Here is a 56,972-nt window from a genome sequence, read left to right as displayed (position 1 = left end):
CTCTCTGGCAATATCGCGCAAGCTTTCCGAGTTCTTGAAGGTCAACACGCCGGAGAAGGAGACGTAGCCGCCGAGCGCAAGCCCGCGGCGGGCGAGCTCAGGGCCTCCGGTGAAGCAATGCAGCACAAAGGGAAAAGCGCCGCCCGCCGTCTCCTCTTCCAAGATGCTGGCAATGTCCTCATCGGCGTCGCGGGCGTGGATGACCAGCGGCAGCCCAGTCTGCCGCGCCGCGGCGATATGGGTGCGGAAGCCCCTCTCCTGATCCTCGCGCGGGCTATTGTCGTAGTGATAGTCGAGCCCGGCTTCGCCGATCGCCACCACCTTCGGATGGTGGGCAAACTTCACGATCTCTTGCAGTGTGACGTCCCGCTCCTCCGCCGCATGGTGCGGATGGGTGCCGATCGAGCAATACACATTGCCGTGCGGCTCGACGATCTCGAGCAGATCGGAGAATCGCCGCACCCGCGTGGAGATGGTCAGCATGAGCCCGACGCCGGCACCCTCGGCCCGCGCCAGCACCGCCTCGCGCTTCGTGGCGAGATCGGGAAAATCGAGATGGCAGTGGCTATCGATGAGCATCACGGAAAGATGAAAGACCCTTGTTCCTCGTGCTGCTAGGCTCACAAGCGGCCACACTTGGCAGCACTATGTGCAGCATGCGGGCCCAGGAGACAATAAGCGCTTCGCGAGGTCGAATCCTTGCATCGGACTTGGTCAGGAGTGGGAAAGAGAATGCCCAGACGTGCCTTCCTTGCTAGCCGCTGGCGCCTGATCGCTGCCGCCGCAACGGCCTTGCTCTGCCTTGCGGCGGCGCCGGCCGAGGCCGGGTGCAGCAAAAGCGTCATCATGTACAACGCCTCTTGGTGCCCCTATTGCGGGCAAGTCAGGGCCATTCTCGCGCGCAATCACATCAGATACAGCATCCTCGACGCGACCACCCCGCAAGTTCAAGCTGTCATGGTCAAGCGCTTCGGCGACACGTCCGTCCCCCGGACCCTGATCGGCGGCGTGCTTGTCGAAGGCGTCGACGAGGCGCGAATCAAGCAGCTCTGCCGCTAGGCTTGCGCCCTACGACGCCGCGGCCTCGCTGTCTTCCTCGATATGGCGCGGGAACACCGGCATCGGCGGCGGAAGCTTGGTGCCCGGCTTGAGCCGGCCTGCCGGCCCGAGATGCGCGAAATCGCGCGCGTCTTGCGGCACGCCAAGCTGATCGAGAAGCTTGGCCGCGCTCCCAGGCGTGACCGGCTGCACCAGGATTGCGATCTGGCGCAGCACCTCGGCCGTTACATAGAGGATGGTCTCCATGCGCTTTGGGTTCGTCTTCTTATGGGCCCAAGGCTCCTGCGCCGCAAAATAGCGGTTGGCGTTTGCGACCAACGCCCAGACGACCTCGAGCGCACGATGGATGGCGAAGGCGTCAATTGCCTCCGTGACCCAGTCGTAGGATTTGTCCGCTTCGGCCAGGATGATCTTATCGTCGCCGGCGAACTCTCCCGGCGCCGGCACGATGCCTTCGCAGTTCTTGGCGATCATCGATAGCGAGCGCTGGGCGAGATTGCCGAGATCGTTGGCGAGGTCGGCGTTGATGCGCTGCACGATGCCGTCGCGGCTGTAGTTGCCGTCCTGGCCGAAGGGCACCTCGCGCAGCAGGAAATAGCGCAGCTGATCCACGCCGTAATCGCCGGCAAGAACGAAGGGATCGACCACGTTGCCGACCGACTTCGACATCTTCTCTCCGCGATTGTAGAGGAAGCCGTGACCGAACACGCGCTTAGGCAGCGCGACGCCGGCCGACATCAGGAAGGCGGGCCAGTAGACCGCATGAAAGCGAATGATGTCCTTGCCGATGATGTGCACGTCGGCAGGCCAATAGCGCTTGAACGCCGGCGACTCCTCGTCGGGGAAGCCGACGCCGGTCAGATAATTGGTGAGCGCGTCGACCCACACATACATGATGTGCTTCGGGTCGCCGGGAACCGGAATGCCCCAGTCGAAGGTGGTGCGCGAGATCGAGAGATCCTGCAGCCCTCCGCGCACGAAGCTCTTCACCTCGTTCGCACGCGTATCCGGTCCGATGAACTCCGGATGAGCCTCGTAATGGGCGAGCAGCTTCTCCTGGTAGGCCGACAGCCGGAAGAAATAGCTCTCCTCCTCGACCCATTCGACCGGAGTCCCTTGCGGCGACAGTTTCTGCCCGTCCGCGGCCTCCTTCAGCTCGCTCTCGTCGTAATAGGCCTCGTCGCGCACCGAGTACCAGCCGGCATATTTGTCGAGATAGATGTCGCCGTTGGCTTGCATGCGCCGCCACAGTTCCTCGCAGGCGCGCTTGTGGCGTTCCTCGCGCGTGCGGATGAAATCGTCATTCGAGCAATTGAGCGCCTCGACCATGGCTTGGAAGCGCGGCGTGTTGCGGTCGGCGAGCTCGGCCGGCGTGATGCCCTGCTTCTTCGCGGTTTGCAGCATCTTGACCCCGTGCTCGTCGGTGCCGGTCAAAAAGAACACGTCCATGCCCTGCAAGCGCCGGAAGCGCGCAAGCGCATCGGTGGCGATGGCCTCATAGGCGTGGCCGATATGGGGCGCATCGTTGGGATACGAGATGGCGGTGGTGATGTAATAGGGCCGGGCCATGGCGGTGATGGCATAGCCTTGGCCGCGCGCCCCGGCAAGCGTCGCCTTGCCTAAACCTGGCTTCCGCGCGCCGCCTGCTGCAATCGGTAAAAAGTCTCAAGCACGAGAAGGCTGCGGTCGAGGTTGAGGCTCGCGGCATCGGCCTTTGCCTGGCCGATCGCTTCCCAGGCGTCGACCCATTGCGGCAAGGTCGCGCGATCGAGCAAGCGGCGAGCAAGCGCTCCCTCTTCGCCGATCGCGCCTCCTCCGTTGGCTGCCGTCCGGATCAATCGCTCCATGAGGCCGAGCAGCAGCGAGAGGAACAGGTCGAGGCGCTCGCTGTCTCCGCCAAACCCTCCCAGCCGTTCGGCAAGCTTGTGCGCGGCCTGACCATCAAGCTCCGGCAGCCTGCCGAAGGCCGCGACGATGTCGCGGTAAAGCGCGATCCCCTCGCCGGTGGCAAGCTCGAGCGCGCGGCGCACGCTCCCCTGGCTGAGCGCAAGCGCGGTCGAAAGCGTCTTGGCATCGACTTCGTGATCGTCGCGCTCGAGCGCGGCACGCACGGCCGCCTCCAGATCCTTTGCGCCCAAAGCGGTCACACGAAGCGTTCGGCAGCGGGAGCGGATGGTGACGGGAATTCGGCCCTCGGCGGTCGCCACCAGAAGGAACAGGCTCCGCAATGGAGGCTCCTCAAGCGCCTTCAGCAGCGCATTGGCGGCGTTCTGATTCAAATCGTCGGCGCGATCGACAATGACCACGCGCCACCCGGTTTCGCCTGCGCTATGGCCGAGGAAGCTGCGCAAGCGGCGAACCTCGTCGACGCCGATCCATTGCGAATAGCGCTTGGTCTTGTCGTTCCAGGACCTCCTGATCAGGAGCAGGTTTGGATGGGCGAGGCCAGCAACCTTGCGGAATACTGGGTTGGTGGCGTCGATCGAACCGGCATCCTCCGCGCCAGCGGCAAGCACATCGCGGGCGAGATGATAGGCAAGGGTCGCCTTGCCGACGCCTTCAGGTCCGACCAAGAGCCAGGCGTGATGCAGCCTGCCGCTCGTCGAGGCTTCACCGAACTCGGCGCGCGCCGCGTCGTGACCGAACAGGCGATCGACCTCACGCGGAGCGGAAAACCCTTCGAGGCGATCCGGCTCTTCGACCGGAGCCGTGCGCTTTTCGGCGGCAGCCCGGCTCATGGGCGCAAGCGTTCCGCCACCGCCTCCCAGACGTCTTCAGCAACGAGGGCCTCCGGCTTGCGCGCATCGATCACCACGCAGCGAGCTTGCTCTTCCTCGGCGATATCGAGGAAGGCTTTGCGGATGCGCTCATGCTGGGAGAGATCTTGGCTCTCGAAGCGGTCCAGAGCCGCTCGCCTAAGGCCCGCGCGCGCCAGCCCCTCCTCGACAGGAATGTCGAGCACGATGGTGAGATTGGGCATGAGCCCATGCAGCGTCAGCCGCTCGAGCGCGCTGATCACGGGCGCCGGCACGCCGCCGCTGACGCCCTGATAGGCGCGTGTCGAGTCGAGAAAGCGATCGCAGACCACCCATTGCCCGCGCGCGAGCGCATCGCTGATGACCGTGTCGACATGATCCTGCCGCGCGATGGAGAATAGCAGCGCCTCGGCAAAGGGCCCGAAGGGCTTGATCTTGCCCGAGAGCAGGGTTTCCCGGATCTCCTCGGCTGCCGGCGACCCGCCAGGCTCGCGCGTGGCGATCGCCTGACGCCCGGCGCGCCTTAGCCGCTCCACCAGGATCGAAACTTGCGTGGACTTGCCAGCGCCTTCGCCCCCCTCGAGGGTGATCAGCTTGCCGGCTTCGACGGTTTCGTGTCGCATCTTGACCCTAGAAATAGTGACGCGGGGCCGACGCTCCTAGAGCATCCAGCCGAAGGCCAGCACGAACAGCGAATCGAGGCCGCGCATGGCGAAATTGCTTTGGCCGACGTCCTCGCCGGCATAGAGGGGAATGTCGTTGGTCGCCTTGGTATCGGCCGCGGTGACCCGTAGCTTCGCCACCTGGTCGCCCTTGCGGATCGGGGCCTTGATAGGCCCGTCATACACGATCTGCGCCGTGACCTGGCCGCTCGTGTTGAAAGGCAGAATGATGTCGATATTGCTGTTGCCGACGAGCGGCACATAGTGCCTGGTGCCGCCCCATACCAGCGCGTCGCTCACCTTTTCGCCTTGATCGAACAGCCGGTAGGGTTTGAAGCTCTTGAACCCCCATTCGAGCAGCCTACGCGGTTCTTCCTCGCGATCCTTCTTGCTCTCGAGACCGTTCACCACGAGAATGACGCGTTGATCGCCACGCTTGGCGCTCGCCACCAGGCCATATCCCGCCTCATCGATATATCCGGTCTTCAAGCCGTCGACGCCGAGGTCCTCGAACAGGAGCGGATTGCGATTGGTGAACCGCCATTTGCCGAAGTTGAACTCTTTCTCGCCGAAATAATGATAGTACTCGGGATAGGACTTGATCAGGAAGTTAGCGAGGAAAGCGAGCTCGCGCGCGGTCATCACATGACCGTCGGCAGGCAGGCCCGTCGAGTTCACGAAATGCGACTTGGTCAGGCCGATCTCCTTGGCATATTTGTTCATCTCCTTGGCGAAGGCGTCTTCCGAGCCTGAGATCCCTTCGGCCAGGATGATGCAGGCATCGTTGCCGGACTGTACGGCTACGCCCTGGATGAGGTCGGCAACGCTCACCATTGAGTTGAGCGGCGCGAACATGGCCGAGCTGCCGGACGGCGCCCCGCCCGTGCGCCAGGCGTGCTCGGTGACTTTGAATTGATCCTCGAGCTTGATCCTGCCCGCCTTCAGCTCGCGGAACACAACGGCGAGCGTCATGAGCTTGCTCATGCTCGCGGGCGGCACCAACGCGTCCGGTTCCTTCTCGAAGAACACGAGATCGGCGTCGGCATCCATCAGGATGGCGTGCTTGGCCTTGGTCTCGAACCCGCCTGGAGCCTTGGTCGCCGCATCTACCGGCGCAGCGAGACCTGTGGCGCCCGCGGCAAGCATAGCCAATGCCACGGCGAGCTTGATCACGATATCAAGGCGCAATGCGTGCACGTTTCGACAACATCGGATCGATTGGCCAGGCGCCGGCCACCCCACCGGCCTTGGGGCCCAACTATTGTGCGCGCGACCCGAAAAAGCAACCCGAGAGAGCAAGAACTCTAGTTCATAACGATTTTCGCGCCGGTATAGCCCGCCTCGGTCACCCGGGCGAGCGCCGCCGAGGCCGCGTTTTCGTCGGCGAAGGGGCCAACCCTAACGCGAAACAGGGTTTCACCGCCGACCTCGACCGGCGCCACCTCGACCGTGGCGACGCCACCAAGCAGCGACCGCGCCCGCTCCGCGTTATCCTCGCTCCTGAAGGAGCCGGCTTGAATGAGAAATCGGCCGCCGCCGGCCAATTGCTTTCGGGGCGACGGGGCTCCTGGCGCACGAGCGCTCGCCTGCCAATGGAGCTGCGGCGCCCCGCCCGGCACCGCTTGCTGCGGCAACGGCGCTCCAGCCGAATCCGCCAGAGGCAACTGGTTCGGCGGCTGCCGCGTGCTGGCGGCAATGCTCCCCACCGCACCCGGTTCTCTCACCCTGCCCTGCGGGGCGAATTGCGCCCAGCCTTGGCTCGCGAGATAACGCCGCTCGTAGCTGTCATCGCCATTGAGCGGCGCGCGGGCAAGATATTGAACGCGCACCTGCGCCGTACCCTTGTCCCTGAAGCCGAGCGCTTCAGCCGATCGCCGCGACAGATCGATGATGCGATCGGACCGGTAAGGGCCGCGATCGTTGACGCGGACGATGATCGACCGGCGGTTCTGAAGATTGGTCACCCGCGCAAAGACCGGCATGGGCAAGGTCGGCGAGGCAGCCGACAGCCGGTCCATGTCGTAGATCTCGCCATTGGCGGTGCGGCGGCCATGGAATAGCTCGCCATACCATGACGCCGTGCCGACGCGATCATAGGTCGAATCCTCGCGTGGCTGATACCACACGCCGTCGACCTGATAGGCTGAGCCGGCGGTGTACCTGCCCCCACCCTTCGGAACGGGTTGGCCCAAGGGGATGACCCGCTCGCCGAGTCTCTCGCCATTGCCGGAGCGGCAGGCCACGACGCTCGCGCCGATCGAACCGATCAGAAGGAGCGAGAAGAGGAGACGTATCAGCGGCACGGTGCCGGCGTCCCACGACAGCCTCGCCGCCGCGAGCGCGCGCGCAACTGGACCCACCCGACCCAACGTACCGACCCCGTCAAACGGGCGCGCATAAGCCGCCCGGAAGTGAGCGCCCGATGGCGCTCGGCCGACTGTCCGGCGAGAGGGTTAGGAAAGCGTGAATGGAGTGAGTGGCGTGCCGGCGCCTACGTCTTCGCCGACCTGATGAGATCAAGACTGGATGCGACCACCTCCTGAAGCGGCCTGCCGGCATCGATCACAGCAAAATTCTGCTGCCCGAGATCGTATTGAAGCTGCTCATCGAGGACCGCCGGCGTGGCATCGGACGCATCACCCACGCGGCGAGCAATCCGGCCTCGCATGGTCTCGGCAGGCGCGTCTAGCCAAAGACCGATGAGGGCGACACCGGCATGCGCGGCAATCTCGGCGATGGCGTCACGCTCGTCTCTCTTGGCCTGCACAGCATCGACGATGACCGAATGCCCACCCTCAAGCGCCATCAGGGCACGCTTGCGGCAGATGGTGTAGACGATGTCGGAAACCTCCGCGGCATAGGCAGATCGAGGAAGCCGCTCTTCGCTCGCGACGCCGAACAAACGCTTGCGCTCGACGTCGCTCCGCACCAGCACCGCACCCGGAAACGCGTCGAGTTGCGGCGCAAGCGCCTGCGCCACGCTCGATTTGCCGCTGCCCGACAGACCGCCGATCGCGATGAGCCGCGGCCGCTTCCGCTCGAGATGATTGCGCGCAAGCAGAACGTATGAGGCCGCGCGGGCTTCAGCCTCGGCACGCGACTCCGGCTTTAGGTCCGCCCTCAAAAGTTCGACCTTGGCTCTGATCATCGCCCGCATCGAGAGGAACAGCGGCAATGCCGCAAGACCCACAAGATTGCCGGTATCGCCGCTCGTTTCGAGATACGCGTTTAGAGCGGCATTGGCATGGGCCGGCAGGCCCCGCGCACCGAGATCCATGAGCAGGAAGGCGAGGTCGTAGAGAACGTCGATGGTGGCAATGGCGTCGTCGAACTCGATGGCGTCGAACAACACCGGGGCGCCTTCGATCTCGACGATGTTGCCAAGGTGCAGGTCCCCATGGCAGTGGCGCACATAGCCTGCTTGCGCCCGCGCCTGGAGCAAAGGCGCAAGTGCCGCGAGCGCTTGGCGGCTCGCATGATCGACGGTTGCAAGAGCTTCGGCTTGAAAGATGGCGTCCTTGCCGGAGAGGACGGCTGCATTGTCCTCGATCACCGCAAGCAACGCCGATACGTTTTCCTTTGCGCCGAGAAAGCGATTCGCGTTCCGGTGGAACTCGGCGATGACCCCGGCAAGCTGCGGCATGGTGGTGAGAGAGAGACGCCCTTGCTCCGCCATGCGGTCCAAGAGGTTCGACTGGTCGAAGCGGCGCATCACCAGCACCCACTCGACAATTTCCCCCTGGCCAGAAATGTAGAATTGTCCACCAGCACCGACAGTTATTGGAAGAACCTCAAGATAAAGCTGAGGCGCCGTGCGGCGATTGATGTGCAACTCGTTGAGAAGCGCACGCCGCCTCCGCTCCAGGGTCGAGAAGTCGAGAAACGGGTATTTTACCGCACGCTTGACCTTGTAGGCGCGAGGCCCGGCCAGGAACACAACGGAGGCATGGGTCTCGATACGCTCAACTTTGCCGTGCACCGAGCCATAGACTTCCGGCGAGGCCATGAAATCGAGCACCGCCGCCTGGTCGGATCTGGCCTCCCCCATGGTCCCAACATAGCACAGGCGCGTGGTGCTTCGGCCACAGGGCCCAGAAAACCTTAGAAAAAACGGCCTAAGCGCTTGCTGCCTCAATTCCGACTGTCTACCTTCCCTGTACTGCCGAGGGAACAAGAGGCGGACGGGCCGAGGGATGCGTGGGTGGGCCAGATTGGCAGCCGCGATGGCGGTTGCTGTCGCTTTCTGCGTAAGCGGAACCCCGCCCGCTTTTGCCGCCTCGGATTCGATTGCTGCATCGCGAGATCAGATCGAAGCGCGCCGCCAAGCCTTGCTGCAGCAGATGCTGCAGGACCCGGCTAATCTCGATGTCGCTTTCGAATATGCGTCGCTGTCCTCGCAGGTCGGCGATTACGAGGCGGCCGTCTCCACGATCGAGCGCATGCTCATCTTCGCGCCCAATACCCCGCGCCTGCAGCTCGAGCTCGGCATCCTCTATTACCGTCTTGGCAGCTACGGCGTATCGCGCAGCTATTTCGCGCAAGTGGTCGCCAATCCCAATGTCCCGCCCGAAATTGCCGCGAAGGTCCGGCTCTATCTGCAACAGCTCGCCATCGAGGCCGAGCCTCCGCCCTTCTCCGCCACGATCTTCAGCGGCATTCGCTGGGAGAGCAACGCGAACTCAGCCCCGGCATCGCAGGCCGTCACCCTCAACGGCATCGACTTTACCCTCGATAGCCAGTCTGTCGCAGCTCCCGACTGGAGCGCCGTCAATATCGGCACGATGCACTATGGCTACGACCTCAAGAACCAAGGCGACCGGATTGAGTTCGACGCCATCACCTACAACGCGGACTACTTCAAGTTGACCGATATCGACCTCAACTTCTTCGAGGCCACGCTTGGTCCGTCCTTCAATCTGAAGCGCATCGGCTGGGATAAGAGCCGCTTCTACGTCTACGGAATCGGCGATGAGGTTTTACTCGGCAACGACCAATATTTCGCGGCAGGCGGCGGCGGCATCCGTCTGTTGAGCTTCGCCGCGGAGCGCAGCGTGCTCGATCTCCGCCTTGAGACGCGAGTGCGCCAGTTCACCAACACCAGCGATCGCCCGACCAACACCTTGCGCGACGGCGCGCAAACCCGCTTCGGCGGCTCCTACTCCTATTACCTCGCGCCCGGGCTCGTGCTGATCGTCCAGGGCTATGGCCAGCGAGAAGACGCCGAGGTTGGGTTCTACACCAACTGGGAAGTCGGCGCTTCCGCCGGAATCGCCTGGACCTTCGCCAATCCGCTTGCCGCTGCCGGCCGCTATCCGTGGACGCTGCAAGTCGGAGCCGGCGGCACTAACCGCCGTTACGACGATCCGGACCCCACCATCAGCCCGACCCAGTCTGAAACCGATCGCACCTTCTGGGGCCGCGCGGCGCTGATCGTGCCGGTCAATGACACGCTCGCCATGGTCCCGCAGGTCGAGATCCGCGACCAGGATTCAAACTATGAGATCAGCAGATTCGACGACTTCTCCGCTCTCGTCGGTTTGCAGAAGAGGTTCTGATGCGAGGGACCATGTCACGCAGGCTTAGCTCTCTCCTCCTCACCAGCGCCTCGGTCGCAGCGCTCTCGCTCGCCTGGGCGCCAAGCCCCGCGCTTGCCGAGAAGGTGGGCGTGACCTCTGCCGTCAAGCCCGACGCCTTCAGCGACGGCGCCCCAGTCAAGATCGGCGCGTCGGTCTTCTACAATCAGCGGATCAACACGGACGGAAGCGGCATCGTGCAGGTGCTGCTGGTCGACGGCTCGACTTTCACCGTTGGACCTGGCTCGGATCTCGTCATCGACAAATTCGTTTACGACCCCAAGAAGAACAAGGGCGAGATCGTCGCTACCTTCGGCAAGGGCGTGCTGCGCTTCGTCGGCGGGAAGATTTCCAAGAACGAGGGCGGCGTGAAGGTCAACATGCCGTCGGGCGCGCTCGCCATTCGCGGCGGCATGTTTTTCGCCAACAAAGACCTGGTGGCGTTCATCTACGGCGAGGAGCTGATCTACAAGGACAACGCGACAGGCTTGGTAAGCCGCGCGTTCTACAACGGTACCGGCGTTGATCTGACCGGCCCCGGCGGCCCAACCACGCGGCCGGTGCGGCCCGAGGAATTCGCCAAGTTCACGCAGTCGTTCTCCGGAGCCGGGACTGTCATTGCCCTCACTAACACCAACGTCGCGCCGCCGAAGAACAACTTCGGGGCCGCGAAGGACCGCGTCCAGGCGCAGCAACTCATTGCTCAGGCTGGGCAGACGCAAAACGTTGCGGTGATCAACGAGGAGGAAGCGGCGCTCTCGCCGCCGCCGCCTCCGCCGCCACCTCCGCCGCCACCACCTCCGCCACCGCCACCGCCGCCGCCACCTCCGCCGCCGCCGCCGCCGCCGCCACCTCCTCCGCCTCCGCCACCACCGCCTGAGCGGACAGGGGGAACCGTGCAGGGCTATTCGGCGGGGATCTACGAGCAGAAAGGCGACCCGGAAGGTCGTGCCAATGGGACGCTGAGCAGTAAGTCACCGAATGATGTGACCGCCACCTTTGACGCCGACAACCAGACCGTGACGGCGGATGTTTCGATGCAGGCCGACGGTAGTGCTACCAACGGCGGGGTGCGTATGCGGTTTGGAGACTCGGAATTTGGAGGCACGTCGAGCTTTACTGACGACCAGAACTTTTCTTCGAGTGCAACGAAGGATTCAATTTCGGTCTTCACGGATAACGGCGCCATAGCCGTTCTCCATAGCGCGAGTGCTGAACTCAAGAGCGGCGGTGAAATATTTTGCAACGACTGTAGCTTCCTCCGATGGGGAAGTTGGAATACCCATCTTGTGTTCGATAGCGGAGGTTCGGCATCGGGGAACTCAAACGTCTTTGGCCACGGTTGGTGGATCGCCGGCGACATCATCGACCAAAGCGACATGCCGACGGAAGGTTCAGCCAGTTACACAGGCAAGGCCATAGGCGACGTGGCGAGCAATCTCGACGATATGGGTTGGGTGACCTATACCGCCAAAGGCGACATGGTGATGACCTGGGACTTCGGCACGCGCGGGGGCGACCTTACGATCAGCAAGTTCGATACGCAGCACATAGACGGCGGTTTGACGTTTATCGGACACATGACAGCCCCGGGCGAGGTCGGCCTCAATCAGTTTGGCGGCACCCTCTCGGGCAAAGACCTGCCCGAGAATCTCTCGGACCTGTCCGGGTCGGCCAACGGCTCCTTCGTTCGTGGTCCGGACAATTTCAGAGATGGTAAGCTTATCTCCAAGAGCGTGCCGCAGGGCGTGATTGGCAACTGGACCGTCGACTCGGGTAGATATACTGCGGGCGGCATCTTCGGAGGCTCGCGCGATAGGTGACCTGCGGTGTCGACCCCATTGCGGAGCCGCCGTGCCTGAGGTTCTATCTGACCCAACGCCATCGTGCGCGACCGGTTAACCTCTCTGCTGAGTTCGACTCGGGATCTTGTCGGAGCGTGTTTCACACGCTTTGCCTCATCGCGAAATCGTAGCGACGCCGCAATCCTGTCAATTGCGGCGCTGATGACCGCGATTGCCGCCGGCCTCACCTTTCGCCGCGCCATCACGCCCTGGTCCACGCTTCCTGACTCGGACTATTGGGGCAACATTTCCGGGCTAATCACCGAGAGCGGCGTGAGACTTACCATCGCCAATCTCTTTCGCCACAATAACGAGCACATCGTCGTCATCCCGAAATTGATCTACGCGGCGAACTATCTCGCCACGTCGGGCAGCAACACCGGGCTCATCGTCTATTCGCTGGCGGTCGGCATCGCCTGCACCGCCCTCCTCCTCGTCCTTGCGCGCGAGCTTCTGCTCGACACGCCGTGGAGGTTGCTGCTCTGCGCGCTGCTGTTCCCGTTGGCGATGTTCAGCGCCAAGCTGACCCACAGCTATTTTCTCGGCATGAGCGGAACGATTTGGCTCACCGCCGACCTCTTCGTCATCGTCAGCGCCGCGGCGCTTGCCCGTGCCGTCGCCAGCGAAAGCGCGCCCTGGCTGCTCGTCTCGCTGTTTGCCGGCGTGCTTGGCGTGCTCGCCTACAGTACCGCCATCTATATGCTGATCGTGCTTGTGATCTTCTGCGTGGCCAAGCTCTTGCGGGCGCAACTGCCCGGTCCAGGCTCGCGGCCTCTGCTCCTCGGCACCGCCGCCGCCGCTCTCTTCGTGCTTGGCTTTGGCGCGGCTTTTCGCAATGCGCCGAAGGCCAAGCCCGATCTCGCCTTCAACCTCGTGGGGCTTGTCGAGTTTGTCCTGATCTATCTCGGCAACGCGTTGACCACCGGGCCGTTGCGGCTCGTGGCCGGCCTCGTCATCCTAGCGGCAGGTGCCGCTTCGATCTGGCGCCTCGCTGCCGAACAACGCCTCAAGGAGACGTTCCTCTGGGTCATTCTGTTCTTCTTCGCGCCCTTCAACGCCCTGATGACCGGCATCGCGCGCCTCGGCTATGGCGTCAAGATCGCGGCGACGAGCCGCTACCAGTCGGTCACCGCCATCACGCTTATCGCCACCATCGTGCTCGTGCTCGCCGCATTGCCGAAGAGCGCTTCGTCGCGTCGCGACGTCGTGTGGAGAAACGTGACTTTCGGCGTGCTTCTTGTCTGCGCGGCCCTCATCGCGCTGGACCGGTCCTATGTCGTCAACTACACGGCGCGCAATGAGCGGAAAGCGGTCGCCGAAATCGCGTTGCGGCAGGGGATCGAAGGCAATCAGCATCTCAAATCAGTGACCCCGGCCTCTAACCAGCTGAAGCGGTCGATGCAAATGCTCCGCGCCGCCCGGCATGCCCCATTCCATTGGCGGTCGCGTTGCGAAGAGGCGCTCGGCCAGCACATCGCCGCGCCGGCTCGCTCCGCAGCGGGGCGGATCGAGACGATATCGGCCTATAAGATGTCCCGCGGCGACGGCCGCGCGCTGGAACTGTCCGGCTGGGCAGAACGGGATGGGGTGGCGGCCGAGTGCATCATCCTGGTCGACGGCACCGACACGGCGATCGGGGCCGCGGCCTTGGTCACGCGCCGTCCCGATGTGGAACAGGCTGCCGCGCGATACCTCGGCCTCGTCGGCTGGAGAGGCGTCGCGGCAGTGCCAGCATCCTCGCCGGTTTGCGCCTTTGCCCTTTTCCCGCGTGAGAGCGAGCCTGCCCCGCTTACCGATTGCCAAGCCGTCCCAGAAGGCGCCGGGGCGCCCTAGCCGGAGCCGCGGCAGGCACTTGCAGGAGCGGTGCGGGGCACCAATATATAGCGTCCCTTCAACCCTTTTCTGCGCTCTCTTGATTGCGCCGGCCTATTGGCCCTCGTTATTTTCACACGATGGGCCGGGCGGGTAAGATCGGCTGCGGTAACTCATCGAGGTTTGCGTGACGCGTGATCCCCGAACTCTGATGTGGGCTGAGGCTTGTGCCCTGCTGGACAGGGCCGAGCAACTCCACCGGCAATTCTTCGAGCCGACCCGCGAAGGCGGCCGCCATGCGCGCTGGGAGCCGCCGATCGACGTGTTCGAGACCGAGCGGCAGCTGCGCATCATCGTGGCGCTCCCGGGCGTCGCACCGGAAGCCGTGCAGGTGCAGACCGACAGCGGGATCCTGACCATCGTAGGAAGCCGCCCCCTACCCTCCTGCGGCGAGAACACCAAGATCGTGCGGCTCGAGATTCCCTATGGCAGCTTCGAGCGGCGCGTCGCACTGCAACTCAACCGCTTGCGCCTCGACCAACGCGAGCTTGTGAACGGTTGCCTCGTGCTCACCTTTGTCAAGCTTGGCTGAGCAGGCCTAACCCATGAACGACACCACCCAAACTTCCGCGACCGAGCAGGCGTCAGCCTCCGAGCTCAAGCTGCCCGATCGCGCCCTGATCATCCTGCCGACGCGCAACGCCGTGCTGTTCCCAGGCGTCGTGGCGCCGCTCGGTCTTGGCCGCCCGCAATCGATCGCCGGAGCCCAGGCCGCCGCGCGCGCCGACAAGCCGATCGGCGTGGTGCTGCAGAAGGATGCCTCGATCGACACGCCTGGGCCCGAGCACCTGCATCGCGTCGGCACCGTGGCCGAGATCCTACGCTATGTGACGACGCCGGACGGCAATCATCACATCGTCTCGCGTGGCACCCGTCGTTTCCGCATCACCGACTTTCTCGCCGGTTACCCATTCCTGGTCGCCATCGTCGATGAGGTGGGAGAGGCCGAGGTCTATTCAACCGAAATCGCCGCCCGCATGCATCAGCTGAAGGAGCGGGCACGCGAGGCAATATCGCTGCTGCCTGCATTTCCCAAGGAGCTTGCCGACGCCATCGATCAGATTCAGTCGCCTGCGGCGCTTGCCGATTTCGTCGCCAATGCCTCCGATCTTACGCCGGCCGAGAAGCAGGATCTGCTCGAGACCTTCGACGTCCAGGAGCGCCTGGACAAGCTGTTGCGCATCCTCGCGCAGCAGATCGAAGTCTTGCGCCTCTCCAAACAGATCGGCGAGCAGACACAGGAATCGCTGCAAAGCCGCCAGCGCGAGCACATTTTGCGCGAGCAGCTTCGCCAGATTCAGAAGGAGCTTGGCGAGGGCGAAGGCGCGGGCTCCGAGATCGCCGAGCTCCGCGAAGCGATCGAGAAGGCCAAGATGCCCGAGGAGGCCGAGAAGCAGGCGGTGAAGGAGCTGGCGCGCCTCGAGCGCACGCCCGAAGCGAGCGCCGAGCACTCGATGATCCGCAGCTACCTCGACTGGCTGATCGAGCTGCCCTGGTCGAAGCTGTCCGACGAGCGGATCGACATCGCCGAGGCGCGGCGCATCCTCGACGACGACCATTACGGCCTGCCCAAGATCAAGCAGCGCATCCTCGAATTTCTCGCCGTGCGCAAGCTCAACCCCGAAGGCAAGAGCCCCATCCTGTGCTTCGTCGGCCCTCCCGGCGTGGGTAAGACCTCGCTCGGCCAGTCGATCGCGCGCGCCATCGGCCGCAAATTTGTGCGGCTGAGCCTTGGCGGCTTGCATGACGAGGCGGAGATCCGCGGCCATCGCCGCACCTATATCGGCGCGCTGCCCGGCAACGTGATCCAGGCGATCCGCAAAGCCGAGACGCGCAATCCGGTGATGATGCTGGACGAGATGGACAAGCTCGGCCAGGGCTTCCACGGCGACCCGTCGGCGGCCCTGCTCGAAGTGCTCGATCCCGAGCAGAACTCGACCTTCCGCGACAATTATCTCGCGGTTCCCTTCGACCTGTCGCGGGTGATGTTCATCGGCACCGCCAATGTGATCGACACCATCCCCGGGCCGCTCCGCGACCGCATGGAGATCATCGAGCTCCCCGGTTATACCGAAGAGGAGAAGGTCGAGATCGCCAAGCGCTATCTGCTCAAGCGGCAGCTCACGGCCACGGGCTTGAAGCCTGGCGCTTGCGAGATCACCGACGATGCCATCCGCGCCATCATTCAGGACTACACGCGCGAAGCCGGCGTCCGCAATCTCGAGCGTGAAATTGGCGCCATCTGCCGTCACGTCGCCACGCGCGTGGCCGAGGGCAAGGTGGAGCACATGCGCATCGACGCCTCCGATCTGCATGCGATCCTCGGCGCTCGCCGTTTCGAGAGCGAAGTCGCCATGCGCACGAGCGTGCCCGGCGTGTCGACCGGGCTCGCCTGGACGCCGACCGGCGGCGATATCCTGTTCGTCGAATGCGCGCGCGTGCCAGGCAACGACAAGCTGATCCTCACAGGGCAGCTCGGCGATGTGATGAAGGAAAGCGCGCAGGCCGCGCTTAGCCTGGTGAAGGCGCGAAGCGCATCGCTCGGTATCGACGCAACAATGTTCGAGAAGTCGGACATTCATTTGCACGTGCCGGCCGGCGCTATCCCGAAGGACGGCCCGAGCGCCGGTGTGGCCATGTTCATCGCCATCGTGTCGCTGCTCACCGGCCGCACGGTGAAAAGCGACGTGGCCATGACCGGCGAGATCTCGCTCCGCGGCCTGGTGCTGCCCATCGGCGGTGTCAAGAACAAGGTGCTCGCCGCCATGCGCGCCGGCATCACCACCGTGCTTCTGCCTGAGCGCAACCGGAAAGACTACGAAGACGTGCCGGAGGCTGCGCGCGACGCGATGAACTTCGTCTGGCTCTCGACCGTCGACGACGCCATCGCCGCGGCGTTCTAGGTCTATCCCTCCGCTCTAGGCCGCTATCCCTTAGTAGGACTTGATCCGCGCCCTCGGGGGATTACCTATCGCTAGAGCGGCGACGGATTTGCTCAGGATGTGGCGCGCTACAAAGAACAGAGCGCGAGCGAGGAGAGAGACATGAAAAGTGCACTGATGGCGGTTGCGATCACGGCCTTGATGGGCGGATTGGTGATCGCGCCTGTTACGCAGCAATCCGCCGAGGCGCAAGTCTATGGCGGGCTCAAATCGGCCGGAACCACAGGCGGTGCAATCGGCGATAACAATCTCATCTTGGTTGGCCGCGGCGGTGGTCATGGCGCGGCGGCGGCGGCTACGGTCATGGGGGCCGCGGCTACGCGCAGAATTGGCACCACGGGGGTGGCGGGCGCCACGCCAATAAAGGCCACAAGAACTACTACGCCCATAACTACAACCATCGCCCCTACCGGTACGGCCGCTACTATCGGAATTATCGGTGGTACGGAGGCGCTTACGCCTACGGTTATGGCTACGGCAATTGCGCCTGGCTCCGCCGTCAGGCCCTGATCACCGGCAGTTCCTACTGGTGGAACCGCTATTACGCCTGCACCTACTGATGCGCTGAGATCACTCAGAGATCAAAGCCTTCGGCGGTCCGTCTGCCCCATCGCGTGAGGATCGTCGAAGGCCCCTCATCGCTAAACTTTTAAGGACCGCTGGAGGTCTCGCTTCCGGCGATTGGCATGAGCAGCGAGGGCGCCGTCAAAGCGCCGTCGCTTTTTGTTGCCGCCTCGCCTCGCCATCACGCCCTGCCGCTCGCATGGTGTGTGCGTCGCGACACAATTTTCGATTTCGCGCGACGATTTTCGAAACGTGATTTGTCATCGTCACGAACTCGTACGAGAGTGACTTGATCGGGTGCGCGTGCGGCACGCATGACCGGTGCCGCGGACCCGATAAGGTGCGGGGTCCGGTGTCTGCGGCGGCGTCGGGTATGTGGAGTCTGCGTGCTACGTCGTGCGCGAGGAAGCTCGCGCTGCCGGCGCGGCTCCTAGGAATTCTGTTCCTCATCATCGCTGGCCTCATCAACACCGAAGCCTCAGCCCTGAGTGACCAGCGCGAGGCCTCGTTGAAGGCAACCCACGGCCGTGCGGCGATACTTCGCGGCCAATATCAAGAGGCCGAGAGGTTGCTGACCGAGGCGCTCTCGTCCGGCGCGCTTGCCGTCCCGACTGAGATCTCCGCCCTCGGCAATCGTGGCATCGCGCGCTGGCGCCTGAACGACCCGCAGGCGGCCGTGGACGACTTCAACGCCGCCCTGAGGCTCTCTCCTGAAGAGGCCATGATCTACAACAATCGCGGCAATGTGCTGCTTGATCTCCGCCACTACGAAGAGGCGGCCAAGGACTTCAGCCAAGCCATCGCTCTCATCCCCAATTACGGCCAGGCCTATAACAACCGCGGCAATGCCAGGTTCCTCCTCGGCGACCAGGCAGCCTCCATAGCCGATTACACCAAGGCGGTCGCGCTCATGCCCGGGAACGCGGTGCCGTTCAACGGCCGGGGAAAGGCCCAGCTCGCGCTCAAGCGCCCGGCCGGCGCCATGCGCGACTTCTCCCGCGCGATCGTCCTCAACGCGCGATACGGCCAAGCTTACGCCAACCGGGCCGAGGCCCTCATGGCACTCCGCCGCTACGCCGACGCGGCCAACGACTACAGCTCTGCCATCGAGTACGGCGTCGAGACGACCGAGGTCTATTTGGGCAGGGCTGCGGCGTACACCGCATTGAACAAGCCCTGGAAGGGCTATGCCGACTTGGCCAGGGCGAGAGAACGCGACCCGGCTTTGGCGCCGGCAGCGGCCGAACAGACCGGTTCGCTCCCCGAAAGCGTCAAGGCTTCACCCGCGGCGAATAGTCCTTGCGAGGGAGCAGACCAGCTTGGCGACGGGTCGGAGAGCTTTGCGCAAACCGCCGAGGCTCGCCGTTCGCCCCCGCCGAACTCGCTTCTGCTTCACGCCAGCAACGAGGTTTTGTTCGGAACCGCGGAGCCAGAGGGCCCCTCCGACAGGATCGAAGGTCCCTGCGACGAGGATGACAAGCAGGCGACCGATACGCCGTCACCCGGTGACCGTCCCGTGAGCACGGAACTGGAGGGCTGGACCGTCGCGCTCACTGAAGCCGGCCAATATGTCGCGACGAATTCCGACTATCCAAAACTGCGCCTTGGTTTGGAGATGTATGGCGCCGGCGAGCCGGAAGTCCTGAACTGGCAGGTTCTCAAGGGAACGCTGCGCGGCATCGGTCTGCTTCACTATTATGCCGGCGCCTCGCCCGAGGGAGCGCGGCTGGAATACATCGCCGTTGTCGATCTTTGGGCCAAGAAACTGATGGCGATCGAGCCTGGCCGCTGGGGAGAGCTGCAGGCGCAATGGGCCTGGAGCGATTCCGGCGTCGTGGTGGTGGACCCGCAAGGCGTACCGAGCCGGGTCGAGGTGCGCAACGCGGCCCAAACGCGGGTCGCGAGTTATGAGCGCCCGGCGCATCTCAAGCGCATCAAACGGGTGAGCCGCCCGGTCCTGCCAAGATTCTCATATCGGCCGGCAAGACGCATGATGCCGTTCCGCTACGGCTTCAATCCCTATGCGTTCCGTTAGACTCTTTTGGCACAACGCGGCCTGTGGCAATTCTGCCGCATGCGGCAATTCATTCTCAGCAATGCAAAAATAAGACGGCACAAAAGTCGGCTCACGGCGTTGATCTCGTAGGCACTGCCCGGAGCAGAGACTATGAGCGACGTTAAAAACGGAAACCGCAATCGTGCCCTCATCGTGGAGGATGAGTTTCTGATTGCGCTCGATCTCGAAGCCGCAATGACAGGACTTGGCTTCGAAATTTGCGGACTAGCCCCCAATGCTGAGGAGGCCCGCTCGCTCGCCATGAACCATCTGCCTGACATCGTTCTGGTCGATGTCTATCTCGGCGGAGCCCGCGAAGGCATCGAGACCGCGCGATGGCTCCGCGACGTGTGCGACGCCTCGGTCGTGTTCGTGACGGCTTATACCGATGACGCCACTGTCGAGCGCATCCGGGAGGTGGTGCCGGGATCGCCGATCCTGACAAAGCCGGTCTATCCCGATCGGCTCGCCGCGGCCGTGGCCGAACTCGCGCACTGACCCTCTAGCGTGGCGGCGCCTTGAACGGCTTAAGCCTCAGCCGCGTGCGGTGGGTCTCCGTCGCAGCCGGCGCAGCGTCAGGCGCGAGCCCGCGATAATAGAGCTTCTGCCATTTGTCGGATTGCGCATCTGAGCCTGGCTGCTTCAAGTCGACATTGAAGGCTGCGCGGCTTGCCGTCCATGCATCGTGCTGGCGCTTGAGCTCGGGGTCCGCGGAGAGCACCTCGAGCTCTGGCTCGATGCCTTCGATGTCGCCGCATCGCACCGGAAAAATGTGACAATAGGGCTCGCCCTTCTCGAAGCGGACCGGCGTGCCCGGCCGGGTGAACATCCAATTCATGGTGAAGCTGTACGGCGACCAGTCGGTTTCGATCACGCCGGAGAGCGCGGCGATACCATCCTTGGGCCGGTTGATCGGCCCCTGCACCATCAACTCGGCGCCTGGCTCGGTGCGGAACAGGCACGGCAGATGGAAGGTGAGGATGCCGTGGCCGAAATGGCTGATCGCCGGAGCGATGGTGCCTGGGTCTGGCTCGATCGCGATCGAATCGATGCCGTCGCCTCCCCACCACATGGCAAGGAAGCCGGCATTGCACAGAATCTCCCAGCCATAGGCATTGGCGATGTTGAGCGGCAGGCAACGATAGGCGAAGCGCTGGCCGGTCGCCTCCATCCAGTCGCGCTCGACAGGCGCGGGGCGAATATCGACGTGGTGGCCGTCGATGACATGGGCGATGAGCTTCATGTTGTGCCTAGATCGGAGGGACGCCGAGGAACACCGCCTTGATGAAATCGCGGTAGAGCAGGATCTGCCTGGCAAGCGCCTGCTTGTCCTTTATGGTCTTGGACAGGATGATGCCGCCATCGGCGATGACCGAAAGCATGTCGGCAAGGTCGTCGAGGTCGATCTCGACGCGCGGCGGATAACGCACAGCGATCAGGTCCAGGCGCTGCCGGAACCTCTTTCGCCAATTGAGCACCGCCGACGCGTTGAGCTCGCGCACCTCCTTGTCGAACAGGCGATCCTGATAGCAATAGGAGGCGACGATGCATCCAGGATGCCCATTGGGCAGATCGGCCATCAATTCGGACATCATCTTGAGGCCGACGAGAAAGCCATGCAGCGGATCCTCGTTGAGCTCGTCGGCACGGGCGAACAGTTCGTCAAACAGCGCATCCTCGCGCCCCACGTAGCGGACGAGAAGCGCCTTGGCGAGCTCGTTCTTGTCCTTGAAATGATAGAAGAAGCCGCTCTTGGTGATCCCGACGGCGGCAATCACTTCCTCGATCGAGGTGGCAGCAAAGCCCTTCTCGAGCACGGCGGTTTCGGCCACTTCGAGAATGCGCTCGCGTGTATCGCTGCCCTTGCGCGGCGTCTCCTGCATCTGTCGTTCTCTCCCACGCAGGCGCGGGGGTCAACTGTACCACGAGTGCACTTGAAACCGTCCCGGGACGGGACGGGACCCGACGGCCACCACTGGCGGAACGCGAACCCGTTGATATCACGTCAATTCCGAATTGGCAGGGGTGCACCGCGAGTCGTCTGGAAGGCGGTCTGAAGCGGGCTCACCTTACTGAGGATGCTGCATGATTCCTCCTGCTCAAAATGATCTGGAGCAGAGAGCCAAAAAGGAGATCCTCAATGTCCTTGAAATTCGCTGCACTGAGCAGCCTCACCCTTCTCAGCGCTTTTGGAACGCCCGCACGAGCCGGCGACCAGGCCCAGAAGTCAGGACCGGGCAACCCTCGGGAGCCCAATCCGGCCACGGTCAGCCGCAGGAGCAGGGTAGCGGAGCCGGAGAAACCCGAGGCCGGAGGCGTGGCGTCGCGGCGACAGGAAAACCGCTGAAAGGTGCCCCCTTAGCCTGAAGGAGTGACAAGCTTTGACGATGCGAGCGAAATACCGGGAGCGGCTGCCGCAGCTTGACGGCGGCCTGTTCCTCACCGATGGGGGATTGGAGACGACACTGGTCTTCCACGAAGGCTGGGATTTGCCCTGCTTCGCGGCCTTCGTACTGCTCGACAGCGCGCGCGGGCGGAAAGCGCTCCGCGACTATTTCGACCGCTATGTGCCGATGGCGATTGCCGCAGGCGCCGGCTTCATCCTGGAAAGCCCGACTTGGCGCGCCAATCCGGACTGGGGAGCGAAGGTTGGCTACGGCAGGGAGGCGCTCGCCCGCAGCAATCGCGCTGCGATCGCGCTCCTCCTCGAGCTTCGCGACCAGTATGAGACGGCAGCCTCACCCCTCGTGGTCAGCGGCGCCATCGGGCCGCGCGGCGACGGATACGATCCCGGCGCGCTGATGAGCCCGGATGAGGCCGCGGACTATCACGGCTTTCAGATCGGTCTGTTCCGCGACGCCGGCGTCGATCTCGTCTCCGCCTTCACCATGACCAATATCGGCGAGGCGCAAGGCATCGCGCATGCCGCGAAGGCGGCAAACATGCCTTGCGTGATTTCCTTCACGGTCGAGACCGACGGGCGCCTGCCCACGGGCGACACTCTGGCCAAGGCGATAACGAGCGTCGATGAAGCGACCGGCAACGGCCCGGCCTATTACATGATCAACTGCGCCCATCCCACGCATTTCGATCATGTGCTCGATGCTGGGGAAAAGTGGACGAGGCGCTTGCGCGGGATACGCGCCAACTCATCGCGCATGAGTCACGCCGAACTCGACAATGCGCCTGAGCTCGACATGGGCGATCCGTTTGAGCTTGGCGGCCAATACGCCGAACTCATTCGCCGGTTCCCCCATATCAATGTACTTGGCGGCTGCTGCGGCACCGACCACCGCCATGTCGACTGCATCAGCACAGCCTGCCGTAACGCGGCGTGATGCGATGAACGGGCCCCGGCCTGGGCTGAACGGCAAGGCGAACGATCAGTGTTTTGACACCGAAGTATAGAATTTTGCGCCATCCGCTCGACCGGGCGTCGGGGGCACGCAGTCATCTGCGTTGCCGCTATTGGAGTAGAAGGAGCTGCAACATTCTCCTTTGATGTTTGTGACGCCAGGCTCCTTCACTCCATCCGGACGAGTGATGCTGCAATCCTCGTCTCCCAGACTGACAGCAAGCAACAAAGTCGCCGGGAGCACTAGCAAAGTTGGGAAGCGGGTCGTTGGCATCGTGGATCCTCCAAGAGGGTCGACCACAATGGCTTTATACTAGCCCAATTGTTTGGAGGTTTTGGGGCCGGACCCAACGCCGATGTTCGTGGCAATGCCGACACCGTCTCTTGGAGGGAGGCATAAAGCCTGGCCTTCCAAGCCCGAAAGAGGTCGGACAGGTGCTGGCGGAGACGGAGGGATTCGAACCCTCGATACGGCTTTTGACCGTATAACGGTTTAGCAAACCGCCGCCTTCAGCCTCTCGGCCACGTCTCCGCTTAAATATTTCAAGTAGTTACTGCGGCGCCCTCTGGCAACAAATCAGAAACTGCAACCGGATTGCAACCGGGCGATGCCATATCACCGCTTCGGCAGCAGGGATGCAATGGCTTCCGCCGCTGCTGCGTCGGCACCCTTGATGAGGTGTCCGTAGGTGTCAAGCGCGACACTGGGCTTGGAGTGCCCTAGGCGACGGCGAATAGTGAGAATGTCAACACCGGCGGCAATCAGCATAGAGGCGCAGGTATGCCGCAAGGCATGACTACGCCGCTCGTTTCGCGGCGGACATTCCGAGATTTCTTAGTCCTGAAAATGCCAAGCGCAGAACGGCGACCAGAGGAATTTCGACGAGATAATGCACCAGGCCCGCCATAACGGTACATGCCACCAAGAACGGGAGCATCCAAGCGTAGGACTGCACGCTGGTAGAGGGAATTTGCCGAACGTAATCTAAAAAAGCCGAACCGCTCGAAGTTCGAAGTAGTCCGGCCGCAGCGATGATGCAAAAAATGTGTATGAGGTAGATCGGGTAAGTGAGATCGCCGAAGAAATTGCTGATTCGGTTGTCCTTAGTCGCCTCGAAAATGGACGGCAAAGCTAGAGCAAAGAGTAGCGTCCCAAAATAGAAATAGACGCTGTCGAACGGTATGGCCGGCATATTGTAGATGCATAGGATGGCGGGAATCGCCAGCCAAAATCCGTACGATAAAAGCTCAGGTCTCAGCTTGCAGATTTCGCGGGCGAAATGGCCGGCAAGAAAGAACGACAGCGCTGTCGGGAAGAAGTAAAAATTCCATCGCATTTCCGCGTCGAATCCGTCCGCAGTCGTCCATGCGATCATCCGAAGCGTTAGTGACCCAACGAACGCGACCGCTGCGATCTTTGGCGCTCGCAGCAGGAATGGCGCCAAGGCATAAAACATGACTTCGGCACCGAGGGTCCAACCCATTAGCGTGTATGGCGGCAGGAAGCTCCAGTCGATTTTCGGATAGGACAAGAACGGCAACAACCAGTCTAGGCCGAACAGAATCCAAACAGAGAGCATCGGCAAAATGCCATGCCTTGTAAGTCCGCCTCCACCCCACATGAAAATGGAGAAAAGGCAAACCGCCCACCATAGCGGGTAAATGCGATAGAAACGGGCTTGATAGAAGGCTGAGGTTTTGCCTCGGGGATACTTTATCTCCAGCACGAAGCTTATGAGGAAACCGCTGATCACATAGAATAGGAATACCGCATGCCAGCCATCCATCCCGAGGAAGAGATCCTTGTTCCAAGGAAGCTTGAACTCTTTCCGCAAAAGGATCGAGGCGTGAAAAGTTACCACGCTGAGTGCCAAATAGAATCGTATCAGCCCCATTGGGACTCTGCACCCCCGCATGCAATTGCTGCATCGCGCTTCCTAGAGATTGTTTGCACGGAAAGGTAGCATGCGGCGATGATCGCTACTATGGCCTGTGAGGTCACCAAGACTACACAATCCACCCCGAGCTCGCGCGCCTTAACGCAAGCAGCTCCCCAAGCTTGTTTCCTGAAATCCTCTGGGCTGACCGGCGGCTCTTTCGCCACAAGGTACTTTCCGCGATGCAAATATCAGCGCTTCCGGAGCAGGGATGCAATGGCCGCCCTCTGCCGCTTCAACACCCTTGATAGGGTGCCCGTAAGTGTCAAGCATGAGGCTTGGCTTCTAGACAAGCAGCCCGAGTCTGGCGCGCCTCACGAAAAAACTAGGTATAGTGTGCGAAGCGCGACGCGGGCCGGGTTTCTCGTGGATACGGTCAGAGGAAGTCTGAGCTATTCGGCGGATACGAATCTTTGCCGTAGGTCCACTCGATTCTGAATTGATCCCGAAGCAGGACTTGGCCGTTAAGGCCCTTTCGGCCCGCTTCGTGCGTGGCGTCCACAGCAGCGCGGATAGCGTCTCTCTGTGTCGCATAGGGCCCGTAGTGCATGCCATCTAACGCGATTTTCCACTGACCCTGATCACGAACAACAATGTATTGAGTGTGCGCCATTCCATCCTCCATATAGTGGAGAAACCGAGCATCACCTTTCCACCGGAGATGCTACCCCGCGCGGGGGCCGGACGACGATGTAGAGAGCGTCACGTGCCCCGCAGACGGCGAAGATTCCTCCTCAGTCTTCGTGCTCAAGACAATCTTGAGCTGAAAGGAGATATTGGTTCGTCGCTTAGATTGGCGCTGTGAGAATTGCCACTCGGGGTTCAAGACAAGATCGGGACGTCGGGCAACCGGCGCTTTCTGGCCGGCCACAAGGCCACAAGCGGTGCCTAGACAACGGAAAGCCCCGGCGAAGAGATAGACACCGAGGCTCTCCATTGTGAAGGGGACGACCCCCACGCCGAGCATCGTATTACAATCATGCGGCGGCCGGTGTGTCTGGGGCGCCACTGTGCGATGCAAAAAATGTCCGTTCGCCAAACGGCTTGCCCGGTTATCCGCCGGAAAATACGCCGCAGCCCGTCCTCGAGCCGATTTGGAGGATACTCATCGTGAAGAAGGAATGCTTCAGCGAACTCATCGACCACGGCCACGGAAAATACACCCTGTTCGGACGGGTGCTGGCGGACACGCCGGACGACCCGGCACGCCAGAATGTGCGGTCGGCCGATATCGCGATCCCGCCTGGCCTCGAGGTCGGCCATTACGTTGTGAGCGCGACCTTCGTGACCGAGGACCCTGATGACGCCAATCGACGCAAGCCGTTCTTTCCGTGCTCGAGCGAGTGCAATCCCGATAGACAGGCCATCACCGTGGTGGCCACGAGACGGCGGGAAGATGCAAATCCAAGCCGATATGTCTGCGAATATATCGTGATGGCGACCAAGAAGGTTTGAGCGAGGCCGCCAACCGCAAGCCTGTGCTGGAGGAAGCCATGTTAGCGAGCCGCCTTCGGTCTTCGCAAACACCGCGCCCTATGGTTCTCGCCCTCCTCGCCGCGACCCTGGCAGCGGCAAGCAGCGTAGGGGCGCAAGAGTTTCAAGATCTCACGACGTCTGCGACGCCCCTCTTGTTGCAATCCCAAGGCAGCTTCACCGTTGGCGGCGACATCATCGTCTCCGATGCGCTGGGGACGGGCGGCAGCGGCCACATCGCGGTCAACCAGATGTACGTGCAGTACAAGGTCCCGCCATCAAGCCGGGTGCCAGTGGTGATGGTTCATGGCGCCGACCTCAGCGGCAAGTCCTACGAGACGACGCCCGACGGACGGATGGGGTGGGACGAATATTTCGTGCGCAAGGGACACGCCGTCTATCTCGCTGACCAGGTCTCGCGGGCAAGATCGGGGTTCGATCCGACGGTCTTCAACGATGTGCGGTCCGGCGCCGTGCCACCGGGCACGCAGCCCCCCATCTCCCATTTCAGCAACGAGCACGCTTGGACGGTGTTCCGCTTCGGCCCGACGTTTGGCGTTCCTTACCCGGACGAGCAGTTTCCTGTCGAGGCCATGGATAGATTCGCAAAACAGGTCGTTCCTGATCTCAACGCCATGCTGCGTTCGCCCAACCCAACCCACAAGGCTCTGTCCGATCTGGCTCTGAGCTTGAAGGGCGCCGTTCTCATGGGGCACTCTGAATCGGGCCGCGCTCCGTTGGAAGCAGCCCTAATCAATGCAGGCGGAATTCGCGGGATGATTGTCATGGAGCCTCCGGGCGGCTGCGGCGCGGCTCACTATACGGATGAGCAAATCGCTACGCTTGCGCGCTTGCCGATCCTCATCGTGTTTGGCGATCATCTGAGCGTGGCGCCGCGGGACTGGCTAGGCGCCTTCGAGAATTGCAAGGACTTCATGGCGCGCGTCAACGCCGCCAAGGGCAACGTCAAAATGCTGTACCCGCCGGACCTCGGCATCCACGGCAACAGTCACCTGATCATGCAGGATAAGAACAATCTTCAGATCGCCGATTTGATCCTCGACTGGATCGACCGGAACGTGGGCACCAAGGTCACGAGATTCTAGCTCGGCGAATCAAGGAGCGGGAAGAGCCGCGGCGATCACCGGGCCCAAGGCGAGCTGACCCGCCGTCGTCAGGTGAATGTCATCGCTGTAATAGTCATAGTCGACGGTCTCGATCTTGGTGAGGTACGGCATCTGCAACGACAGCTGCTGCTGGCGCACCACGTCACGGTAGGGATATTTCTTCAAGGTTTGCTCGGTCCCAGGCTTGAGCACGAGCAGGATCACCGGCAGGTTCGGATCTCCGGCATCGGCGCGCCAGGCCGCAACCATCTCCTTGAAATTTTTCCCCCATTGCTTTGCGGTCTTCTTGTCCTTGCCGTCTTGGCCACCCTGCCAAAATACCAAGGCGCGCAGTCTGCCTTGCTGCTCGGCCTGCTTTTGCCGATAGAGACACGAACCGTAAAGCGATGAGCGCGACGCGTCGGGTTGCCATTTCTCGATGCTGCTGCCGCTCTTCCCGCAAGGGATCAGGCCCACGCTTACGTGGGGGTATTTCGCGGTGAACGCATCGGCCATCGCCAGCGCCGGGCCGACGCCGGGATGCTTGTCGCGCGAGACCGTGTCAACCTGGCCATAGTTGCTATCGATAGGCTCCCTGGCAGGTTCCCAGGCGTCGGCATTGGTGAAATTCCAGATGCGCGGCCCGTTCATGGGAAAGCTCGCCGGCAACAGCCTCACATCGCCAGCGCCGGTCATGTTCGACTGCCCGGCCAATGCGATGAGATAAAGGTTGTCGTCCATTGCTTGCGCCGGGGTTGCCAGTGAAAGACCAATCCCGATCGGCAACGATTTGAGGAGCGTAGCAAAGATTGATCGTGCCAAGACGCCGTTACCCTTTACAGAAGCTTGAGAAAGTGTGGCTTCCCGGAGCTTGCGCCCGGCTCCTCAAAAAACCGTTGCTCCGACACTCTGAGATCATTCCGCCAAAATGCGGGCCAGGCACACGATTTTGCCCGATTTGGCCCGAATTTTGGTCTCCGCATTTTGCCTAGAAAATAATCGGCTCGCAGACGCTGCGTGCTAGACTGCAACGTGACGGGAGTCACAGGGGGAGTCTTCTACGTATGCGTGCTCACGCCTCCCGCTTGAGTTCGGCCGCCCCGTTTGCGGCGGCCATGCTCTTCTGCGCCCCACCAGGCGCCGAGGCCGGCGACGCCTATTGCGTCACCTGCAAGGGCCCCGACCAGATCTATCTCTGCCGGGTCAACGGTGACGTCCGGAGCGACGCGGCAAAGCTCTATTGCGTGGTGCGAACCGCCAAGGAAGGCGGACATGCCTCCTGCAGCGCGCGCGAGGCGACTGCCGGCTGCAACGGCGTGGAGAAGATCTACAGCTACGACGGGCCGGCCATCCCTGACGGGCTTGCCGAGGATCCGCGCTTCAAGAAGGTCCTGGGACGGATCGAAAAGGAGCAGAAGGCCTTCGACAAGGAGGACGAGCACAAGTCCCTGGTCGAGGTCACCGGTCAGGCGGTGAGCGCGTCGCGGCGCGGCTGGCGCAACATGCGCGCCTCGATCACGGGCCGCAACGAGGCGAACCAAGCTTCGGTGCCAAACCCCGCCACGCCGGCTAGATCAGCAGCGCAAGACCCGCTGCCGGAACTGCCGGGCGAGACGCCGGCCCTCCCCTTGAGCGCGGCACATGCGGAGACTGTCGCCCCGCCGCCGGAGCGCAAGCGCGGTGTCGGGTCAATCGCGCGCAACACCTATCGCTGCGTCCGCTCGCTCTTCCGCCACTGCCGCAGCGAGACGGCGCAAACCCCGAATTAGCCCTAATTGGTAGCAAGCCACTCGCGGGCAAGCTTCTGAGCGAGCGCAATCTGGTTTGCCGACATTTCGCGAGCAAGCTCGATGCGGCGGACAAGAGCAGCGCGATTGCCGCGCAGCGCCGCCAAGTTGAACCATTTATGCGCAACCACGAGGTCCGGCTCTACATCGAGGCCGGTCGCATACAGCAACCCGAGCTCGAACAGTGCATCCGCGGCCCCCGTCTGCGCCGCGACCTCAAACCGATCCACGCCCAAGTCCATCCGTGCCATCACCCTACCCCTGTTGTCTTCCTGATCCGCTTCTGCCGAGACGCTGCATGATTGCTTTGGCGCCGGCAGGCCGTGTCGAACTTCGATGCGGGCGATCTTTGGCGAAGCGCTCTGAACAACACCTGAACGGGCGTGCTTAACGCAAACTGACCAGTCCTAAACGGGACAGTAAGCTTGGTTTACGCGGGAACGCTTTTGCCGGGCTGAATGGTTAATCGAGGGGGGCTGGCAAGGACTCCTTCACCAGTCAAGGTGACATGCCGCTAACCAAGAACGATTTTCCTAAAAAGCGGGAGATCGGCGGGCGCCGCTAAAACTCAGGCGTCGTCGCCGGCAACAGCACCGTCGAGCCGGTGGTGAGCCGCGCCTCGAGATCGCGATGGGCGCGCGCGGCCTCTGCCAAAGGATAGGTCTGGTTGACCGTAATCTTCACCTTGCTCGATCCCACCACATCGAACAGATCGTTGGCGGTGGCGACGAGGTCTTTTCGTGTGGCCGTATAGTTGGCGATCGACGGCCTGGTGGCGTAGAGCGAGCCCTTCTGCGACAGAAGCGTGATCTTGAAATCCGGCACCGGGCCGGAAGCCTGGCCGAAGCTCACCCACAGCCCGAGAGGCTTGAGGCAGTCGAGCGAGCCCGGAAAGGTATCCTTGCCGATCGAGTCGTAGACCACGTCCACACCCTTTCCCTTGGTGTAGGCCTTCACCATGGTGACGAAGTCTTCTTCGCGGTAGTTGATGACATGGGCGCAGCCGTGCGCCCGCGCGATCAGCGCCTTGCCAGCGGAGCCAACCGTGCCGATCACCGTGGCGCCGAGCGAGGCCGCCCATTGGCAGGCGATCAGCCCGACGCCTCCCGCCGCGGCATGGAACAGAAGCGTCGTCTTCGGCCCCACGTTGTAGGTCCTGCGCAAGAGATATTGCGCGGTCATGCCTTTGAGCATGATCGAGGCTGCGACCTCGTCGCTCAGCGCAGCCGGCAAGCGTACCACCCGATCCGCGGCGATCAGGCGCTCCTCGGCATAGGCGCCGATCGGCCCGGCATAGGCGACGCGCCTCCCCACTTTCAGCTCCTTCACGCCTTGGCCGACGGCGGTCACCACGCCGGCGCCCTCCATTCCGGGGATGAACGGGAGTGACGGCTGCGGATAGAACCCGGTCCTCTGATAGACATCGATGTAGTTGAGGCCGACAGCCGTCTGCTTGATGCGGACTTCGCCGGGACCAGGCTCGCCGACCTCGACCTTCTCCCATTTGAGGGCCTCAGGCCCGCCATAGGCGTGAACGCGGATCGCCTGCGTCATTGCTGAAGCCGGGCATGACGAACTATAGCGCGATTGTACGCCTACGGATCATGAATGCCGCAACAGCCGGGGAGCCTATTCGATCCCGAGCTTCGCCTTCACCAGCTCGTTCACGGCTTGCGGGCTTGCTTTGCCGCCGGTCGCCTTCATCACCTGTCCGACGAACCAGCCGGCAAGAGCGGGCTTCGCCTTGGCCTGCTCGGCCTTGTCGGGGTTGGCGGCGATGACCTGATCCACCGCCTGCTCGATTGCCGCGAGGTTGGTGACCTGCTTAAGTCCTCGCTCATCCGCAATTTTTAGGGGAAGCTCTTCATCATCTGTTGGGCCAGACAACCGGATGGTCTCGTATAGATCCTTTGCCATCGTGGTCGATAGTCTACCTTCCTCAACCATCCTAAGGATCGCGCTGCTGCTCGACGGCCCCGTCGGTCCTACGTCAATCCACCACGGTAGGGCAGTTGGGCCGGTGGGACCTTGAGGTCCGCCAATCCCTTCAGAAGGCTCGGTCAACAATGAGCCCGAGCCACCGCTTACGCTAGCCGGGACGTTTCTCGCAGCCGGTTGCGCGGAAGCGAACACCACTTCGGGAGTCGTCTCCTTGCCACCGGAACCCAGAACAACGTTAGTGACCCAATTGGCTGCTCTCTTTGCGGGAATGCCGTTCTTTACTATGGTTTCGAAGTAGTCCGCACGGGCCCGCTCGGCCACCAGAACGTCGGCGTCATAGGCTGACAGACCGAAGGTCTCGATGAACCTCGCCCGCTTCCGGTCGGGAAGCTCGGGCAGATTGTCGGCAAGGCGGTCCACATAGTCTTGGCTGAGCTCGAGCGGCAGGAGGTCCGGGTCGGGAAAATAGCGATAGTCATGCGCCTCTTCCTTCGAGCGCATCGACCGCGTCTCGCCTGTCCTGGCATCGAACAGCCGCGTCTCCTGTTTGATCGTGCCGCCGTCCTCGATGATCTCAATCTGGCGCCGCGCCTCATGCTCGATGGCCTGACCGATAAAGCGGATCGAATTGACGTTCTTGATCTCGCAGCGCGTGCCAAGCGGCGCTCCTGGCTTCCGCACCGAGACGTTGACGTCCGCGCGCAAGCTCCCTTCTTCCATGTTGCCGTCGCAGGTGCCGAGATAGCGCATGATGGTGCGGAGCTTGGTGAGATAGGCCTTGGCCTGCTCGGACGACCGCAGGTCAGGCTTCGACACGATCTCCATCAGCGCCACGCCCGAGCGGTTGAAATCCACGTAGGAAAATTTAGGATGCTGGTCGTGCAGGCTCTTGCCGGCGTCCTGCTCAAGATGCAGCCGCTCGATGCCGACCACGACCCGCTCGCCGTCGAGCAGATCGACGACGACCTCGCCCTCGCCGACCACCGGGCTCTTGTACTGGGAGATCTGATAGCCCTGGGGCAGGTCGGGGTAGAAATAGTTCTTCCGGTCGAACACCGAATTGAGGTTGATCTTGGCTTTAAGCCCGAGCCCGGTGCGGATCGCCTGCGCAATGCACTCCTCGTTGATCACCGGCAGCATGCCGGGCATGGCCGCATCGACCAGGCTGACATGGGAGTTGGGCTCGCCGCCGAATGCGGCTGAAGCGCCGGAGAACAGCTTCGATTTGGAGGTGACCTGGGCATGCACCTCCATGCCGATCACCACCTCCCACGGGCCGGTCGCGCCTTCGATCAGATTGCTCTGCTTTGCACGTTCCTGCATTTCAGCCGCATATTAGAGTGCATTCAGTCCAACCGGAAATCGTCATGCCCGGCACTCGGGTCCGGCTCTGCCGGCCCGAGCACAAGCCCTTGTGCCCGGGCATCCACGAATTTCAGCCGATGTAGATGGCCGGGACAAGCCCGGCTATGACGAAACCATCCAGGAGCTAGGCGTTGTCCTCGCCCTGCCGGCTGAGCTTTTCTTCCTCGTATTGGACGAACCAGCCGATCATCTGCCGCCACAAGGCCTCGGCCAGCTCTGGCGGAAGCCCCTTCTCCACCGCCCGCGCCCGCACCCGGTTGATCACCTGTTGGATGCGCCACGGCACCCGAGCTTCCGCCGGCGACTGCTTGAGCTGCCAGGCGCGATCGACATAGGTGAAGCGCTCGCCGATGAGGTCGACGAGCTCCACATCGATGCGGTCGATCTCCGCCCTCACCTCTTCCATATCGTCGCAATCCTCTGGCTTGCGCGGCGCCATCAAACGACCCTCCAGCGCGTGACTTTGATCGGTCGCATAGTCATGCTGCCCTGCTCCACCAGTCTTGCGGCTTGGCCAGCGGGCCGGCCGCCTCTTCGATGGCCCGCGCGGTGCGGAACAGCGTCTCCTCGTCGAAGGGACGGCCGATCAGCTGCAAGCCGAGCGGAGTGCCTTCCGACGACAGACCGGCCGGAACCGACATGCCCGGCAAACCAGCCATATTCACCGTCACCGTGAAGATATCGTTGAGATACATCTCGACCGGATCGCCCGACTTCTCGCCAAGCGCGAAAGCCGGCGACGGCGTGGTCGGCGTCAGGATCACATCCACCTCCTCGAAGGCCGCATCGAAGTCGCGCTTGATCAGGCTCCGCACCTTCTGCGCCTTGAGATAATAGGCGTCGTAATAGCCGGCCGACAGCACATAGGTGCCGATCAGGATGCGCCGCTTCACCTCGGCGCCGAAGCCAGCCGAACGCGTGTTCTCATAAAGCGAGATCACATCCTTGCCGGGCTCGCGCAAGCCATAGCGCACGCCGTCATAGCGGGCGAGGTTCGAAGAGGCCTCCGCCGGAGCGACAATATAATAAGACGGCAGCGCGTATTTGGTGTGAGGCAGGCTCACCTTCTTGATCTTGGCACCTGCGGCCTCGAGCCACTTCACCCCCTGCTCCCACAAAGCATCGATCTCCGCCGCCATGCCGGGCACGCGGTATTCCTTGGGAATGCCGACGGTCAGCCCCTTCACGCCAAGGTTCACCGCGGCCTCGTAGTCGGGAACCGGCTCATCAACGCTTGTCGTGTCCTTCGGGTCGTGGCTCGCCATGGCTTTCAGCAGGATCGCGGCGTCTTGCACGGTGCGTGCGATCGGCCCCGCCTGATCGAGCGACGAGGCAAAGGCGACGATGCCCCAGCGCGAGCAGCGGCCATAGGTCGGCTTGATGCCGACCGTGCCGGTGACCGCGGCAGGCTGCCTGATCGAGCCGCCGGTATCGGTGGCGGTGGCACCCATGCAGAGACGCGCGGCAACCGCGGCCGACGAGCCGCCCGACGAACCGCCAGGCACGAGCTTGGCATTTGAGCCAAGGCGGCGCCAGGGATTGACCACGGGGCCGTAATGGCTCGTCTCGTTGGACGACCCCATGGCAAACTCGTCATTGTTGAGCTTGCCGAGCATCACCGCACCGGCATTCCACAGATTGGCGGTGACCGTCGACTCGTAAGGAGGCGTAAAGCTGTCGAGAATGTGCGAGCAGGCTGTGGTGCGCACGCCCTTGGTGGCGAACAGATCCTTGATGCCGAGTGGGATGCCTTCGAGCGAACGCGCCTCGCCTTTGCGGAGTCGCGTATCGCTCTCCTTCGCCGCTTCGAGCGCACGCTCAGGCGTGGTAAGCACGAAGGCGTTGAGGGCCTCATTGGCGCGGGCAATGGCGTCGATATGCGCGCGCGCAAGCTCTTCGGCGGACAGCTCCTTGCGGGCAAGCGCCTCACGCGCCTCAGCTATGGAAAGATCGGTGGGGTCGGCCATGCTCTACGGCTTGACGGTGTCGCACTTGACGAAGGCACTGTAGGATTCACTCGCGGCCTGTTGATCGAGTGTCCGGCCCTGCGCGCCGGAATGGTCACCGGTCGCCCCCGCCCCGCCCGACTCCTCAGGCGCGTCCGTCTCGCCGCTGTCGGATTGCGCCGACGCATCGTAGCCGCCCTGCTGGGTCAGATCGGTAATTCTGGTGACATTGAGCTTGCCGTCGTCCTTCTGCTTGATCGAGAACAGGTCGGGATAGGTGTAGCCGGCCTCGTCGCAGAAGGCCGTCGCCACCCAGCTCTTGGCGTCGTGGGCGAACACATTGACGAAATCGCAGGCCTGCTGATAGCCGATGAGCCCCTTCTTGGTCAGCACCTCGAAATCGAATTCCTCGCCGAGCTCGGCCGGCGTCTTGGTCGCGAGCAGCGCGCAGTCCTCTTTGGTCGAGGCGAAAGTGCCCTCCGGCAGGGTGCTCTCCGGCGCTTGCGGCAGCGCCGAACCGGCGCCGGCGAGCCAAAGTCCGGTCGCAAGCAGAAGGGCGTTTCGCATCGCCGCTCCCCTACTCCACGATCTTGGGCACGACGAAATAATGATCGTCGACCGAAGGCGCATTCTTGAGGATATCGTCGGCGCAATTGCCGTCGGTGACTTCGTCCTTCCGCTTCTTCATGGTCATGGCGACCACGCGGGTCATCGGCTCGACATTCGACGTGTCGATCTCATCAAGCTGCGCCACCCAATCGAGGATGCCCGACAGCTCCTTTTCAAGCCGCGCGGCCTCGTCTTCGGTGACGGCAATGCGGGCGAGATGGGCGATGCGGTGGACGGTCGCGCGATCGACGGACATGGACTCTGGCGCCAACGGGAACTTCGTGTTTCAGGGGCTCTGTAGCACCGGGCCGGGGCCGCTTCAATTGGGGGCTTGGCTGCTGCGAGGCCGGACTCAAGCCTCGAAGGGGACCCCGACCTTGGGCACCACCACGCTATTCCCGCCCATTTCCGCGACGAATTTGTCCGCCGTCTGGTCGATGATGGGAAACGTCCCGTAATGGCAGGGGATCACCTTCTCGAACTGGAAGAAGCGCTTGCAGGCGAGCGCCGCGGTTTTCGCCCCCATGGTGAAGCGGTCCCCGATCGGCACGATGCCGATATCGGGGCGATAGATCTCGTTGATCAGCCCCATGTCGGAAAAGATCGCGGTGTCGCCCATATGGTAAACCGTCTTGCCCTCGCGCGTGGCAATCACGAGCCCGCAACAGGCGCCGAGATAGATCGACCGCCCCTCGTGGAACACGCCTGACGAATGCCAGGCAGGCACGAAGGTGATGTCGAAATCCTGGTGATGGATGGTGCCGCCGGTATTGCCCGGATCGATCTTCTCAACCCCGAGGCTCGCCATATGCATGGCGAGCTCGAAGACGGCGATGAGCGGTGCTGCGGTCTCTTTGCAGATTTCAACGGTGTTGCCGGTGTGATCCTCATGTCCATGGGTCAGCGCTACGTGGGTCACGCCCTTCGCTACCTGCCGCACCGTGTGGCCCGACTCCTCGAAGGTTGGGTTCCCGCTGAGGAACGGATCGATCAGGATGCTCGATTTACCCGTGTCGATGCGGAAGCAGGAATGGCCGAACCAGGTGATGTGCATGGCGTGTCCCAAGTTGACTATTGCAGGACTATAAGAAGGCGATGCCCTTTGACAATCATACAAGACCCCTCACCCGGCGAGCCCCGGATCAATCCGGGGGCTTGCCACCCTCTCCCACAGGGGAGAGGGGAAAGGCCGGACCACGTCTCAAATCCCCTCGCCCCTTGTGGGAGAGGGCTTTCCGCCGCGACCTTGGGCGCGAAGCATACGCAAGTCGCATGGCGGAAAGGGTGAGGGGTGTCTGACGTGACGAAAAACGCGATCACCGCCATTGAGGATTTGCCGCCGCTTTTGGCGCGCGAGGCAAGGCTGCTCGGCCTCGACCTCGGCACCAAGACCATTGGCCTTGCGCTCTCCGACGTGACCCGCAGCGTCGCCACCCCCTACGACACCATCCGCCGCAGCAAGTTCACCGCCGATGCCAAGACGATTCGCGAAGTGGTTGAAAAGAATCAGGTCGGAGCCCTGGTGATCGGGCTCCCTCTCAATCTCGACGGCAGTGAAGGTCCGCGTGCCCAATCGACCCGCGCCTTCGCCAGGAACCTTGGCCCTCATGTCGAGGTGCCCATGGTGTTCTGGGACGAGAGGCTGTCGACCGCCGCCGTCGAGCGCCACCTGATCGAGGCCGACGCCTCGCGCAAGCGCCGCGCGGAGGTCGTCGACCGCATGGCCGCGGCCTACATCCTGCAAGGCGCGCTCGAGCGGCTAAGGCGACTTGAGCTGCGCTAGCCCCAGGTTCTCGTGAAAGATGAGATAGCCGCCAGGCGTCTCGGGGCAAAGGCCCACGCCGCAGATCGCGAGCGTCGACAGCACATTGCCGACCGCAAGCAGGGCGAGCAGTGCAACGGCCAAAAGCGGCAGCGTGACCTCGCGCAGAGGGATGGGTCCCGAAGGCTCATATTGCCGATCGAACAGCAGCATCACGCCGCAGCCTACGAGGATGGCCACGAACATGATCAGCGCCCAGGTGTAGAGGTGCAGCCCAAAGATCGCATTGCCGTAGGCGCCCGACCCCGGAACGACATAGTGCAGCACCTGATCGGCCGAGACGATGCCGCCGACCGCGGCGCCGAGGATGGCGAGACCGTAGTGGCTCGGCCGCGGCCCGAAGATCAGATTGAGGGCAATGCCAAAGCCAGCGGCGATGAAGCCAGCCCGTTGCAGAATGCAGATCGGGCACGGCAGGTCGCGGAACCAGAGCTGGTCGGCAAAGGCGAGGACCAAGACCGTGTCGACGGCCATGAGCCCCAAGGCGTTGAGCAGCCTCGACAGATCGGCCGTCACACTACGCTCCTGCGACTACAGTCCGAGATTCAGCACATCCGTCGCGTGAAACCGGAACAGCACAAGCAGAACCAACACGCCGGCAACCCAGAAACCCATCGCTGCCTCGCGCCGACTCGTCCATCCCGCGGCAAGACCGCAGGCAAACAGAAGGAAGGGCAAGCTCATCATGGTTTAGCCTCCGCCAGACCGAACCTTTGACGCCTTACTGCAACCCGCGTGCAACAATGCCTCCAGATAGCGCCATCACCCACTTGACGGCGTCCCTCGAAGACCGCTCGCGCGATCCTCAATGATTCGCGCGCAACCGTAAACTGCAAGTTATTGAAATTTCGACCCGGATCGGTAGACGAGGGTTAACCTTAAGACTGCGGTCCTGGGCGCAATCGGCCTTGATGAAAATCAAAAGGGGCTGCAGGGCCTTCGCTCACGCCATCGCTGGAGCCGCGCGGGCGGCTATGCTGTGGATATCTCCCCCGCCAAGCCCGACGCCGTAACTGTGCCTGAAGGCGCCATAGAGCCGCGTCGCGAGGAACGCATCGCTCACGGCCGGCGGCGCATGAGCCTGCAACAGGGCACCGGCCGCCGTGAGCGCGAGCAGCTCGACCACAGATCGCGCCCTCGCCTGGTCCCGCGCGGCCTCGGCGAGCAGGATCCTCACGCCATCGACGGCCGACTTCAATCGCTGCTCGCCGCCGCTTGCGGCCTCGATTCCGGCGAGCACGCGCTCCAAGGTTTCCGGCGAACGCTCGACCGCCCTGAGCACATCCAGGCACATGACGTTGCCCGATCCCTCCCAGATGGCGTTGACCGGAACTTCGCGATAGAGCAGCGGGAAGCCGCCCTCCTCCACATAGGCGTTGCCGCCAAGGCACTCCATCGCCTCATAGACGAGCGGCGGGGCAATTTTGCACACCCAGTATTTGGTGACCGGGGTCATCAGCCGCCGATAGGCAGCCGCGTCAGGGTCGTCGTGGCCGTCGAAGGACGCTGCGAGCTTGAAGGCGAGCGCGGTCGCAGCTTCCACGTCGAGCGCCATGTCGGCGAGCACCTGCAACATTAGCGGCTGGTCGATCAGCTTCTTCTGGGACACGCTGCGATGCTGCGCGTGGTGGATGGCGCGGGCGAGCGCCTGTCGCATCAGCCCCGCCGAGGACACGGCGCAGTCGAGCCTTGTCAGCGTCACCATGTCGATGATGGTTTGGACGCCTCTCCCCTCCTCGCTGATCAGATAGCCGAAGGCGCGGTCGAAGCCCACTTCGGCAGAGCCGTTTGAGCGATTGCCGAGCTTGTCCTTGAGCCGCTCAAGCTTGATCCTGTTCACCGACCCGTCGGGCGCAAAGCGCGGCACGAAAAAGCAGGACAGGCCGCCTTTGGCCTGCGCCAGCACCAAAAACGCGTCGGACATCGGTGCCGACAGAAACCATTTGTGACCGGTGATGGCATAGGCCTTGCCAGGGCCGGTGCCGTTGATCGCCGTGGCGACCGTGGTGTTGGCGCGAACGTCGGTACCTCCCTGCCGTTCCGTCATGCCCATGCCGATGGTGATGGCCTGCTTCTTCTGCCACGGCGCAAACCGCGGGTCGTAGCCGCGCACGAGCAGTTTCGGCAGCACGGTGCGGGCGAGAACCGGCTCATGCAGGAGCGACGCCGCGGCGGCGTGGGTCATGGTGATCGGGCAGCAATGTCCTGCTTCCATCTGCGCCGCCATATAACCGCCGGCGCACCTGGCGACATGGGCTCCCGGGCGTGGGCCGTTCCCTGTCAGATAGTCCCAGGTCGAGCAATGCAGCCCTTGCGCCGTGCTGAACCCCATCAGCCGGTGATAGGCCGGGTGATAGTCGACCCGGTCGAGACGGCGGCCCTGGGCGTCGAAGGCGCGGAGCCGTGGCGGGTTCTCATTGGCCTGGCGCCCGAGTTCGGCCGCAGCCGCGCTGCCGGCGATCCGGCCGAAGGCCGTGAGGTTCTCGGCGGCGTCGGCCGCCCCCTCCCGCGCGACCGCCTCGCGCAAGACCATATCCGACGTGAACAAGTTCACGTCGGTAAAGGCCGGGCTTTGGTTCAAATCCCCTTCCGCCTCGCGAGCCGTTGACACGGCACCTCCTTCGATCTTCTTCAAGCTTATCGCGCGGCGGCGTCCCCAGAAATAAAAACGAGGGCGCCGACTAAAGGCGCCCCCGAAACCGTAACGGCCGCGGCGAGGCCGCTGCCACTCCTGTCAAACTAGCAAGGGACGCACAAGCATCCAGTCTTTTTCTTGCAGACCTGGTGCGTCCCCCGGCGGCAGCCATTGGCCCCGACCAAAGGGCCATTTAGCCGGCAACCGGCTTCCACAATCATCGGCGAGTAGGCCTTGGTGCCGATAGCAGCCGTCCCGCTGGTCGTTGCTTCGGCGCTCCAAGCAAGAAGCCCCGCGGACAGTACTGCCACTGTCGCAGCCAGAATAATCGCGAGCTTGGACATATCTCCTCCCGGGCTGAGCACGTCCTCTCATTCGGGACGGCGCCCGAGGCATAGGGTAAAAATGGAAATTAGGCGACTCAACTTCTCGACTCAGCCCCTGCTCAAGCCGATTGCCTCGGCGCGCTTGCCGCGCGGGCAAAGTCGGCTTATAGAGTCCACTTTAATGAGCATTGCGGCCGAAGCGACCGAATTCTCCTTCCCTCATCGCCATCTGCTTGGGATCGAAGGCCTTTCGCACGACGAGATCGTGGGTCTGCTCGACCTAGCGGAACAAGCCTCGAGCGTCAGCCGCCAGGTCGCCAAGAAGCGCGACGACCTCCGCGGCCGCACCCTGATCAACCTGTTCTTCGAGTCCTCGACCAGGACGCAAAGCTCCTTCGAGCTCGCCGGAAAGCGGCTCGGCGCCGACGTGATGAATATGTCGACGCGGACCTCGTCGATGTCCAAGGGCGAGACCCTGATCGACACCGCCGTGACGCTCAACGCCATGCGGCCCGACCTTCTCGTCGTTCGCCACCATGCCGCGGGCGCCGTCGAGCTGCTCGCCCAAAAAGTCGATTGCTCGGTGATCAATGCCGGCGACGGCAGCCATGAGCACCCGACCCAGGCGCTGCTCGATGCCCTCACCATTCGCCGGCACAAAGGACACATTGCCGGCCTGATCGTGGCGATCTGCGGCGACATCCTGCATTCGCGGGTCGCCCGCTCCAACATCCTTCTACTCAACACGCTCGGCGCGCGCGTCCGCGTCATCGCGCCGTCGACGCTGATCGCATCGGGCATCTCGCGGCTCGGGGTCGAGGTCTATTCCTCGATGCGGGAGGGGCTGAAGGACGCCGACATCGTGATGATGCTTCGGCTTCAGCGCGAACGCATGACCTCGAATTTGGTGCCGAGCCAGCGCGAATATTTCCACTTCTTCGGGCTCGACCACGAGAAGCTTTCCTGCGCCAAGCCCGATGCCCTGATCATGCATCCGGGGCCGATGAACAGAGGCGTGGAGATCGACTCGAGCGTGGCCGACGATCAGCGCAGCGTGATCCGCGAGCAGGTGGAGATGGGCGTGGCCGTGCGTATGGCGGTGCTTCAGGCGCTCGCCCGCCATCTGCCCAACCACTGATGACGATGCAAGCGCCCACCCCCGATCGTACCGGCCGGCCGCTGGCCCTCCTCCATGCGCGGCTGATCGACCCTGGCACTCGCCTCGACGAGACGGGCGGCGTGCTGATCGCCGACGGCATGATCGCCGATCTCGGCCCGAACGTAACCGCCGGCTCCATTGGTGATGCGCAAGCGATCGACTGCGACGGTCATGTGCTCGCTCCCGGCCTGATCGACATGCTGGTGTTCTCCGGCGAGCCGGGGCATGAGCACCGCGAGACGCTGTCCACCACGAGCCGGGCCGCCGCCGCCGGCGGCGTCACCACCGTCATCTGCATGCCCAACACCGAGCCCGTGATCGACGACGTGGCGCTGGTCGACTTCATCATGCGCCGCGCGCGCGACACGGCGCGGATCAACGTGCATCCCATGGCGGCGATGACCAAGGGCCTGAAGAGCGAGGAGATGGCCGAGATCGGTCTCTTGCGCGACGCCGGCGCCATCGCCTTCACCAACGGCAAGACGAGCCTCGCCGACGCCAAGATGATGCGGAACGTGCTCGCCTACGCCAAGGATTTCGGCGCGCTCATCATCCATCATTTGGAAGAGCCGACACTCGCCCAGAACGGGGTGATGAACGAGGGCGAGGTGGCAACGCGGCTTGGCCTCCCCGGCATTCCGCGCGAGGCAGAGACCATCATGCTCGAGCGTGATTTGCGCCTCGCCGAACTCACCGGCGGCCGCTATCACGCCGGCCAGATCTCCTGCCGCGCATCGCTCGACATCATCCGCGCCGCCAAGGCTCGCGGCCTGCCCGTGACCTGCGGGGTCTCCATCAATCATCTCACGCTGAACGAGAACGACATCGGTCCCTACCGGACCTTCTTCAAGATGCGCCCGCCGCTCCGCTCCGAAAACGACCGCGCCGCCATGGTCGAAGGCATCGCCAGCGGCGATATCGACGTGATCGTGTCGGCCCACGATCCCCAGGACGCCGACGGCAAGCGCCGCCCCTTCGCCGAAGCAGCCGACGGCGCCATCGGCGTCGAGACCCTGCTCTCGGCGGCACTCCGTCTCTATCATGACGGCAGCGTCGATCTTGTTACCTTGCTTCGCGCCTTGACCGCGAACCCCGCACGCCTGCTCGGACTTCCGAGCGGCCGCCTCGCCAAGGGAGCACCGGCCGACCTCGTCCTCATCGATCTCGACACGCCCTTCGTGGTGAATCCCGAGCTTTTGCGCACGCGGTCGAAGAACACGCCCTTCGACGAGGCGCGGCTGCAAGGCCGGGCGCTGATGACCCTCGTTGCCGGACGCGCGGTGTACAATTACGGTGAGTGCGGCAGCTAGCCTTTTCTCTATCCGGGGTCTGACCGACAATGCTCGCGGCCGATTGGAGCCTCTACGATCCCCTCGCGCTTGCGCTCGGTTATCTGCTCGGCTCGATCCCGTTTGGCCTCATCCTCACCAAGCTCGCCGGGCATGGCGACCTGCGCGACATCGGCTCAGGCAATATCGGCGCCACCAATGTGCTGCGCACCGGCAACAAGCCGCTCGCGGCCCTCACCCTTCTGCTCGATCTGTTGAAGGGCACCACCGCCGTGCTCGTCGGCGCGCGCTTCGGGCCTGACGCCGCAATCCTTGGCGGCCTTGGCGCCTTCCTGGGGCACCTCTTCCCGGTCTGGATCGGCTTCCGTGGCGGCAAGGGTGTCGCGACCTATATCGGGGTTCTGCTCGGATTGTATTGGCCGGCAGCGATGGCCTTCTGCGCGATCTGGATTCTGGTGGCCGTCCTCACCCGCTATTCATCCCTTGCGGCACTCGCGGCGAGCGCCGCAATCCCCTGCCTGCTCCTCTTCATGGGGCAACCGCGGATAGCGATGTTGTTCCTGGTCTTCACCGTGCTTCTCTATTGGCGCCACGCCGACAATATCGGACGCCTGCTGCGAGGCGAGGAGGGGCGCATTGGCGCGAAGAAGACCTGATCCGGGTAGGGACATGCTCTCTGCCCACTCCGCGATCCAGCTGAGCGACCGCCAGCGACTGAGCTGGCTCAGGCTGATCCGCAGCGAGAATGTCGGTCCGGCAACCTTCCGCGCGCTGGTCAATCAATTCGGCGGCGCCGAGGCGGCGCTCGACGCCCTGCCTGCCCTGTCGCGCCGCGGCGGCCGCGCCTCGATCCGGGTCTTCACCGAGGCTGAGGCCAAGGCCGAGCTTACCGCCGCTGAGCAGGCCGGGGCCCATCTCGTGGTCATGGGAGAGAAGGGCTATCCGCCTGCGCTCTCCCATGTCGATGCCCCGCCGCCAGTGCTTTATGCCAAAGGCAGGCTGGAACTCGCCGAAGGCCCGATCATCGCCATGGTCGGCGCCCGTAACGGTTCTGCCGTTGGACAGAAGCTCACCAGGCAGCTTGCCACCGAGCTTGGGCTCGAAGGGTTCGTCATTGCCTCAGGCCTTGCGCGCGGCATCGACACCGCCGCACATCTTGCGTCGCTCGAGCGCGGTACCATCGCCGTACTCGCCGGTGGCATCGACGTCGTCTACCCGCCGGAGAATGCAGACCTTCAGCGCGCCATCGGCGAACAGGGGCTCTTGCTCAGCGAACGCAGCCCTGGCTTTGCCCCGAGAGGCAAGGACTTTCCCCGCCGCAACCGTCTGATCTCTGGCATCTCGCTCGGGGTTGTCGTGGTGGAGGCCGCCGAGCGGTCAGGCTCGCTGATCACCGCCCGCTTTGCCGGCGAGCAGGGCCGCGAGGTCTTTGCCGTTCCGGGCAGCCCTCTCGACCCGCGCTCTGCCGGCACCAACAATCTGCTCAAGCAGGGCGCCTGCCTCGTTACCGGCACCCGTGACATCGTCGATGCTCTGGCGCCGATCCTTGGCCGCCCGGTCGAGCCGTTCGGCCCGGAGCTGTCCGCCCCGGAGGAAGGGGCATCGCCTGAACCGTTGCCCGAAATCGCGCAAAGTGAGCGGGAACGGATCATCGGCGCGCTTGGCCCAAGCCCGGTCGACATCGACGAGGTCGCCCGTGTCACTGGCATCGCGGTGCGCAAGGTGCATATTGTTCTGTTGGAACTCGATCTCGCGGGAAAGTTGCAAAGACACGGGCAGCAACTTGTGTCATTGATCGGGGAGGACTAGCCCTCAGTCGTCCCGCGCTCGCTCGACTTGCTCCTCTTCTTTTGCCATGGCGAGCAGATAGGCGATCAGGGGCAGTCCCGCGGCCTGGGCGATGGATTTCAACTCATCGACCAGGGTGGCGATATAGTCCGCGGCCTCCCGCCGCGTCATATCGGATCCGTTGATGGGGCCTTCTCTGTCGGGCGCTTTCCTGGACCGGGGCGCCCCATTTTGCTTTTTCTGACGCCGGTTCGCCAAACGCGCTCTCCCATAGTGTCAACATCTTCAGGTTGCATTAAATAGTCTATACCCCCTAGAGTTGTCAATTTCGAGTTCTTACAATGCCGCACTCCCCGTTCAGCGGAAATTGACACTCGTGGTGCAAGACACCATTTTCGCCTCAATGCGAGGGCAAGACGCGGCAAACCTCCCCCTCGAGCCGGGCGCCTCCAGTGCCGGCCATGGAACCACTTAATGAACATTGTCATCGTTGAGTCGCCGGCTAAGGCCAAGACCGTGAACAAATATCTCGGGTCGGGCTATCGCGTGCTCGCCTCCTACGGGCACGTTCGCGACCTGCCCTCCAAGAACGGCTCGGTCCTGCCTGACAAGGACTTCGAGATGCATTGGGACGTTGAGCCCAAGGCCGCGAAAAGGCTGGAGGAGATCGCCAAGGCGGTGAAGGGGGCGAACAAGCTGATCCTCGCCACCGACCCCGACCGCGAGGGCGAGGCCATCTCCTGGCACGTCTATCAGGTGCTGAACCGCAAGAAGGCCCTGGATAAGGTCGCGGTCGAGCGCGTGGTGTTCAACGCCGTGACCAAGGAAGCCGTGCTCGACGCCATGCGCCATCCGCGCGAGATCGACGGGCCTCTGGTCAATGCCTATCTCGCCCGCCGGGCGCTCGACTACCTCGTCGGCTTCACGCTTTCCCCGGTGCTGTGGCGGAAGCTGCCCGGCGCCCGCTCGGCAGGCCGCGTGCAGTCGGTGGCGCTCCGTCTCGTCTGCGACCGCGAGCTCGAAATCGAGCGGTTCAGGGCGCAGGAATATTGGTCGCTTGCCGCCGAGCTTGCCACCGCCAAGAGCGAGACCTTTCTCGCCCGCCTCACGGCAGTCGACGGCAAGAAACTCGAGAAATTCGATATCGCCGATGAGGCGACCGCCATGCGCCTCAAGGCCGCGCTCGAAGGCGGCCGCTTCGTCGTGCAAAGCGTGGAAAGCAAGTCGCAGCGCCGCCACCCGGCACCGCCCTTCACCACCTCGACACTCCAACAGGAGGCCTCGCGCAAGCTCGGCTTCTCTCCGCGCCATACCATGCAGCTCGCCCAGCGCCTCTATGAGGGCGTCGACCTCGATGGCGAGAGCGAGGGCCTGATCACCTATATGCGGACCGACGGCGTGCAGATCGTGCCTGAGGCGATCGCCGCTGCGAGGCGCACGGTCGAGCAGCTCTATGGGCGGAACTACGTGCCCCCGAGCCCACGCCAATACGAAACCAAGGCCAAGAACGCGCAGGAGGCCCACGAAGCCATCAGGCCGACCGACTTCGGCAAACCGCCCGAGAAGGTTGCCCGCTTTCTCGATAGCGACTCTCTCAAGCTGTACAAGCTTGTCTGGCAGCGCACGCTGGCGAGCCAAGCTTCGAGTGCCGAGATCGAGCGCACCACCGCCGAGATCGGCGTCACCGGCAATGACGGCGTGACGTATCGTCTGCGCGCCACGGGCTCGGTGATCCGCTTCGACGGCTTCCTCAAGCTCTATGAGGAAGGCACCGACGATGTGATCGGCGAGGACGGCGCGCTCCCCATTTTGGCCCAAGCCGATCAACTCGAAGGCCGCAAGATCGAAGCCAAGCAGCATTTCACCGAGCCGCCGCCCCGTTACTCTGAAGCGAGCCTGATCAAGAAGATGGAGGAGTTGGGCATCGGCCGGCCGTCGACTTATGCCTCGACCCTCAACATCCTGCGCGACCGCGAATATGTCCGGCTCGACAAGAAGCGGCTCCACCCCGAGGACAAGGGCCGGCTGGTCACGGCGTTCCTCGAGAACTTCTTCCGCCGTTACGTCGAATACGATTTCACCGCGGACCTCGAGGAGAAGCTCGACCTGATCTCCGCCGGCCAGCTTGCCTGGAAGGACGTGCTCCGCGATTTCTGGCGCGACTTCATCGCCGCCGTGCAGGACATCGGCGAATTACGCATCACCGAGGTGCTCGATGCGCTGAACGACATGCTCGGGCCCCACATCTTCCCCGGCACGGAAGGTGGCGGCGATCCGCGCGCCTGCCCCTCCTGCGGAGCCGGGCGCCTCAGCCTCAAGATCGGAAAGTTCGGCGCCTTCATCGGCTGCTCGAACTATCCCGATTGCCGCTTCACCCGCCAGCTTGCCGATGGCGGCGACAAAACGGGCGCGCTGGGGAGCGAAGGCAAGCTGCTCGGAACCGATCCAGAGACCGAGCTCGACGTGACCCTGCGCACCGGGCGCTTCGGGCCTTACGTCCAGCTCGGCGAGAACGGCGCGGAGAAGCCAAAGCGCGCCTCGATTCCGAAGGGCTTCGATCCGGAAGGCATCGATCTTTCCCGAGCACTCTCGCTGCTGTCACTGCCGCGCGAGGTTGGAGCTCATCCTGAGACGGGCAAGCCGATCACTGCCGGCTTCGGCCGCTTCGGGCCTTACGTCCAGCATGACGGCAAATATGCGAGTTTGAGCGGCGCCGATGAGGTGTTCACCGTCGGCATCAATCGCGCCGTAAGCCTGCTCGCCGAGAAGGCCGCCAACCGCATTCGGCGCGGCGCCACCGTGATCAAGGACCTCGGCGAGCATCCCGAGATCAAGGGCGCCGTGCAGGTGTTGAGCGGACGCTACGGACCTTACGTGAAGCACGGCAAGATCAACGCCACCTTGCCCAAGGACCGGAACCCTGAAGAGGTCACGCTCGCCGACGCCGTGGAGCTGATCGCCGCAAGAGCCGCCAAGGGACCGGCCAAAAAGCCCGTGCGCAAGACGAGCAAAGCGAAAAAGACGAAGAAAGAGAAAGAGGTCATCGAGGAGACCGCACACTAGTTTTGACCCGCGCGTGCTAAAACGAGTGGTGGCCAAGACCAAGAACGCTCCCAAATCCCAAAAAGTGGGCAAACTTCCTTCCAAGCAAGAGATACTGGATTTTCTGCAAGGTGCCAGCCAACAGGCTGGTAAGCGCGAGATCGCACGCGCCTTCGGCATCAAAGGCGGCGACCGCGTCACGCTGAAAGCGTTGTTGCGCGACATGGCCGATGATGGGCTGATCGCGGGCTCGCGCCGCAAGCTCGAGCGGCCCGGCGTGCTGCCCTCGGTCACCGTTATCGAGATCGTCGAGCGCGATTCCTTTGGCGAGTTCATCGCCCGCCCCGCAAATTGGTCGGAGGAGCATGGGCCGCCTCCGCGCATACTCATTGTCGAGAGCAAGCAGGACAAGGGCCCGGCCTCCGGCATCGGCGATCGCGTGCTGGCGCGCATCACGCCGCTTGGCGCCGCCGCCGACACCCCTTACCAGGCGCGGCCGATCAAGCGGCTTCCCCGCGCCACGCGAAGCCAGCTCGGCATCTTCCGCGCCCTTCCGGGTGGTGGTGGCATCATCGATCCGGTCGACCGCAAGCAGCTGAAGGAATGGCGGGTGGCGCGCGGCGCAACCAACGATGCGGAGAACGGCGAGCTCGTGCGCTTCGAGCTCGGCGGCCCGGCACGCTTCGGCGCCGCCAATGCCCGCATCACCGACAGGCTCGGCAATCCGCAAGATCAGCGGGCGACGAGCCTCATCGCCATCCATGCCCACGGCATTCCCGATACCTTCCCGGAAGCGGTGCTGAACGAGGCTGACGCGGCCAAAGAGCCTGACCTGAAACGCCGCGAGGATCTGCGGCATCTGCCCTTCGTCACTCTTGACCCCGTGGACGCCCGCGACCGCGACGACGCGGTGTGGGCGGAAGCGGACCCCGATCCGAGGAACAAAGGCGGTTGGGTGGTCATGGTCGCCATCGCCGACGTCGCCTCCTACGTCAAACCTGGAAGCGCGCTCGACAAGGAAGCGAGGGCACGCGGCAATTCCGTCTATTTCCCGGACCGCGTTGTGCCGATGCTCCCCGAGCGCATCTCCAACCATCTGTGCTCTCTGCAGGCAAAGGAAGCGCGGCCCTGTCTCGCTGTGCGCATGGTCTTCGACAAGGATGGGCGGAAGCGCGGTCACCGCTTCCTGCGGGGCCTGATGCGCTCGGCGGCGGCGCTCGCCTACGAGCAAGCGCAAGCCGCGATCGACGGCAATCCCGACGATGTGACCGGACCGTTGCTCGAGCCCGTGCTTCTGCCGCTATGGGGCGCTTACGGCAGCCTCACCCGGGCGCGTACCGAACGCGCCCCCCTCGACCTCGACCTGCCCGAGCGCAGGATCCAGCTCGACGAGCAGGGTCGCGTGCGCGGCGTCACCAGCCCTCCCCGCCTCGACGCCCATCGTCTGATCGAGGAGTTCATGATCGCTGCCAATGTCGCCGCGGCGGAAGAATTGGAGGCGAAGCACACGCCCTTGATCTATCGCGTGCACGATCAGCCCTCGAAGGAGAAGCTCGCCGCCCTCTCGGAGTTCCTCTCGACGTTGGGTGTGAAGCTGCCGAAGACCGGGCAATTGAAGCCCGCGCATTTCAACCGCATCCTCGCCGAGACGCGGGCGAGCCCTGTGGCCGAGCTGGCGGGCGAGATGGTGCTGCGCAGTCAGGCTCAGGCCGAGTACAGCGCCGGCAATTTCGGTCATTTTGGTCTGAACCTGCGGCGCTACGCTCACTTCACCTCGCCGATCCGCCGCTATGCCGATCTCATGGTGCATCGGGCGCTGATCCGCGCGCATAAGCTCGGCAATGACGGCCTGACCGACGCCGAGATGCCGCTCCTCGAAAAGGTCGCCGAGGCGATCTCCGGCACCGAGCGCCGAGCCATGGCGGCGGAACGCGAGACGGCAGACCGGCTGATCGCCGCCTATCTCGCCGACCGCATCGGCGCCCGCTTCGCCGCCCGCGTCTCAGGGCTCACTCGCACCGGGCTCTTCGTGCGGCTGAGCGAGACCGGAGCCGACGGCTTTGTCCCGGCCTCCTCCATCGGCCACGAATATTTCTATCATGACGAAAAACGCCAGGCCTTGATCGGCGAAGAGACCGGCGCCGCCTTCCAGCTCGGCGACCCCGTCGAGGTGCGCCTGGTCGAGGCCATTCCATCTGCCGGAGCGCTCCGTTTTGAGCTGTTGAGCGAGGGCCGCATGATCGGCATCAAGCCGGCCCGCGGCCGCATCCAGGGACAATGGCGGAAACCGCAATCTCCCCGCAAGGGGCGGACACGCGGGCGCCGCTAGAAACAAAGCGCGGCATGAGGCCGCGCACCGCGATCCGATTTGGCAGGATTGCTGAACTTCGCTAAGGAATGAGCATGCAAGAAAGATCAGCCCCTGACAGTGCGGTCGTCGTCCGCGGCGGCGCGCGATCGACGGGCGAGCGCTCGATCCCGCTTTCGCTGCTGCGAGGCGCAAGGCTCACCTGTCCGGCTTGCGGCAAAGGCGCCATGTTCCGCCGCTATCTCAAGGTGGCTGATGCGTGCCCCACTTGCGGCGAGGCGCTGCACCATCACCGGGCTGACGACGCACCACCCTATTTCACCATCGTCATTGTCGGCCATGTCGTGGTTGGCTTGATGCTCGCGGTGGAGATGGCCTACCGCCCGCCGCTTTGGCTGCATGCGGCGATCTGGCTGCCGCTCACGGTCTTGCTCGCGCTCCTCCTCCTGCCGCCGATCAAGGGCGCGCTGATCGGCCTGCAATGGGCGCTTCTCATGCACGGATTCGATCCCAGTGCCGAAGAGGAGAAGATCGAGCCCTTCGACACAGGAATATCCAACGGCCGGGGCCGCTGACGGCCTGGTCTTGACTTCCGGGTCCCGGCGAGTAGGGTTCGCCGGACTTTTTTGAGAGCGAGGATGAAATGGCAAAGCCCGTCACGCAAAAGATCAAGCTCGTGAGCAGCGCGGGCACCGGCTATTATTACGTCACCAAGAAGAACCCGCGGAACCAGACCGAGAAGCTCGTATTCAAGAAATACGATCCGGTCGCCCGCAAGCACGTCGAGTTCAAGGAAAGCAAGATCAAATAGAGGGCGAGAGCCCTGTCGCCGGCGGATGCCCATTGTCTGATGGGCCGCGGAAAGCTGCGTCGTGAACAGGAAGCTCCGGCCACCTGCCAAGGTTCGTACTGTTGGCAATAGGTGGTCGGCCGAAACGCGGCGCTAACGAGGAGGCCACTCAAACCGCGCTCCGGCCGACCGAACCCCACGGACCCAGGAGATGCGGCGGACCTGAGCATTCCGTAGGGTTATCTCATCGATGATGTCGAGATGCGCGCGCACGAGCCCCACACGCGCATGTCCCCTCACCCCATACTTTACCTCCGGCCTCAATTCCTACCGGTGTTAAGTCAAATACAAACTACCTGACAAATCGACAAAATCAAACTCTATTGCACACCCAATCTGGCGAAAACGCAGCCAGTTTAACGCCTTACCCAGAAGGCTTCAAGCGCAACGTCAAGTCGAAAAGCCAAGGCTAGCAAGGAAAATCCGGGGTGATTCGGCAAATGCCTACGCTCAAGGCCCTCTAGGCTGCGTCGGCCACAACCCGGTTGCGGCCATCGCGCTTCGCGCAATAGAGCGCCTGATCCGCCCGCTTCAGCATGAACTCAGGGGCGTCGTCGTCAAATTCGACCGCCGCCACGCCGACGCTCGCCGTGACCTGCAACAGGCCGACCTTGCCCCCGACCTCGAAAGGAGCCGCCGCGATGCATTGGCGCAGGCGCTCGCCGACCTGACAGGCCATGGCCAAGTCGCAGTCCGGTATCACCACCACGAACTCCTCGCCGCCCAGCCGGCAGGCGACATCGATACCGCGGGTGTTACGGCGAATCCTCGCGGCGAACTCCCGCAACACCGCGTCCCCGGTGTCGTGGCCGTGGCTGTCGTTGACCACCTTGAAATGGTCGATGTCGATAAGCAGCACCGAAAGGGGCTTGCCGCGCTGCGACGCGTCTTCGAACAGCGTGTCGAGATGGCTTGTCATATAGCGGCGATTGTGCAGTCCGGTGAGTGGGTCGAGGATGGCCATCTCCACGCTCTCTTCGAGCCGTACCCGCAAATGGTCGATATAGCGCTTGCGCTTGACCTGGGTGCGCACCCTCGCCAGCAGCTCGTTCGGATCGATCGGGCGCACCACGTAGTCGTTGACCCCCATGTCCAGGCCCTTGAGCAGGGGCGCATCGTTGCCAGGCTCGGCGATGATCAGGATCGGCAGGTGGCGCGCCCGGTCGAGCGAGCGAACTTGCGAGCATAGCCGCAAGCCGTCTGCCTCCTGCAGGCTGAGGCTTATGATTATGAGATCGAAGTCGCCGTCGGGAAGTCGCAGCAATGCGCTCGCCGGATCGGCCTCCCGGGCGAGCTCGAACTCGCCCCTGAGCGCGTCCTGAATGCGTCGATAGGAGCCGTCATTGTCCTCGACGAGCATTATCCGGCCGCCGCGTGCAACCTGGTCGAAAGGTTTGGCGCCGGCGAAACCCAACTGCTCCTCGGTAGAGGCGCGCATCAGCATCTCGTCGGTCAGCATCTTCAGACGCGCGAGATTCCTCACCCGCTTGACCAGAGCGACGTCGTCGACAGGCTTGGTGAGGAAGTCGTCGGCGCCCGCCTCGAACCCCCTCACCCGGTCGGTGGGCTGATCGAGCGCAGTGACCATGATCACCGGAATATGTTCGGTGCGCGTATCGGCCTTGAGCCTCCGGCAGACCTCGAACCCGTCCATGCCGGGCATCATCACGTCGAGCAGCACCACGTCGGCGCGTTCGTTGGCGCAGATCTCAAGCGCCTCCCGGCCGCTCCGCGCGGTGCGCACCTCGAAATAATCGGCGGTCAGGCGCGCCTCGAGCAACTTGACATTGGCGTCGACGTCGTCGACCACGAGGACGCGTGCGGTCATTGAGGGGCTACCGGGCTTCGCCGATGAACTGCCGCACCGTGGCGAGGAACATCGACACCGAGATCGGCTTCGATATGTAGGCTTCGCAGCCTCCCTCGCGAATGCGCTCTTCGTCCCCCTTCATGGCAAAGGCGGTCACCGCCACCACCGGAATCGTCCTCAGCTGATCGTCTTCTTTCAGCCATTTGGTCACTTCGAGCCCCGAGACCTCAGGTAGCTGAATATCCATGAGGATGAGGTCAGGCCTGTGCTCGCGGGCGAGAGAAAGTGCCTCCATGCCGTTTCTTGTCTGCAGGGTCTTGTAGCCGTGGGCGTCGAGCAGATCATGAAAGAGCTTCATGTTCAGCTCGTTGTCCTCGACGATCAGAACGGTTTTGGCCATCGGCTGCGGCTCAGGCGATTCGGTCGATCCATGATGGGCGATCTTGCCTCGCTGCGCTATGGCGCTGAGAGCTGACCCACCCTTCCACACCATACGTCGCACTCCCCATCTTCTGGGGTCGGATTTGACCGCAAAACCTGTAACCAAATGCTTTCGGAAAACTCCAAAGATCGCGGGAATTGGCGATTTTCTGGCGTCGACTCACCTTATCGAGTGGCCGTCGGGTCCCGACACTCCGCGGCCTTCAAATATTCGAGAGACGTGAGCGTGCCATGTACCGAAAAGTCGCCGTAATCGATCAGGAGTTCGCGGCTCACGCCATTGGCGTAAAGTCGAAAATCGATCTGATAGCTCGGCGTCAGGTCTCCGGTTTTCGACTCGAAATAGCCGATCGATACCGGCCATGAAACGAGGCCGGCGAGTCCCTTCTCCTTGGCCGGGTCTTCGAGCTTGTCCTCTGTTCCGGGCGCCACCGGCTTGCCGATAAAGGCCGTGGTCTCATAGACCTTCTGGCCCTTCTCGGAGCCGTCATAGATCTGCGCCTGCAGCAGGTCCTGTCCATCCAGAGCCGCGTTCATCAAGGCGAGGCTGTGCTGGGTGGGGAACAGCACCTTGCCGGACAGGTTGAGCTCGGCATGGCTCGGCTGGCTGAGCTTGACCTGGACCGCGGCGTCAGGGTTGCGCGTCGCTCGCCCCATGGTGACGTCGCCGAGCTTGTCGTTCAGATATTGCGCCGACTGGAAGCGAAACTTCTGCCCATCGCCCTGCTCCCAGGTCGATGATCGGAGATCGGTCAGGTTGGTTTGCCCTTGCGAATCGGTCATCTGCGTGACCATGCGCATATTGAGTGTATAGCCGTCGCATTCGGAGCCCGTGAACTCGAACACCATGCGCCCGTCGATGCCGGTGATGCCTGAGGCTGAGCGGGCATCGTCGAGCGTCACTTCGTAGACGGCACGGTGAGGCGTGAGCTTGATCGGCTCCTTGGCCGCAAAGGCTTCCGCCGGCCGTGCCAAGCCTCCCGCCAGCATCGCCGCCGACGCAATTGTGAGTATCACTCTCCAAGCCACAGACACCATGCCGCTCCTCGCCTGATCAGACCCCGAATTTTCGCGTGGGGCAGCGATTCTTGGCACCAACGGACGCCCGGGACAAGGGTCCAGCGCTTAGCTTGCGGAGGGTCGGGTTTTGCCCGATGTTCGCGACACGATGCGCCCAATGCGCGTACAACCTCAGATTGGAGGCGGCATGGCCGGAGAGATCGAAGCAAGACTGAAGGCGCTGGACCTCGCTCTTCCCGAGGTTCCCCTCCCCGTCGCGGACTACGTCTCGTTTCTGCACCTTAACGGCCAGCTCTTCGTGGCGGGTCAATTGCCGCTCAAGGACGGAAAACTTGCGGTGACCGGCACGCTCGGGGCCGGCCTCGATATCGCCCAGGGCCAGGACGCGGCGCGCCTCTGTGCGCTCAATATTCTCGCCCAGGCCAAGGCGGCGCTCGGCGATCTCGACCGGATCGTGCAGTGCCTGCGGCTGAACGGCTTTGTCAGCTCGGCGCCGGGCTTCGTGGATCACCCCAAAGTGATCAACGGCGCCTCCGAGCTGATCGTGAAGGTGCTCGGGCAAAAGGGTCGCCATACCCGGATCGCCGTCGGCTGCGCGAGCTTGCCGCTTGGCGCCGCCGTCGAAATCGACGCCATCTTCGCGGTGGATTAACGGCAACCGGCACTCACCCATGACCCGGGATGCGCTCGATTGGTTGAAGCGGCCGATCGCCCATCGCGGCCTGCATGATAAAAAGAAAGGCGTCGTCGAGAACAGCGCTTCTGCGATCGAGGCGGCGATTGCCAAGGGCTATGCCGTCGAGGTCGATCTGCAATGCGCGGCCCACGGAGCGCCCGTCGTATTCCACGACCGGACTCTTGACCGGCTGACGGCGGAGAGCGGACCTGTGTCCGAGTGCGACGCCGCTGAGCTGTGCCAGATCCCCCTGCGCGACAGCAACGACCGCATCCTATCTCTCGATGGGCTGCTCGGCATCGTCGACGGCCGCGTCCCGCTCCTCATCGAAGTGAAGAGCACCTGGAGCGATGACCATCGTTACGAGCGAAACATCGCCGCGGCGCTTGGGCCCTATAAGGGCCAGGTGGCGGTGATGTCGTTCGACCCCGAGTGCGTCGCGGCATTCCGCCGCGCGGCGCCGTCTCTGCCGCGCGGATTGATCGCCGAGCGCTTCGAGGACAAGCATTATTGGTCCGATCTCTCCTTCGGCCGGCGCTTGGCCATGCGGCACCTTTTGACCGTCGTCATCGCGCGGCCCCACTTCATTGCCTACGATATCAGGGCGCTGCCTGCGCTCGCGCCCGGCATCGCGCGCGACATCTTCCGCCTGCCGCTGCTCACCTGGACGGTGCGTAGCGAGGCCGACAAGGCCAGCGCACAGCTTTTCGCCGACGCCATGATCTTCGAAGGAGTCGTGCCCTAGAGCACAACAGCCATGGGCGATATCGAACAGCGCCAGCAAGGAGCCGAAGACGGCGCCATCGTACGCGTGGTATCGCGCATCGCCACGGTTCCAGCTTTGGAGTGGGATGCTTGCGCGCGTGGCGCCGATTCGCGCGGCAACGCAGCGCGCCCTGACAACCCGTTCATCAGCCATGCCTTTCTGCACGCGCTGGAAGAGAGCGGATCGGCGACGCGGGCGACCGGATGGCTGCCGCAGCATCTTGTTCTAGAGGACGCAGCTGGCGGCATCTCCGCCTGCATGCCCTGCTATCTGAAATCGCATTCATACGGCGAATATGTTTTCGATCACGCCTGGGCCGACGCCTATGAGCGCGCCGGCGGCAGCTACTATCCGAAGCTGCAAGCCGCCGTGCCCTTCACGCCGGTTACGGGGCAGCGGCTGCTGGTACGCGATGGCCCTGACCGCGCCGAGCGCGAAGCGCTCCTGCTGCAGGCCGCGGCGACGCTCGCCGAGCGGCTCGAGGCCTCCTCGCTGCACGTCACTTTCCCCACGCTCGAGGAATGGGAGCTTGCCGGCTCGCTCGGCTTCCTCCAGCGCAACGACCAGCAGTTCCACTGGCGGAACGAGGGCTACCAGAGCTTCGAGGATTTTCTCGCCGCCCTTGCCTCACGCAAGCGGAAATCGATCCGCGGCGAGCGCAAGCGCGCCATCGAGGGCGGGGTCGAGATCGAGTGGGTGACGGGCGCCGGCCTCACCGAGGCGCACTGGGACGCCTTCTTCGCCTTCTACATGGATACCGGCTCGCGCAAATGGGGTTCGCCCTATCTCACGCGGACGTTCTTCAGCCTGATCGGCGAAACCATGCGCGATGAGATCCTGCTGGTGCTTGCCAAGCATGCGGACCGCATCATCGCCGGGGCGCTCAATTTCATCGGCGGCGATGCGCTTTACGGGCGCTATTGGGGCGCGCTCGAGGAGCACCCCTGCCTGCATTTCGAGGTCTGCTATTACCAGGCCATCGACTTTGCCATTGCCCATGAGCTCGCACGCGTCGAAGCAGGTGCCCAAGGCGCGCACAAGCTCGCCCGCGGCTATCTTCCGGTAAAAACCTATAGCGCCCATTGGATCAGAGACCCGGCGCTGCGCCGGGCCATCGCCGATTATCTGAAGCGCGAGCGCGCCGCAGTCGCCCACGAAATCGCCCTGCTTGGCGAAGAGTCGCCTTACCGGCGAACTGAATGAGTCTTCACCTCTCCCCTGCGGGGAGAGGTGACAACGGAGTCCTGTCGCTTCGCTGCTTCCATTTCATCGAAACGCGCACTGGCGCGATGAACGACGGCGCCGGGCGCGTCGCCGATTCCACCGGCAACTGGGTCGACGGCCTCGCCCCCGCTTGGCTGCGTCCTTATCTGCGGCTCGCGCGGCTCGATCGGCCGATCGGTTCCTGGCTTTTGCTCCTTCCATGCTGGTGGTCTTCGGGGCTTGCCGCGGTTCATGCCGGCAGGCACGTGGACGCGTGGCATCTGCTTCTGTTTTTCATCGGTGCGTTTGCGATGCGCGGTGCCGGCTGCACCTGGAATGACATCGTCGATCGCGATCTCGACCGCCGCGTCGAACGCACCCGCTCCCGACCGATCCCGGCGGGCCAGGTGACGGTTGGGGCGGCCATTGCCTTCCTGATTCTTCAAGCTTTGATCGGTCTCGCAGTCCTGCTGCAGTTCAATCTCTTCACGCGGTATGTTGGCTGTGCGTCGCTTGGCATTGTCGCCATCTATCCCTTGATGAAGCGAATCACGTACTGGCCGCAAATCGTGCTCGGCCTTGCGTTCTCGTGGGGCGCGCTCATGGGCTGGCCGGCGGTGTTTGCCCGGCTCGATCTGCCGGCATTTCTGCTCTATGCCGGCGCGATCGCCTGGGTGATCGGCTACGACACCATCTATGCGCATCAGGACCGCGAAGATGATGCGCTGATCGGCATCAAATCGACTGCGCTCCTGTTTCGCGAACGCACCAAGCCGATACTGGCGGTTTTTTATGGGCTCGCAGTGATATTGATTGCACTGGCGGGATGGAGTGCCGGCGCCGGTTTCATTTTCGCTATCGGACTCATGGTTTTTGCGGCGCATCTAGGCTGGCAGATACGCCGGCTGGACATTGAGAATCCCGTCGTGTGCCTTGCCGTTTTCAAATCGAACCGGGACGCCGGGCTTGTGCTTTTTGCCGCGCTCGCGT

The 56,972-nt window shown here is 63.2% G+C and carries 52 protein-coding genes and 1 tRNA gene; 25 read left to right on the top strand and 28 right to left on the bottom strand.

Going from position 1 to position 56,972, the window contains the following annotated elements; all coding sequences use genetic code 11:
• Window positions 1-579: TatD family hydrolase (locus tag ACREC7_RS02370; RefSeq protein ID WP_431554086.1), on the bottom strand; the 579-nt coding region annotated here is incomplete at its 3' end.
• 153 nt (window positions 580-732) lie between these two features.
• Here ACREC7_RS02370 and ACREC7_RS02365 point away from each other — a divergent pair.
• Complete coding sequence (locus ACREC7_RS02365) at window positions 733-1,059, top strand: glutaredoxin family protein (protein ID WP_431554082.1); 327 nt, start codon at window positions 733-735, stop codon at window positions 1,057-1,059.
• 9 nt (window positions 1,060-1,068) lie between these two features.
• On the opposite strand, the gene metG is transcribed toward ACREC7_RS02365, so the two are convergent.
• From metG to ACREC7_RS02335, 6 genes are all read right to left on the bottom strand, one after another.
• Window positions 1,069-2,628, bottom strand: coding sequence for a methionine--tRNA ligase (gene metG / locus ACREC7_RS02360; RefSeq protein WP_431554081.1), 1,560 nt, complete (start codon window positions 2,626-2,628; stop codon window positions 1,069-1,071).
• Between the two features lie 50 nt (window positions 2,629-2,678).
• On the bottom strand, window positions 2,679-3,797 hold the full coding sequence (locus ACREC7_RS02355) for a DNA polymerase III subunit delta' (protein ID WP_431554080.1): 1,119 nt from the start codon (window positions 3,795-3,797) through the stop codon (window positions 2,679-2,681).
• Window positions 3,794-4,438: a dTMP kinase gene (tmk, locus tag ACREC7_RS02350; RefSeq protein ID WP_431554079.1), complete on the bottom strand. Its 645-nt coding sequence runs from the start codon at window positions 4,436-4,438 to the stop codon at window positions 3,794-3,796. The genes ACREC7_RS02355 and tmk overlap by 4 nt, the downstream gene beginning before the upstream one ends.
• A 36-nt stretch (window positions 4,439-4,474) precedes the next feature.
• Window positions 4,475-5,665: a D-alanyl-D-alanine carboxypeptidase family protein gene (locus ACREC7_RS02345; protein ID WP_431554078.1), complete on the bottom strand. Its 1,191-nt coding sequence runs from the start codon at window positions 5,663-5,665 to the stop codon at window positions 4,475-4,477.
• A gap of 116 nt (window positions 5,666-5,781) precedes the next feature.
• On the bottom strand, window positions 5,782-6,837 hold the full coding sequence (locus tag ACREC7_RS02340) for a septal ring lytic transglycosylase RlpA family protein (RefSeq protein WP_431554085.1): 1,056 nt from the start codon (window positions 6,835-6,837) through the stop codon (window positions 5,782-5,784).
• Window positions 6,838-6,968: 131 nt separating this feature from the next.
• The gene (locus tag ACREC7_RS02335) at window positions 6,969-8,525 is read right to left on the bottom strand and encodes an AAA family ATPase (protein WP_431554077.1); all 1,557 of its coding nucleotides are present in this window, start codon (window positions 8,523-8,525) and stop codon (window positions 6,969-6,971) included.
• A 175-nt stretch (window positions 8,526-8,700) separates the two neighbouring features.
• Here ACREC7_RS02335 and ACREC7_RS02330 point away from each other — a divergent pair, with 175 nt between their 5' ends.
• The 7 genes from ACREC7_RS02330 to ACREC7_RS02300 all read left to right on the top strand — a co-directional run bounded on the left by ACREC7_RS02330 (window position 8,701) and on the right by ACREC7_RS02300 (window position 19,826).
• Window positions 8,701-10,032 (top strand): hypothetical protein, encoded by a 1,332-nt coding sequence (locus ACREC7_RS02330; protein WP_431554076.1) that lies wholly within the window; start codon window positions 8,701-8,703, stop codon window positions 10,030-10,032.
• Window positions 10,033-10,043: 11 nt separating this feature from the next.
• Complete coding sequence (locus ACREC7_RS02325) at window positions 10,044-11,873, top strand: hypothetical protein (protein ID WP_431554075.1); 1,830 nt, start codon at window positions 10,044-10,046, stop codon at window positions 11,871-11,873.
• A 183-nt stretch (window positions 11,874-12,056) separates the two neighbouring features.
• Complete coding sequence (locus tag ACREC7_RS02320; protein WP_431554074.1) at window positions 12,057-13,727, top strand: hypothetical protein; 1,671 nt, start codon at window positions 12,057-12,059, stop codon at window positions 13,725-13,727.
• A gap of 166 nt (window positions 13,728-13,893) precedes the next feature.
• Window positions 13,894-14,298, top strand: coding sequence for an Hsp20/alpha crystallin family protein (locus ACREC7_RS02315; RefSeq protein ID WP_431554073.1), 405 nt, complete (start codon window positions 13,894-13,896; stop codon window positions 14,296-14,298).
• A gap of 13 nt (window positions 14,299-14,311) precedes the next feature.
• Window positions 14,312-16,669 (top strand): endopeptidase La, encoded by a 2,358-nt coding sequence (lon, locus tag ACREC7_RS02310; RefSeq protein ID WP_431554072.1) that lies wholly within the window; start codon window positions 14,312-14,314, stop codon window positions 16,667-16,669.
• Window positions 16,670-17,645: 976 nt separating this feature from the next.
• Window positions 17,646-19,307: a tetratricopeptide repeat protein gene (locus ACREC7_RS02305; RefSeq protein WP_431554071.1), complete on the top strand. Its 1,662-nt coding sequence runs from the start codon at window positions 17,646-17,648 to the stop codon at window positions 19,305-19,307.
• Window positions 19,308-19,439: 132 nt separating this feature from the next.
• Window positions 19,440-19,826 (top strand): response regulator, encoded by a 387-nt coding sequence (locus ACREC7_RS02300; RefSeq protein ID WP_431554070.1) that lies wholly within the window; start codon window positions 19,440-19,442, stop codon window positions 19,824-19,826.
• Between the two features lie 4 nt (window positions 19,827-19,830).
• Here the strand turns inward: ACREC7_RS02300 and ACREC7_RS02295 are convergent, their stop codons facing one another.
• Window positions 19,831-20,571, bottom strand: a complete 741-nt coding sequence (locus ACREC7_RS02295; RefSeq protein ID WP_431554069.1) for a DUF6065 family protein — start codon at window positions 20,569-20,571, stop codon at window positions 19,831-19,833.
• Window positions 20,572-20,578: 7 nt separating this feature from the next.
• Window positions 20,579-21,211 (bottom strand): TetR/AcrR family transcriptional regulator, encoded by a 633-nt coding sequence (locus ACREC7_RS02290; RefSeq protein WP_431554068.1) that lies wholly within the window; start codon window positions 21,209-21,211, stop codon window positions 20,579-20,581.
• A gap of 504 nt (window positions 21,212-21,715) precedes the next feature.
• Here ACREC7_RS02290 and ACREC7_RS02285 point away from each other — a divergent pair.
• Window positions 21,716-22,666: a homocysteine S-methyltransferase family protein gene (locus ACREC7_RS02285; RefSeq protein WP_431554084.1), complete on the top strand. Its 951-nt coding sequence runs from the start codon at window positions 21,716-21,718 to the stop codon at window positions 22,664-22,666.
• Between the two features lie 456 nt (window positions 22,667-23,122).
• On the opposite strand, the gene ACREC7_RS02280 is transcribed toward ACREC7_RS02285, so the two are convergent.
• The 3 genes from ACREC7_RS02280 to ACREC7_RS02270 form a co-directional block, all read right to left on the bottom strand.
• Window positions 23,123-23,215, bottom strand: a tRNA-Ser gene (locus tag ACREC7_RS02280).
• 84 nt (window positions 23,216-23,299) lie between these two features.
• Complete coding sequence (locus ACREC7_RS02275) at window positions 23,300-23,452, bottom strand: hypothetical protein (protein WP_431554067.1); 153 nt, start codon at window positions 23,450-23,452, stop codon at window positions 23,300-23,302.
• Window positions 23,453-23,480: 28 nt separating this feature from the next.
• On the bottom strand, window positions 23,481-24,578 hold the full coding sequence (locus ACREC7_RS02270; protein WP_431554066.1) for an acyltransferase family protein: 1,098 nt from the start codon (window positions 24,576-24,578) through the stop codon (window positions 23,481-23,483).
• Between the two features lie 1,152 nt (window positions 24,579-25,730).
• On the opposite strand from ACREC7_RS02270, the gene ACREC7_RS02265 reads away from it, so the two are divergent.
• Window positions 25,731-26,075 carry a hypothetical protein gene (locus tag ACREC7_RS02265; RefSeq protein WP_431554065.1) on the top strand — a complete coding sequence of 115 codons (345 nt, stop codon included), beginning with the start codon at window positions 25,731-25,733 and terminating at the stop codon, window positions 26,073-26,075.
• 80 nt (window positions 26,076-26,155) lie between these two features.
• Window positions 26,156-27,199 (top strand): hypothetical protein, encoded by a 1,044-nt coding sequence (locus ACREC7_RS02260; protein WP_431554064.1) that lies wholly within the window; start codon window positions 26,156-26,158, stop codon window positions 27,197-27,199.
• Window positions 27,200-27,208: 9 nt separating this feature from the next.
• Here the strand turns inward: ACREC7_RS02260 and ACREC7_RS02255 are convergent, their stop codons facing one another.
• Complete coding sequence (locus ACREC7_RS02255) at window positions 27,209-27,940, bottom strand: sialate O-acetylesterase (RefSeq protein ID WP_431554063.1); 732 nt, start codon at window positions 27,938-27,940, stop codon at window positions 27,209-27,211.
• Between the two features lie 323 nt (window positions 27,941-28,263).
• On the opposite strand from ACREC7_RS02255, the gene ACREC7_RS02250 reads away from it, so the two are divergent.
• Window positions 28,264-28,968 (top strand): hypothetical protein, encoded by a 705-nt coding sequence (locus tag ACREC7_RS02250; protein WP_431554062.1) that lies wholly within the window; start codon window positions 28,264-28,266, stop codon window positions 28,966-28,968.
• 2 nt (window positions 28,969-28,970) lie between these two features.
• On the opposite strand, the gene ACREC7_RS02245 is transcribed toward ACREC7_RS02250, so the two are convergent.
• The 8 genes from ACREC7_RS02245 to ACREC7_RS02210 form a co-directional block, all read right to left on the bottom strand.
• Complete coding sequence (locus ACREC7_RS02245; RefSeq protein ID WP_431554061.1) at window positions 28,971-29,237, bottom strand: hypothetical protein; 267 nt, start codon at window positions 29,235-29,237, stop codon at window positions 28,971-28,973.
• Window positions 29,238-29,547: 310 nt separating this feature from the next.
• On the bottom strand, window positions 29,548-30,540 hold the full coding sequence (locus ACREC7_RS02240; RefSeq protein WP_431554060.1) for a quinone oxidoreductase family protein: 993 nt from the start codon (window positions 30,538-30,540) through the stop codon (window positions 29,548-29,550).
• Window positions 30,541-30,615: 75 nt separating this feature from the next.
• Complete coding sequence (gatB, locus tag ACREC7_RS02235) at window positions 30,616-32,250, bottom strand: Asp-tRNA(Asn)/Glu-tRNA(Gln) amidotransferase subunit GatB (protein WP_431554059.1); 1,635 nt, start codon at window positions 32,248-32,250, stop codon at window positions 30,616-30,618.
• Between the two features lie 166 nt (window positions 32,251-32,416).
• Complete coding sequence (locus ACREC7_RS02230) at window positions 32,417-32,731, bottom strand: chorismate mutase (protein WP_431554058.1); 315 nt, start codon at window positions 32,729-32,731, stop codon at window positions 32,417-32,419.
• Window positions 32,732-32,771: 40 nt separating this feature from the next.
• Window positions 32,772-34,259 (bottom strand): Asp-tRNA(Asn)/Glu-tRNA(Gln) amidotransferase subunit GatA, encoded by a 1,488-nt coding sequence (gene gatA / locus ACREC7_RS02225; protein ID WP_431554057.1) that lies wholly within the window; start codon window positions 34,257-34,259, stop codon window positions 32,772-32,774.
• 3 nt (window positions 34,260-34,262) lie between these two features.
• Window positions 34,263-34,805, bottom strand: a complete 543-nt coding sequence (locus tag ACREC7_RS02220; protein WP_431554056.1) for a hypothetical protein — start codon at window positions 34,803-34,805, stop codon at window positions 34,263-34,265.
• 10 nt (window positions 34,806-34,815) lie between these two features.
• A complete protein-coding gene (gene gatC / locus ACREC7_RS02215) occupies window positions 34,816-35,103 on the bottom strand; it encodes an Asp-tRNA(Asn)/Glu-tRNA(Gln) amidotransferase subunit GatC (RefSeq protein ID WP_431554055.1) in 288 nt (95 codons plus the stop codon).
• Window positions 35,104-35,199: 96 nt separating this feature from the next.
• The gene (locus ACREC7_RS02210) at window positions 35,200-35,901 is read right to left on the bottom strand and encodes a metal-dependent hydrolase (protein ID WP_431554054.1); all 702 of its coding nucleotides are present in this window, start codon (window positions 35,899-35,901) and stop codon (window positions 35,200-35,202) included.
• A 246-nt stretch (window positions 35,902-36,147) separates the two neighbouring features.
• Between ACREC7_RS02210 and ruvX the strand changes: the two genes are divergently transcribed.
• Window positions 36,148-36,630, top strand: coding sequence for a Holliday junction resolvase RuvX (gene ruvX / locus ACREC7_RS02205; protein ID WP_431554053.1), 483 nt, complete (start codon window positions 36,148-36,150; stop codon window positions 36,628-36,630).
• Here the strand turns inward: ruvX and ACREC7_RS02200 are convergent.
• From ACREC7_RS02200 to ACREC7_RS02190, 3 genes are all read right to left on the bottom strand, one after another.
• Entirely contained in the window at window positions 36,607-37,185 is a 579-nt protein-coding gene (locus ACREC7_RS02200; protein WP_431554052.1) for a disulfide bond formation protein B, read from the bottom strand. The two genes, ruvX and ACREC7_RS02200, sit on opposite strands and share 24 nt — an antisense overlap.
• Before the next feature lie 15 nt (window positions 37,186-37,200).
• Window positions 37,201-37,356 (bottom strand): DUF5993 family protein, encoded by a 156-nt coding sequence (locus ACREC7_RS02195; RefSeq protein ID WP_424390908.1) that lies wholly within the window; start codon window positions 37,354-37,356, stop codon window positions 37,201-37,203.
• Window positions 37,357-37,612: 256 nt separating this feature from the next.
• Complete coding sequence (locus ACREC7_RS02190) at window positions 37,613-39,280, bottom strand: acyl-CoA dehydrogenase family protein (RefSeq protein WP_431554051.1); 1,668 nt, start codon at window positions 39,278-39,280, stop codon at window positions 37,613-37,615.
• Between the two features lie 531 nt (window positions 39,281-39,811).
• Between ACREC7_RS02190 and ACREC7_RS02185 the strand changes: the two genes are divergently transcribed.
• The 4 genes from ACREC7_RS02185 to dprA are packed head-to-tail and all read left to right on the top strand — an operon-like array spanning window position 39,812 to window position 43,887.
• Window positions 39,812-40,768 (top strand): aspartate carbamoyltransferase catalytic subunit, encoded by a 957-nt coding sequence (locus ACREC7_RS02185; RefSeq protein ID WP_431554050.1) that lies wholly within the window; start codon window positions 39,812-39,814, stop codon window positions 40,766-40,768.
• Window positions 40,769-40,773: 5 nt separating this feature from the next.
• Entirely contained in the window at window positions 40,774-42,099 is a 1,326-nt protein-coding gene (locus ACREC7_RS02180) for a dihydroorotase (protein WP_431554049.1), read from the top strand.
• A gap of 29 nt (window positions 42,100-42,128) precedes the next feature.
• Window positions 42,129-42,734 carry a glycerol-3-phosphate 1-O-acyltransferase PlsY gene (plsY, locus tag ACREC7_RS02175; RefSeq protein WP_431554048.1) on the top strand — a complete coding sequence of 202 codons (606 nt, stop codon included), beginning with the start codon at window positions 42,129-42,131 and terminating at the stop codon, window positions 42,732-42,734.
• A 13-nt stretch (window positions 42,735-42,747) separates the two neighbouring features.
• A complete protein-coding gene (gene dprA, locus ACREC7_RS02170) occupies window positions 42,748-43,887 on the top strand; it encodes a DNA-processing protein DprA (protein WP_431554047.1) in 1,140 nt (379 codons plus the stop codon).
• A gap of 3 nt (window positions 43,888-43,890) precedes the next feature.
• Here the strand turns inward: dprA and ACREC7_RS02165 are convergent, their stop codons facing one another.
• Window positions 43,891-44,037 carry a hypothetical protein gene (locus ACREC7_RS02165; RefSeq protein WP_431554046.1) on the bottom strand — a complete coding sequence of 49 codons (147 nt, stop codon included), beginning with the start codon at window positions 44,035-44,037 and terminating at the stop codon, window positions 43,891-43,893.
• A 303-nt stretch (window positions 44,038-44,340) separates the two neighbouring features.
• Between ACREC7_RS02165 and topA the strand changes: the two genes are divergently transcribed.
• The 4 genes from topA (at window position 44,341) to rpmG (ending at window position 50,027) form a co-directional block, all read left to right on the top strand.
• Complete coding sequence (topA, locus tag ACREC7_RS02160; protein WP_431554045.1) at window positions 44,341-46,929, top strand: type I DNA topoisomerase; 2,589 nt, start codon at window positions 44,341-44,343, stop codon at window positions 46,927-46,929.
• A gap of 13 nt (window positions 46,930-46,942) precedes the next feature.
• Window positions 46,943-49,237, top strand: coding sequence for a ribonuclease R (gene rnr / locus ACREC7_RS02155; RefSeq protein ID WP_431554044.1), 2,295 nt, complete (start codon window positions 46,943-46,945; stop codon window positions 49,235-49,237).
• A gap of 74 nt (window positions 49,238-49,311) precedes the next feature.
• Window positions 49,312-49,791 carry a DUF983 domain-containing protein gene (locus ACREC7_RS02150; RefSeq protein ID WP_431554043.1) on the top strand — a complete coding sequence of 160 codons (480 nt, stop codon included), beginning with the start codon at window positions 49,312-49,314 and terminating at the stop codon, window positions 49,789-49,791.
• 68 nt (window positions 49,792-49,859) lie between these two features.
• Window positions 49,860-50,027 (top strand): 50S ribosomal protein L33, encoded by a 168-nt coding sequence (gene rpmG, locus ACREC7_RS02145; RefSeq protein WP_324971577.1) that lies wholly within the window; start codon window positions 49,860-49,862, stop codon window positions 50,025-50,027.
• 499 nt (window positions 50,028-50,526) lie between these two features.
• Here the strand turns inward: rpmG and ACREC7_RS02140 are convergent, their stop codons facing one another.
• The 3 genes from ACREC7_RS02140 to ACREC7_RS02130 form a co-directional block, all read right to left on the bottom strand.
• Window positions 50,527-51,894, bottom strand: coding sequence for a PleD family two-component system response regulator (locus ACREC7_RS02140; protein WP_431554042.1), 1,368 nt, complete (start codon window positions 51,892-51,894; stop codon window positions 50,527-50,529).
• Window positions 51,895-51,901: 7 nt separating this feature from the next.
• Window positions 51,902-52,276 carry a response regulator gene (locus tag ACREC7_RS02135; protein WP_431554083.1) on the bottom strand — a complete coding sequence of 125 codons (375 nt, stop codon included), beginning with the start codon at window positions 52,274-52,276 and terminating at the stop codon, window positions 51,902-51,904.
• 206 nt (window positions 52,277-52,482) lie between these two features.
• Window positions 52,483-53,355: a cell envelope integrity EipB family protein gene (locus ACREC7_RS02130; protein WP_431554041.1), complete on the bottom strand. Its 873-nt coding sequence runs from the start codon at window positions 53,353-53,355 to the stop codon at window positions 52,483-52,485.
• Window positions 53,356-53,494: 139 nt separating this feature from the next.
• On the opposite strand from ACREC7_RS02130, the gene ACREC7_RS02125 reads away from it, so the two are divergent.
• The 4 genes from ACREC7_RS02125 to ubiA all read left to right on the top strand — a co-directional run.
• Window positions 53,495-53,989: a RidA family protein gene (locus ACREC7_RS02125; protein ID WP_431554040.1), complete on the top strand. Its 495-nt coding sequence runs from the start codon at window positions 53,495-53,497 to the stop codon at window positions 53,987-53,989.
• A 19-nt stretch (window positions 53,990-54,008) separates the two neighbouring features.
• Entirely contained in the window at window positions 54,009-54,758 is a 750-nt protein-coding gene (locus ACREC7_RS02120) for a glycerophosphodiester phosphodiesterase family protein (RefSeq protein WP_431554039.1), read from the top strand.
• Window positions 54,759-54,770: 12 nt separating this feature from the next.
• Window positions 54,771-55,982 (top strand): GNAT family N-acetyltransferase, encoded by a 1,212-nt coding sequence (locus ACREC7_RS02115; protein ID WP_431554038.1) that lies wholly within the window; start codon window positions 54,771-54,773, stop codon window positions 55,980-55,982.
• An 86-nt stretch (window positions 55,983-56,068) separates the two neighbouring features.
• The coding region (ubiA, locus tag ACREC7_RS02110; protein ID WP_431554037.1) for a 4-hydroxybenzoate octaprenyltransferase at window positions 56,069-56,972 on the top strand (904 nt) is incomplete at its 3' end.

It is taken from the genome of Methyloceanibacter sp., assembly GCF_050728395.1.
Taxonomy (GTDB): Bacteria; Pseudomonadota; Alphaproteobacteria; order Rhizobiales; family Methyloligellaceae; genus Methyloceanibacter.
This window is presented reverse-complemented; position numbering and strand designations above follow the sequence as displayed.

Coding starts and splice junctions, on each gene's coding strand:
- ACREC7_RS02320 (WP_431554074.1), top strand. CDS start 12,057: ATGACCGCGATTGCCGCCGGCCTCACCTTTCGCCGCGCCATCACGCCC.
- metG (WP_431554081.1), bottom strand. CDS start 2,628: ATGGCCCGGCCCTATTACATCACCACCGCCATCTCGTATCCCAACGAT.
- rpmG (WP_324971577.1), top strand. CDS start 49,860: ATGGCAAAGCCCGTCACGCAAAAGATCAAGCTCGTGAGCAGCGCGGGC.
- gatA (WP_431554057.1), bottom strand. CDS start 34,259: ATGGCCGACCCCACCGATCTTTCCATAGCTGAGGCGCGTGAGGCGCTT.
- ACREC7_RS02335 (WP_431554077.1), bottom strand. CDS start 8,525: ATGGGGGAGGCCAGATCCGACCAGGCGGCGGTGCTCGATTTCATGGCC.
- ACREC7_RS02130 (WP_431554041.1), bottom strand. CDS start 53,355: ATGGTGTCTGTGGCTTGGAGAGTGATACTCACAATTGCGTCGGCGGCG.
- ACREC7_RS02185 (WP_431554050.1), top strand. CDS start 39,812: ATGAGCATTGCGGCCGAAGCGACCGAATTCTCCTTCCCTCATCGCCAT.
- ACREC7_RS02330 (WP_431554076.1), top strand. CDS start 8,701: ATGGCGGTTGCTGTCGCTTTCTGCGTAAGCGGAACCCCGCCCGCTTTT.
- ACREC7_RS02240 (WP_431554060.1), bottom strand. CDS start 30,540: ATGACGCAGGCGATCCGCGTTCACGCCTATGGCGGGCCTGAGGCCCTC.
- gatC (WP_431554055.1), bottom strand. CDS start 35,103: ATGTCCGTCGATCGCGCGACCGTCCACCGCATCGCCCATCTCGCCCGC.
- ACREC7_RS02295 (WP_431554069.1), bottom strand. CDS start 20,571: ATGAAGCTCATCGCCCATGTCATCGACGGCCACCACGTCGATATTCGC.
- ACREC7_RS02210 (WP_431554054.1), bottom strand. CDS start 35,901: ATGCACATCACCTGGTTCGGCCATTCCTGCTTCCGCATCGACACGGGT.
- ACREC7_RS02150 (WP_431554043.1), top strand. CDS start 49,312: ATGCAAGAAAGATCAGCCCCTGACAGTGCGGTCGTCGTCCGCGGCGGC.
- ACREC7_RS02300 (WP_431554070.1), top strand. CDS start 19,440: ATGAGCGACGTTAAAAACGGAAACCGCAATCGTGCCCTCATCGTGGAG.
- ACREC7_RS02355 (WP_431554080.1), bottom strand. CDS start 3,797: ATGAGCCGGGCTGCCGCCGAAAAGCGCACGGCTCCGGTCGAAGAGCCG.
- ACREC7_RS02275 (WP_431554067.1), bottom strand. CDS start 23,452: ATGCTGATTGCCGCCGGTGTTGACATTCTCACTATTCGCCGTCGCCTA.
- ACREC7_RS02140 (WP_431554042.1), bottom strand. CDS start 51,894: ATGACCGCACGCGTCCTCGTGGTCGACGACGTCGACGCCAATGTCAAG.
- ACREC7_RS02120 (WP_431554039.1), top strand. CDS start 54,009: ATGACCCGGGATGCGCTCGATTGGTTGAAGCGGCCGATCGCCCATCGC.
- ACREC7_RS02220 (WP_431554056.1), bottom strand. CDS start 34,805: ATGCGAAACGCCCTTCTGCTTGCGACCGGACTTTGGCTCGCCGGCGCC.
- ACREC7_RS02305 (WP_431554071.1), top strand. CDS start 17,646: ATGTGGAGTCTGCGTGCTACGTCGTGCGCGAGGAAGCTCGCGCTGCCG.
- lon (WP_431554072.1), top strand. CDS start 14,312: ATGAACGACACCACCCAAACTTCCGCGACCGAGCAGGCGTCAGCCTCC.
- ACREC7_RS02165 (WP_431554046.1), bottom strand. CDS start 44,037: ATGACGCGGCGGGAGGCCGCGGACTATATCGCCACCCTGGTCGATGAG.
- gatB (WP_431554059.1), bottom strand. CDS start 32,250: ATGCAGGAACGTGCAAAGCAGAGCAATCTGATCGAAGGCGCGACCGGC.
- ACREC7_RS02115 (WP_431554038.1), top strand. CDS start 54,771: ATGGGCGATATCGAACAGCGCCAGCAAGGAGCCGAAGACGGCGCCATC.
- ACREC7_RS02260 (WP_431554064.1), top strand. CDS start 26,156: ATGGTTCTCGCCCTCCTCGCCGCGACCCTGGCAGCGGCAAGCAGCGTA.
- ACREC7_RS02180 (WP_431554049.1), top strand. CDS start 40,774: ATGCAAGCGCCCACCCCCGATCGTACCGGCCGGCCGCTGGCCCTCCTC.
- ACREC7_RS02285 (WP_431554084.1), top strand. CDS start 21,716: ATGCGAGCGAAATACCGGGAGCGGCTGCCGCAGCTTGACGGCGGCCTG.
- ACREC7_RS02255 (WP_431554063.1), bottom strand. CDS start 27,940: ATGGACGACAACCTTTATCTCATCGCATTGGCCGGGCAGTCGAACATG.
- ACREC7_RS02195 (WP_424390908.1), bottom strand. CDS start 37,356: ATGATGAGCTTGCCCTTCCTTCTGTTTGCCTGCGGTCTTGCCGCGGGA.
- ACREC7_RS02250 (WP_431554062.1), top strand. CDS start 28,264: ATGCGTGCTCACGCCTCCCGCTTGAGTTCGGCCGCCCCGTTTGCGGCG.
- plsY (WP_431554048.1), top strand. CDS start 42,129: ATGCTCGCGGCCGATTGGAGCCTCTACGATCCCCTCGCGCTTGCGCTC.
- ACREC7_RS02290 (WP_431554068.1), bottom strand. CDS start 21,211: ATGCAGGAGACGCCGCGCAAGGGCAGCGATACACGCGAGCGCATTCTC.
- dprA (WP_431554047.1), top strand. CDS start 42,748: ATGCTCTCTGCCCACTCCGCGATCCAGCTGAGCGACCGCCAGCGACTG.
- tmk (WP_431554079.1), bottom strand. CDS start 4,438: ATGCGACACGAAACCGTCGAAGCCGGCAAGCTGATCACCCTCGAGGGG.
- ACREC7_RS02365 (WP_431554082.1), top strand. CDS start 733: ATGCCCAGACGTGCCTTCCTTGCTAGCCGCTGGCGCCTGATCGCTGCC.
- ACREC7_RS02325 (WP_431554075.1), top strand. CDS start 10,044: ATGTCACGCAGGCTTAGCTCTCTCCTCCTCACCAGCGCCTCGGTCGCA.
- topA (WP_431554045.1), top strand. CDS start 44,341: ATGAACATTGTCATCGTTGAGTCGCCGGCTAAGGCCAAGACCGTGAAC.
- ACREC7_RS02270 (WP_431554066.1), bottom strand. CDS start 24,578: ATGGGGCTGATACGATTCTATTTGGCACTCAGCGTGGTAACTTTTCAC.
- ACREC7_RS02125 (WP_431554040.1), top strand. CDS start 53,495: ATGCGCGTACAACCTCAGATTGGAGGCGGCATGGCCGGAGAGATCGAA.
- ACREC7_RS02135 (WP_431554083.1), bottom strand. CDS start 52,276: ATGGCCAAAACCGTTCTGATCGTCGAGGACAACGAGCTGAACATGAAG.
- ACREC7_RS02230 (WP_431554058.1), bottom strand. CDS start 32,731: ATGGCGCCGCGCAAGCCAGAGGATTGCGACGATATGGAAGAGGTGAGG.
- ACREC7_RS02245 (WP_431554061.1), bottom strand. CDS start 29,237: ATGGCACGGATGGACTTGGGCGTGGATCGGTTTGAGGTCGCGGCGCAG.